The following is a 54479-nucleotide window of genomic DNA, read 5'->3' on the forward strand; positions in this document are numbered from 1 at the left end:
GCCCTGGCCAAATGGCACCGGCGGGCACGGGCGAAAACCACCCCAGCCCCCACCCTGCCCTCCCCCGCAAGCGGGACCTCTGCGAGAGCGGGTGGAAGCGTCGCCCCCTCTCCCCTTGCGGGAGAGGGCCGGGGTGAGGGGTGTGGTGCGACGTTCTGAGCGGACTGGCGGTCCCTCATGGTGGGGACCCCTCACCCCCAACCCCTCTCCCGCAAGGGGAGAGGGGAGGACGGCAGGCCGCCCCTACCGCAGCCGCGCCAGCAGCTTCAGCAGCGTTGCGCGCTCGGCCGGATCGAGGGGCGCCAGCGTCTCCTGCGTGATGGCGAAGGCGTTGGGCGTGGCGCGGGCGATTGCCTCGCGTCCGGCCTGCGTGGGCAGCACGACGAGGAGCCGCGCATCCTCGGGGTCCGGCCGGGTCTCCACGAAGCCGCGCCGCGCGAGGCGGTCCACCACGCCCTTGATGGTGGCCGCATCCATGGCCGTGTGCCGCCCCAGCAGGTTCTGCGAGCAGGGGCCGGTCTCCGCCAGCTTCGCCAGCGCGGCCCATTGGGTCATGGTGAGGTCGTCGCCGATGCGCGCCGCAAACAAGGTGGCATGGCGCTGCGCCACCTGCCGCAGCATGAAGCCCACCTGCTCGTCGAGAAGATAGGGCGCCGGCGCCTTGGCGCGCCGCGCCGGGCGGCGGGCGGGCGCGGCATCCGCCGGTTCGGCCTTCATCGGTTCGGCCTTTTCCAGTGCGGACTTAACCTGTGCGGACTTTCTCGGAGCCATGCCTACACCGCCAGATATGCGTCGCGAATCTCAGGGTTCGCCTCAAGCTCTGCCATGGTACCAGAGAACCTTATGCGCCCCTTCTCGATGATGTAGGCGCGATCCGAGATCAGCTTGGCGAAGTGCAGGTTCTGCTCCGAGATGACGATGGAGAGCCCCTGTTTCTTCATGGTGAGGATGGCGTCGGCCATCTGCTCCACGATCTTGGGCGCGAGGCCCTCGGAGGGCTCGTCCAGCAGCACCAGGGAGGGATTGCCCATGAGGGTGCGGCCGATGGTGAGCATCTGCTGCTCGCCGCCGCTCATCTGGCCGCCGGGGCGCTTGCGCATCTCGCCGAGGTTGGGGAACAGCACGTAGAGCTGTTCCGGGCTCCAGGTGGCGACGCCTTCGCGCGGCGCCTGCCGGCCCACCATGAAATTTTCTTCCACGGTGAGCTGGTTGAAGATGCGCCGGTCCTCCGGCACGTAGCCGAGGCCGCGCCGGACGATCTCATAGGTGGGCAGGGCGGAGACATCGGCCCCGTCGAACACCACCGTGCCGGCGCGCTGGGGGACGAGGCCCACGATGGAGCGGAAGGTGGTGCTCTTGCCGGCGCCGTTGCGGCCGAGCAGCGCCACCACTTCGCCCGCGCCCACCTCCAGCCCCACGTCGTAGAGGATGTGGGCCGGGCCATAATGGCTGTTGAGGTTCGAGACCTGAAGTTTCATCTGGAGTGTCATGCGGCGCTCCCCTCGCGATGCCGGGCGTCGTAGAGCAGGCCCTCGCCGAGATAGATGGCGCGCACCTGTGGGTTGCGGCGCACCTCCAGCGGGGTGCCGCGGGCGATGAGCTGACCACGGTCCAGCACCATGACCGCGTCGGCGTGCTCGAACACCACGTCCATGTCGTGCTCGGTGAAGAGCACACCGATGCCCTTCTCCCGCGCGATTTCGGCGGTGAGGCGCATCAGCTCCACCCGCTCCTTGGGGGCCATGCCGGCGGTGGGCTCGTCCATCAGCAGCAGGCGCGGCTGGTTGGCCAGCGCCACCGCCAGCTCCAGCCGCTTCAAGTCGCCATAGGCCAGCTCCCCGCACGGCCGCTCGGCCTGGGAGGTGAGGCCCACCAGCTCCAGCAGGCCCTCCGCCTCGGCCCGGCAGGCGGTGCCGGCGAAGCCGAACACCCGGGTGATCAGGCCATGGAAGGAGAGCAGCGCCACCTGCACGTTTTCCCGCACCGTCATGGAGGAGAAGGTGGCGGTGATCTGGAAGGTGCGCCCCACCCCGAGCCGCCACACCGCGCGCGGCGGCAGGCCCCTGATGTCGCGCCCGTCGATGCGGATGGTGCCGGCATCGGGCCTGATCTGGCCGTTCAACATGTTGAAGCAGGTGCTCTTGCCCGCCCCGTTGGGGCCGATGAGCGCCAAAAGCGTTCCCGCCTCAAGGCTGAAGGTGACGCCGCGCACCGCATGGACGCCGCCATAGGATTTTTCGAGGTCTTCGACCTGAAGCAGCAAGCTCATCGCGCGGCCTCCACTTTCGCAATGGCCGCCGCCTCGGCCGTGGGTTTCCTGCGTCCAAACCAGCGGTGGCGCATGTCTTCGATGAAGCCCACCACCCCCTTCGGGAAGGCGAGCACCACCACCACGATCACCGCCCCCAGCACCAGCTTGGAGAGGTCGGTCTGGCTCATGAGCCAGATGGCGAGCGCCTTGTAGAGCACCGCCCCCACCACCGCGCCAGATACCGTCTCGATGCCGCCGAGCAGCACCATGACGAGGCCGTCCACCGAGGTCGGGATACCCATGAAGTCCGGGAATACCGAGCCCTTCAGGAAGGCGTAGAGCGCTCCGGCCACGCCGGCGAAGGTGCCGGCCACCACGAAGGCGGCCCATTGCAGCCGCGCCCGATCAAGCCCGATGGCCTCGGCACGCAGGGTGCTGTCACGCACCGCCCTCAACCCGTAGCCGAAGGGCGAGAACACCAGCATGCGCAGCAGGCCGACCCCGATCACCGCCACCGCCAGCGCCAGCCAGAAGAAGCCCTGGGGCCGGGCCGCCCACGCCGACGGCCAAATGCCCAGAAGGCCGTTGTCGCCCCCGGTCACGTCCACCCACTGGAAGGCGATGGACCAGGCGATCTGCGCGAACGCCAGCGTCAGCATGGCGAAATAGACGCCCGACAGCCGCACGCAGAACCAGCCGAACAGCACCGCCCCCACCAGCCCCAGGGCCGGGCCGACGAGGAGCGCCGCCTCCATGGGCGCGCCGAGGAACTTCACCATGAAGGCCGCGCCATAGGCGCCGAGGCCGAAATAGGCGGCATGGCCGAAGGAGGCGAGGCCGCCCACGGTCATGATGAAATGCAGGCTGGCGGCGAACAGCACGAAGATGAGGATTTCCGCGCCCACGGTGAGGGCATAATTGCCGAGGAAGAAGGGCAGCGTCGCCACCGCGGCCACCGCCACGGCCACCGCCACCCGCTCGGCGGTGGAGAACGGCCGCCACGGGCGGATGGTGAGGCCGGCGGGCGGGCGCGGCGCGCTCTCGGCCTTGCCGAACAGGCCCCATGGCCGCACCACCAGCACCACCGCCATCACCAGGAACACCATGATGAGCGAGATCTGGGGCAGGATGAGAATGCCGAAGGCGTTCAGTTCCGCCACGATGACGGCGGCCACGAACGCCCCCAGCACCGAGCCCAGCCCGCCGATGACCACCACCACGAACACCTCGACGATGATGGAGAGGTCCATGGTGTGGGTGACCGTGGTGCGCGGGATCTGCAACGCGCCGCCCAGCGCGGCGAGGAAGACGCCCAGCGCGAACACGCCGGTGAACAGCCATTTCTGGTTCACGCCGAGGGCCGCCACCATCTCGCGGTCCTGCGTCGCCGCGCGCACCAGCACGCCCCATCGGGTCTGGTGGAACAGCAGCCACAGGGCGCCGAGCACCACCGGGCCGAGCACCATCAGGAACAGATCGTAGGTGGGCACCATGCGGCCGAACAGGCTCACCGCGCCGGCAAGGCCGGGGGCCCGCGGGCCGAGCAGGTCTTCCGGCCCGAAGATCACCACCACGAGGTCCTGCACCATCAGCGTCACGCCGAAGGTGGCGAGCAATTGGAACAGTTCCGGCGCATGATAGATGCGGCGCAGCAGCACCATTTCCATCAGCGCGCCCATGGCGGCCACGATGACCGAGGCGGCGAGGATCGCGCCCCAGAAGCCCATGGGGCCGGCAAAGCGCGTGGTGAGCACATAGGCCACGTAAGCGCCCAGCATGTAGAAGGCGCCATGCGCGAAGTTCACGATGCGCGTCACGCCGAAGATGATCGACAGGCCCGACGCCACCAGAAACAGCGACGCGGCGCTGGCGAGCCCGCTCAGGGCCTGGACCAACAGGAATTCCACTTGTCTTGCCTCTCGTTCACCGGCCTGGAAGGGGTATTGTTCTTGGACCTACCGCCGTCGAGGGCGGCGTGTCTTGCGGCAAGGGCGCGGGCGCCCTGGCCTTTGGTTTTCAGTCCCGCCCTGCCCCCGCTCCCGCGTGCGGGGGAGGGTTGGGTGGGGGAATGCGACGCTACCCGCCGGCACACTGCTTGATGGAGAGGGCCTGCCCCCTCCCCGGCCCTCCCCCGCAAGCGGGAGAGGGAGAGGTCCGGCGTTTTCCAGCCCGCCGGCCCCATCGCCTCGCGCCCAGGCGCGCCGCCTTCAGCCCTCGAGCGCGCTATCGGTGCTATCCCGCCCTGCCCCCTCTCCCGCGTGCGGGGGAGGGTTGGGGTGGGGGAATGCGGCGCTACCCGCCGGCACACTGCTTGATGGAGAGGCCCTGCCCCCTCCCCGGCCCTCCCCCGCAAGCGGGAGAGGGGGAGGGCCCCGCCCGCCCTCAGTTCGCCGGGCGCAGCTTGGCGGCTTCGGCTTCGGGGGGCAGGTAGTCGGCGCCGGGCTTGAAGGTGAAGTTCACCATCACGCCCTTGCCGTCCTGCTGGCTGGTGGTGCCAATATAGGCGCCCATGGTCGACTGGTGGTCACCCGCGCGATAGACAATGTCGCCGAAGGGGGTGGAAACCTTCAGGTTCTTCATGGCCTTGACGATGCCGCCGGTGGTGTGGTCGTCGGTGGCCTTGAGCACCGCGGCGATGGACTTCACCGTCGAGTAGCCGACGATGGAGCCGAGGCGCGGATAGTCCTTGTGGAGCTGCTGGTAAGCATCCAGGAACGCCTGATGCTCGGCGGTCTTGATGGCGTACCAGGGATAGCCGGTGACGATCCAGCCTTCCGGCGTCTCGGTCTTCAGCGGGTCGAGATATTCCGGCTCGCCGGTGAGATAGCTCACCACCGCGCGGTCCTTGAAGATGCCGCGGGTATTGCCCTCGCGCACCAGCTTCACCAGGTCGCCGGCGAAGGTGGCGTTGAGGATGGCGTCGGGCTTGGCGGCGTCGATGGCCTGCAGCACCGGGCCGGCGTCGATCTTGCCCAGCGGCGGCCACTGCTCGGCCACGAACTCCACGTCCGGGCGCTTCTTCTTCAAAAGCTCCTTGAACACCGCCACGAACGACTGGCCGAATTCATAATTGGGGGCGATGGTGGCCCATGTCTTGGCGGGAAGCTTTGCCGCTTCCTCCGCCAGCATGGCGGCCTGCATATAGTTGGAGGTGCGCAGGCGGAAGGTGTAGTCGTTGCCCTTCGACCAGACGATGGCGTCGGTCAGCGGCTCGGCGGCGATATAGACCACCTGCTTCTGCTTGGCGAAGTCCGCGAGCGCGAGGCCCACGTTGGAGAGGAAGCCGCCGGAAATCATCACCACGCCGTCGCGCGACACCAGCTCGTTGGCGGCGGTGAGGGCGTCGGCGGGCTTGCCGCCGTCATCCTTGGAGATGATGACCAGCTTCTTGCCCTTGATGCCGCCGGCGTCGTTGATCTCCTTCAGCGCCAGTTCCATGCCCTTGCGATAGGGCTCGGTGAAGGCGGGCAGCGCCGAATAGGAATTGATCTCGCCCACCTTGATCTCCCCTTCCAGCGCACGGGCGGCGCCGGAAGCAAGGAGAACGGCGGCGAAGGTCGCCCCCAAAGTCATACCGATGAGTTTCTTCATGTGCTGTTCCCCTCTTGATCCGAAGTCCTGCACCACAGACGGCGCGGCTCACCTCAGCGCAAGCCGTCCTCACCCTTGATCTCGTCCGCCTTCAGCCCGCCCACGCGCGGCAGCGGCCGGCCGGAATCGGTGACTGCCACCGCCACCACGATCTCGCCCGCGCGTGGCGCATCGGAAATGCTCACCTGCATGCCGTCGAAATGGCTGCGCACGAAGGCAGCGTCCTTGTGTCCCAAAGGAATGTCCAGCTCGGCGCCCAGGCCGCCCCGCCGCTTGGATGAGGGAATGAGCGCCGCGCCGGTGCCCAGCACCGCGCGCACCGGCGCGCCCATCTTGGGGTGGAGCAGCGCGGCGGCGTGCTCCAGCTCGCCGTTCTCGCCCACGAGCGCGGCCTTGCCATAGCTCTGGGCCGCCGGCCCCTCGATGCCCAGCGCCGCCACGGCGCGTGCCGCCAGCAGGCCGCCCAGTTCCTCGCCCATGGCGATGAGGTCGGAAAGGTCTTCCACATAGCGCCCGGCGAACGGGTTCTCGATCACCGCCACCGCCGCCGCCCGCCGGGTGGGCGGGGAAACGGGACGGCCCATCTCGGTCGCCGTCTCCTCCACGATGGTGACGATCTTGCGGATTTTCGCGCTCATCGCAGGCCGTCCCCCTTCGAGATGTCCGCCGCCGCGAGGCCGCCCACGCGGGCATGGACGCGCGGCCCGCAGGTCATCACCAGCACCAGGGCGATCTCGTCGGCCCTGGGGGCGTCGGACACGCCGACTTCCATGGCGTCGAAATGGCTCCTCACATAGGAAGCATTGCTATGTGTCACCGGCACGTCGAGGCGGGTGCCCGGCCCGCCCACCTTCTTGGTGGAGGGCACGATGGCCAGAGCGTCGCCCAGCGCCTCGCGCATGGCGTAGCCGCCGGGCACATGCCACAGGGCGCCGTGCTCGATCTCGCCGGCGGCGCCCACGATGGCGCCCTTGCCATAGCCGTCCACGGCCGCCGGATCACCGCCAAGGGCCACCACCAGCTCCTTCGCCATGGCGACGCCCAGCGGCTTCAGATCCTCCATGAAGGGCGCGATGTCCTCCACGTAGCGGCCGGCATAGGGGTTCTCGATGACCGTGACGATGGCGGCGCGACGGCGCGGCGTGGCGGCGACGGGGCCGCCTTCGTGGAAGATCTCCTCCACGATCCGGACCTGCTTGCGGATCTTCACCTCAGGCATGAGCTGCTTCGCTTTCTTGTTGGCGGGCGAGGGACAAAAAAGGGCGGCCGGCAAACGTTCCGTCGGCCGGATCGGTGGAGACGCTCACGCCCTGCAGATGCAGGGCGGCGGACGAGATGAGGCCCCGCGCCACCAAAGCGCAGGCGCAGGCAAGGCCCTCGGCCAGCGCCTCGTCGATCTCGGCGGGGGAAAGCTGCGGCACGGCGCGCGTCACCTTCAGCGGGCCGAGGTCGCTGTCGCTCTGCACGTCGCGGGCGGCGATGCGGGCGATGCCGGGATGGCCGGGCAGGTTCACCGCATTGGCGATGACGGTCGCCGCCGCATCCGCCGCCGCGGCGGTGGAGGCGAGCACGGTGACGGCATCCGCGATGCCGAGGGAAAAGCTGCGCCCGCGCCAGCCCGAGGTGGCGATGCCGCGCACCGCGCTGTCGGCGCCCACCCGCGCCGTGCCGATGAGGCGGGGCCGGTCCGGGCGATCCACGAGGCCGGCCACATAGTCGGCCCCCGGCGCCAGAAAAAGAGCGATGTCGCCGCCATTGTTCACATGGGCGCGGGTGATGCCGGGCAAAACCAGCGCCTCCAGCACCTCCTCGGCCACCGCGCCGGCCACCGCCGCCATGGGGGTGATGAAGCCGGCCCGCGCGTGGGGCTTCACCGCCTCCCACATGCGCCGGGCCACGCGCCCCTCCAGCGGGCAGGCCCCCGGATGGGCGGGACGACGCAGCAAAGGTAGCTCCGCGCACAGCGCATCCAGCAGTCCGGTGAAGCGCACCACCGCCGCCCGATAGGCCGCCGCCACCTGCCGCGCATCGCCGCTGGCCTCGATGACGAGGTCGATGGGACCATCGTTCAGATGCAGCCGGCGCCCGTCCTGAAGCAATGCCACCTGCGGCGCGCGCGGCGGCGCGGGCGGGGCAACGGTCGGGGCAGAGAGGGCAGCGGTGCGCATGGCGGTCACCCCTGCCCGCGCGCCGCGAAGGGCCAGGGATTATCGCCGATGGGCGCCACTTCCCGCACGCTGTCGCGATCGAGGATGGAGCTGACCGGCCGCACATGGTCCATGTGCCCGCCCAGCGCCGCATAGGCCTCCAGCGTCAGCGTGAACTCGATGGGCGCCACGAGGGCGGGGGTGGGCACATAGCCGAAGGCGTTTTCCGGCACCCGCGTCACATCCACCATGAAGGTGATGCCGCCGCCCGGCCAGACATAGACCGGCGCCCCGCCGCAGGTGACGCGGGTGATGGCCTCCTTCACCGAGCGGGTGAGCCGCACCGGATTTTCCGTGACGCCCGCGCGCAGGGAGCCGCCCGCCCCCGCCATGAACAGCACGGAAGACAGCGCCGGCTCGCAATTCTCGCGGATGCGCTCCACGGAGGGGGCCAGATCCGCCGGGACCTCAGCCTCGCGCGGCATCAGGTTTTCGTCGAGCACGTAATAGCCGAAATGCTCGCCGGTGGTGGACACCAGCAGCAGCCGCAGGCCGGGCCACGCCGTCTTGGCATCGAACGCGCCGAGGATGGAGAGGGGATCGGAAATATTGGTGCCGCCCCAGCCGAGGCCCGGCTCGGCCACCTGGAAATAGCGGCCGGGGGTGGAGCGGCGGCCCTTCATGCGGATGCCGGTCTCGCGCACGCCCAGAAGCTTGCCGGCCTGATGCTCGGAGAGGACGCCGGTGATGTGGTCGTCCACCACCACCACCTCGTCCACCTTGCCGAACCATTGCCGCGCGAACATGCCGATGGTGGCGGAGCCGCAGCCCACCCGCATGCGCTCTTCCTGCCCGCCATTGACGATGGGCGCGTGGCCCGCCTGCACGATGAGGGTGGCGCCGTCATCCACGGTGAGTTCCACCGGCTTGGCATTGCACAGGTCCAGCAGCGCCTCGCAGGTGACGCGGCCTTCCTTCTTGGCCCCGCCGGTGAGGTGGTGCACCCCGCCCAGCGACAGCATCTGCGAGCCGTATTCAGAGGTGGTGACATGGCCCACCGGCTCGCCGGCCACGCGCACGGTGGCCTGCTCCGGGCCGAGGAAGCGGTCGGTGTCGATCTTCACCTTCACGCCGGCATAGGAAAAAATGCCCTCGGTGACCACGGTCACCATGTCCACGCCGTCCACCTGCGCGGAGACGATGAAGGGCGCGGGCTTGTAGTCGGGATAGGTGGTGCCGGAGCCCACCGCGGTCACGAAGGTGCCGCCATCGGCGACGAGGCGGCCGTCCCAGTCGCCGCCGCGATCGAAGGGCACCACCTTGCCGCCCTGCTCCAGCGTGCGGTCGAGGACGACATGGGGATCGACGCGGATCAGCTCGCCGGCGCGGTTGGCGTAGCGATCACACGCGCCGGTGTTGCCGGGCTTGATGTAGCACATGACCGGGCAGGCATCGCAGCGGATCTTGTCGTCGCCAGCCGATGCGGCGACGGGGGTCTGGCCTGAGGCGTCGCCTTGGATGTTCTGCGCCATGAAGGGCGGGCTCCGGCCCCTGCGGACAACCGGAGGGGCGATTTCGTTTTCATATGTACACTAATGAAAAAGGCGCGGCCCGAAGTGTCAAGCACAACGATGAGGCATGCCGCCTGAAGAGGCAGCAGACCTGTCCTATCCTCTTGCGGCCACAGGCATCGCCCCCGGCACGGCGGCGGTTTCGGCGGTGCCCGGCGCCGCGCATTTGTGCGTCATACGCGCTTGACGCAGGATCATTCGTATAGAAACAATCCAGACACGCGTGGCGCCTGCCGCGTCGCCTACACTGGCACGTCCGAGGACGGACCGAAGCGAAGATGTCCGAGCCGGTTCAACTTCAGGTGAATGGAACAGCGCACGACTTCGCGCTGCCCCGCTCCACGCCCCTCATCCATGTGCTGCGCAACGACCTGGGCCTCAACGGCCCCAAGTTCGGCTGCGGGCTGGGGGAGTGCGGGGCCTGCACCGTGCTCATGGACGGCGTCGCCGCCCGCTCCTGCGTCACCACCCTGGGCACGGCGGAGGGGCGCGCCATCACCACGCTGGAAGGCCTCGGCACCCTTGAAGCGCTCCACCCGGTGCAGGCCGCCTTCATCGCCGAGCAGGCGGCCCAGTGCGGCTACTGCCTCAACGGCATGATCATGACCACCGTCGCCTTCCTCGCCCGCACTCCCGCGCCCACGGAAGACGAGGTTCGCGCCGCCCTGCGCTACAATCTGTGCCGCTGCGGGACCCATGTGGAGATCCTGCGCGCGGTGATGCGCGCCGCCCATGGGGAGGCATCCGAATGAGCGAGCCGCACCCGGACAAGGACCAGATCCTCGCCGCCTCCGGCACTCTCTGCGTGCTGCGGCCGGCCCAGTCGGTGGCCGGCCTCCAGCGCAGCGCCATGCCGCGCGACGGCGCCCTCGACCTATTCCTGCTGGTGGACGACACCGGCGCCGTCACCGCCTTCAACGGCCATGTGGATCTTGGCACCGGCATCCGCACCGCGCTCGCCCAGATCGTGGCCGAGGAGCTGGACGTGGCGCTGGAGCGCGTCACCATGGTGCTCGGCCATACCGGCCTTGCGCCCAACCAGGGCGCCACCATCGCCTCCGATTCCATCCAGGTCTCGGCCCAGCCCCTGCGCCGCGCCGCCGCGCAAGCCCGCCATCATCTGGTGGCGCTGGCGGCCCAAGCGCTCGGCCTGCCCGCCGATGCGCTGGAGGTGGAGGACGGCATCATCCGCCCACGCGACGGCGGCAATGCCGGCCTCACCTATGCCGACCTGCTGAAGGGCCGCGCCGAGCGGCTGATCCTCGCCGACGACGTGGCGGTGAAGCCGGCCAGCGCCCACCGCATCGTCGGCCGGCGGGTGCCGCGGGTGGATATCCCGGCCAAGGCCACGGGCACCTTCACCTATGTGCACGACGTGCGCGTGCCCGGCATGCTGCATGGCCGGGTGGTGCGCCCGCCCTATGCCGGCATCGATGCCGGCGACTTCGTCGGCAAGAGCCTCATCAAGGTGGACGAGGCCTCGGTGGCCCACATTCCCGGCGTGGTGGCGGTGGTCACCATGGGCGATTTCGTGGGCGTCGTCGCCGAGCGGGAGGAGCAGGCCGCCGAGGCCGCCCGCCGCCTGAAGGTGGAATGGAAGCCCACCCCCACCCTCCCCGACCTCGACCATGTGGAAAACGCCCTGCGCGCGATCCCGGCGGAGAACCGGCGCACGCTGCTGGAGCGCGGCGACCCCGACGCCGCCCGTGCGGACGCCGCGCAGATCCTCGACCGCACCTATGTGTGGCCCTACCAGATGCACGCCTCCATCGGCCCGTCCTGCGCGGTGGCGGACGTGCGCGAGGACGGCGCCACCATCTGGGCCGGCACGCAGAACCCCTATCCCCTGCGCATGGATATCGCCCTGCTGCTGGGCCTGCCCGAAGAGGCGGTGGAGATCCTGCGCTTCGAGGCCGCCGGCTGCTACGGCCGCAATTGCGCCGACGACGTGGCCGCCGACGCGGCCCTGCTGTCGCGCGCCGTGGGCCGTCCGGTTCGGGTGCAGCTGACCCGGGAGCAGGAGCATGCGTGGGAGCCCAAGGGTGCCGCCCAGCTCATGCAGGTGAAGGGTGGCATCAATGCCGACGGCACCCCCGCGGCCTATGACTTCAACACCCGCTATCCCTCCAACGCAGCGGTGACGCTGGCGCTGCTGCTGACGGGACGGGTGCCGGCGGACAATCCCGTGTTCGAGATGGGCGACCGCACCGCCATCCCGCCCTATGCCTACGACCACATGCGCGTCACGGTGGATGATGTGGCGCCCCTCGTGCGGGCGGCATGGTTGCGGGGCGTCTCCGCCCTGCCCAACAGCTTCGCCCACGAGAGCTATATGGACGAGCTGGCGGCGGCGGCGGGCGTGGACCCGGTGGATTATCGCCTGCGCCACCTCCACGACGCCCGCGCCGCCGAGCTGGTGAAGGCCACCGCCGCCCGCGCCGGCTGGGAGAAGCGCACCGCCCCGCGCATGGAGGTGGTGGAGGGCGACGTGGTGCGCGGCCAGGGCTTCGCCTATGCCCTTTATGTGCACTCCAAATTCCCCGGCTATGGCGCCGCCTGGTCCGCCTGGGTGGCCGAGGTGGAGGTGAACAAGCGCACCGGCGACGTGGCGGTGAAGCGCGTGGTGGTGGGCCAGGATTCCGGGCTCATGATTAACCCGGCGGGCATCGAGCACCAGATCCACGGCAATGTCATCCAGTCCACCTCCCGGGCGCTGAAGGAGCAGGTGACGTTCGACGACAAAGCCGTCACCAGCCGGGAATGGGGCGCCTACCCCATCCTCACCTTCCCGGAAGTGCCTGTCATCAACGTGGTGCTGATGCCGCGGCCGGATGATCCGCCCCTGGGCTCGGGGGAATCCGCCTCGGTGCCGAGCGCGGCGGCCATCGCCAACGCCATTTTCGATGCCACCGGCGTGCGCCTGCGCGAACCGCCCTTCACGCCGGACCGGGTGCGCGCCGCTTTGTCGGGAGAGGCGCCGCCGACGCCGGTGAAGGAAAAGCGCCGCCGCCCGTGGTTCGCCATGGCCGGGGCGGCTCTCGCCGGTGCGCTGGGCATGGCGACGCTGGCTTTGCCCATCCGTGGCGCCATTGCGCCCATCGCCGCGCCGGACCCGGCCTCCTTCTCCGCCGAGATGATCGCGCGCGGAAAAATCCTCGCGGCGCTGGGCGATTGCGCCGTCTGCCACACGGCGGACGGCGGCATCGCCAATGCCGGCGGGCGAGCACTGCACACGCCCTTCGGCACGATCTATTCCACCAATCTCACCCCGGACGTGGAAACCGGCATCGGCGCCTGGTCCTATGCTGCCTTCGAGCGGGCCATGCGCGAGGGCATCGGCCGCGACGGGCGCCACCTCTACCCCGCCTTTCCCTACACCGCCTTCACCCGCGTCAACGATGCCGACATGCAGGCGCTCTACGCCTTCCTCATGTCGCAAGCCCCGGTGAAGGCGCGCCCGCCCGAAAACCGCATGACCTTCCCCTTCAACATCCGCCCGCTGATGGCCGGCTGGAACCTGTTGTTCCTCACCCCCGGCCAACTTCAGGCGGAGGCGGGGCAATCGCCCCAGTGGAACCGGGGGCGCTATCTGGTGGAGGGGCTGGGCCATTGCGGCGCCTGCCACACGCCGCGCAACCTTCTGGGCGCGGAAAAGGGCGGCGCGGCGTACCTCGCCGGCGGGGTCGCGGACGGCTGGGAGGCCCCGGCCCTCACCGCGCTCTCGAAGGCGCCCATTCCGTGGAGCGAGGACGAGCTTTACACCTATCTGCGCACCGGCTTCTCGCGTTTCCATGGCACGGCGGCCGGCCCCATGGCGCCGGTGGTGCAGGAACTCGCCCACCTGCCGGACGCCGACATCCGCGCCATGGCGATTTATCTCGCCAGCTTCGCCGGCCCCGCCAGCGCCGATGCCGCCGTGGCCGCCGCGACGCTGGAGGCGAAGGCGGAAGGCTCCCTGCGGCCCATGGACAGCGTGGGCGGCCGCCTGTTCGAGGGCGCGTGCGCTGCCTGCCATGCGCCGGAGGGGCCGACCCTGTTCGGCGCGCGGCCGGCGCTGGCGCTCAACACCAATGTGCATGCGGCGCTGCCGGACAACCTCATCCGGGTGATCCTGGAGGGCATCCCCGCTCCCGCCGCGCCCGCGCTGGGCGACATGCCCGCCTTCCGCGACAGCCTCAATGACGCGCAGGTGGCTGACCTCGTGCGCTACATGCGCGCGAAATTCGCCCCCGATGCACCGGCGTGGGACGGGCTGGCGCAGACCGTGGCACGCCTGCGGGCGACGCCGACGCGGTGAGGGTGATGCGGCGCCTGCGGCGATGTTGCTGCGCTGGAGCGGTTAATGTGGAGCTTAAGGCCATTGCACCCCGTCGCCGTCCGACTTGACCGGACGGCCCATGCCCCCGCCGGGACAAGGCGGCGCGGGCCGGGACGAGCGGAGAGATGGGCCCTCCGGTCAAGCCGGAGGGCGACGACGGTGAGAAGCGGCCCGCCCCCTCTCCCGCGCACGCGGGAGGGCTGGGGAGGGGGCAGAGCCTTAAAGCGACAGAGCACCGTCGCCGTCCGGCTTGACCGGACGGCCCATGACTCCGCCGGGACAAAGCGGCGGGGGCCGGGACGGGCGGAGAGATGGGCCGTCCGGTCAAGCCAGAGGGCGACGGCGGTGAGAAGCGGCAGGCCCCCTCTCCCGCGTGCGGGGGAGGGCTGGGGAGGGGGCAGGCCGGTCGTGGCGCAGCGAACCCCCGTGGCCCTGCCCAAAATTCCCGCACCCGCGCCCAAAAGCTCCGCAATCCCAAGCCGCTCCAGCCGTTGACAGCCCCCGCCCCATCGCCCTATTTTCATTTGTACACAAACAATCTGGCAGTGTACCCGCGCCGCAGCAGCTGAACCCGAGACCTGCCAAAGACCCCGCCAGAGACTTGAACATGAGCAGCAATTTCTTCGAGGAACAGATACTCAGCGTCCATCACTGGACCGACCGCCTGTTCAGCTTCACCACCACGCGCGATCCCGGCTTCCGGTTCCGCACCGGCGAATTCACCATGATCGGCCTGAAGGTGGAGGGACGCCCGCTCCTGCGCGCCTATTCGGTGGTGAGCCCGAGCTGGGCCGACACGCTGGAATTCTTCTCCATCAAGGTGCCGAACGGGCCTTTGACCTCGCGCCTCCAGCACATCAATGAGGGCGACAAGATCATCGTCGGCCGCAAGGCCACCGGCACGCTGGTGCTCGACAATCTCCTGCCCGGCCGTGCCCTCTATCTGCTGGGCACCGGCACCGGCCTTGCGCCCTTCCTCTCCGTGATCCGCGATCCGGAGACCTATGAGCGATTCGAGAAGGTGGTGCTGGTGCACGGCTGCCGGCATGTGAGCGACCTCGCCTACGAGGACCTCATCACCAACGAGCTGCCCGCCCATGAATTCCTCGGCGAAGAGATCGCCGAAAAGCTCGCCTACTACCCGACCGTCACCCGCGAGCCCTTCCGCCACACCGGCCGCATCACCGCGCTGCTGGAGAGCGGCAAGCTCTGCGCCGACGTGGGCCTGCCGCCGCTGGACGCCACCACCGATCGCGTCATGATCTGCGGCTCGCCGGCCATGATGGGCGACCTGCGCACGCTGCTGGCGTCGCGCGGCTTCGCGGAGGGCAACAGCGGCGAGGCCGGCCATTTCGTCATCGAGAAGGCGTTCGCCGAGCGGTGAGATTTTTGCCCGCCCCCGGTTTTCAGGCGCCGGGCGGCGGCTTACCATTCATATGCCTACAAACAAAAGACCGGGTGCGCCCGCGCGTTTCCGGCCGCCCCTTCCGGAGACTTTCCATGGCCCATGATGCCCCCGCAGCCGCAGGCGGCCCCACCAAGCTGGTGATCTTCAACATCGGCCTCCTCCTCAGCGGCGATCTTGCACGGCCCATCCTCGATGCCGACACGGTGGTGGCGGAAGGCGGGCGCATCACCGCCATCGGCCGCGAGAAGGACGTGGACACCGAAGGCGCCACCACCCTCATCGATGCCAACGGCACCACACTGACCCCCGGCCTCATCGACAGCCACGTCCACCCCGTCGCCGGGGACTGGACCCCGCGCCAGAGCCAGATGAACTGGATCGACAGTTCGCTCCACGGCGGCGTCACCACCATGATCTCGGCGGGCGAGGTGCATTATCCCGGCCGGGCCAAGGACGTGATCGGCCTGAAGGCCCTCGCCATCACCGCCCAGCGCTCGTTCGACGCCTTCCGCCCCTCGGGGGTGAAGGTGCATGCGGGCGCGCCCGTCATCGAGAACGAGATGGTGGAGGACGATTTCAGGGAGCTGGCCGCCGCCGGCGTGAAGCTCTTGGGCGAGGTGGGCCTCGGCGGCGTGAAGGACGGCCCCACGGCGCGCAAGATGGTGGGATGGGCACGCAAGTACGGCATCCAGTCCACCATCCACACCGGCGGGCCGTCCATTCCCGGCTCCGGCCTCATCGACAAGGATGTGGTGCTGGAGGCGGACACCGACGTGGTGGGCCACATCAACGGCGGACATACCGCGCTGCCCGACGGCCAGATCCGCTGCATCTGCGAGGGCTGCAAGCGCGGGCTGGAGCTGGTGCACAACGGCAACGAGCGCTCCGCCCTCTACACCCTGCGCATCGCCCGCGAGATGGGCGACCTCAACCGCGTCATCCTCGGCACCGACGGGCCGGCGGGCTCGGGGGTGCAGCCGCTGGGGATTTTGCGCATGGTGTCCATGCTGTCCTCCCTCGGCGAGCTGCCGGCGGAGGAAGCCTTCTGCCTCGCCACCGGCAACACCGCGCGCATGCGGGCGCTGGATTGCGGGATCATCGAGGTGGGCCGGGCGGCGGATTTCGTGCTGATGGACAAGGCCCAGCATTCGCCCGGCGTGACCCTCTTGGACAGCGTGCGCCTCGGCGACCTGCCCGGCGTGTGCATGACCGTCATCGACGGCGTGGTGCGCTCCCAGCGCTCGCGCAACACCCCGCCGGCCGGCCGCATGCCGGTGATCGTGAAGGGGTAACCTCCCGGTCCCTGACCGGGAGGGGGTCCGCTCAAGCGCCGCGCGGGCCTGAGCCGGCCGCCGGCTTCGGCTGGCGCAGCACCAGGAGGTTGCCCGCCAGCACCAGGGCGATGCCGCCCGCCGCCGTCAGCGTCCAGTGGTAGTCCTCGAACAGGGTGGAGAGGAACAGCGCCACGATGGGGAACATGACCGTGCCGTAGCCGGCGCGGTTCGCCCCGATGCGGCGGATCAGCTGGATGTAGACGGCAAAGCCCGCCAGCGTCTGCACCACGATCAGAAAGCCCAGCGAGCCCAGATAGCGCACGCTCCAGTCCACCATGAACGGCGCCCCCCGCACCAGGCTGATGATGAACAGGATAAGGCAGCCGTAGGCAAAGCCCCAGAAGCTGGTGGACGCCATGGGAATGCCCCGCCGCCCGGCCACCCCCGACAGCAGGCTGCCGAACGAAAAGCTCACCGTCCCGGCGACGCCCAGCGCCAGCCCCACCCCCGCGCCATGGATGCCCCGCCCGTCCGCAAGGCTCGGCCCGAACACCAGCGCGGTGCCGGCGACGCCCGCCAAGGCGCCCAGCAGGATCTGCCGCCGCATGGGCACGCGCAGGAACAGCGCCGAGAACAGGGGAATGAGGATGGCCGAGAGGGAGAAGATCACCGACATCAGCCCGGACGGCAGGTGATAGCCGGCATAGTAGAAGAACAGGAAGTTCAGCGAGAACAAGGTCGCCCCGAGGCCCGCGAACAGCAGATGGTCGCGCGCCTTGAAGGCAAGCGGGGCGCGGGTGACGATTACGAACACCAGCATGGCGAGGGTGGCGACGAGGAAGCGCCAGGTGCCCGACACTTCCGGCGCCACCACGCCCAGCTGGAGCTTCAACGGCAGCCAGCCCGAGCCGAAGATCAGTACGCACACGCCGTAAAGAACGAAGTCGCGCGGGCCGAGGGGCCCATCGGTTCGGGACATATCGGGGGGCATGGGGGGCAGATCCGGGCAGGAGCCCCAAGGTAGAGCACGCACCCGCCCCGCCCGCAACGCAGCCGGCGGCCGAGGTCGGGCCGAGGCCTTGATGCAGGCGCATGGCGCGGCCGGCGACGCCCGTTTCGGGTGGACCTGATCGCAGGTTTGAAAGACGCGCCGTCGGCCCCCTCTCCCGCCTGCGGGGGAGGGGTGGGGAGGGGGCAGGTGGCGGTCCAAAGGCACCGGCGGCGCCAGCAAAAACCACCTATTGCCCCCACCCTGCCCTCCCCCGCACGCGGGAGAGGGTTCCCGGGTGTGCCCGGTCGAAGCAGCGAAATTTCAGATCGAGACATCGCCGTCCGGATGGAAACAGGACTTCGCTGCATGGCATCAGCGCATGGCTGCAATGCGCTCAGATCATGCGGCAACGGCGGGCGGAGTTGCCGTCATGCTCCGGCCGACTGAAGCGTCAGCGCCAGCAGAGCGGGAGCCCGCGCACGCCGCCCCGACTCAGTAGGCCAGCACCTTGAAGGCGGGCTCCACCGAGTGGTCCCATTCGCCGTTGTAGAGCGCCAGCAGCTTGTCGGCGGGGGAGCGGCCGGTGAGCACGATCTCTTCCAGCGGCTCCAGGAAGCGCGTCTCGTCGCGCCCCAGCCGGTCGTGGAGGCCGCGCCGCTTCAGCCCGGCCTCGGACAGCTTGAGCACGTCGCGGGCGACCTCGCGCAGGGGGCGGCCGGCAATCTCGGCCTTCAGGCCAAGGCGGGGCACGTCGTCCCGCAGCTGCTGCCGCTGTTCGGCGCTCCAGTCCCTGGCGAGGTCCCAGGCGGCGTCGAGGCTCTGGCTGTCATAGAGCAGGCCCACCCAGAAGGCGGGCATGGCGCACAGCTTGGCCCAGGGGCCGGCATCGGCGCCGCGCATCTCCAGGAAGCGCTTCAGGCGCACCTCGGGGAAGATGGTGGAAAGGTGGTTGATCCAGTCGGAGAGGGTCGCGGTCTCGCCCGGCAGCAGGGGATGGCGGCCGGCGAGCAGGTCGCGGAACGAGGTTCCCGACACGTCCACATAGGTTTCGCCGCGCTTCACGAAATACATGGGCACGTCGAGGGCGTAGTCCACATAACGCTCGAAGCCGAAGCCGTCCTCGAAGGCGAAGGGCAGCATGCCGGAGCGGGCATTGTCGGTGTCGCGCCAGATCTCGGAGCGGAACGAGAGGAAGCCGTTTGGCTTGCCTTCCGTGAAGGGTGAATTGGCGAACAGCGCGGTGGCCACCGGCTGGAGCGCGAGGCCCACGCGCATCTTCCGCACCATGTCGGCTTCGCTGGAGAAGTCCAGATTCACCTGCACGGTGCAGGTGCGGAACATCATGTCGAGGCCGTATTTGCCCACCTTGGGCATGTAGCCGGCCATGATCTTGTAGCGGCCCTTGGGCATCACCGGGGTCTCGGTGCGGGTCCACTTGGGGCTCATGCCGATGCCGAGGAAGCCGATGCCCAAGGGCTCCGCCACTTCGCGCACCTGCGCCAGATGGGCGTTCAGCTCGGCGCAGGTCTCGTGGATGGTGGCGACCGGCGCGCCGGACAGCTCGAACTGGCCGCCCGGCTCCAGCGAGATGGCCCCGCCCCCGGTCACATCGGCGAGGCCGATGATGGTGGTGCCCTCCATGATGGGCTCCCAGCCGAGCAGGGACCGCATGCCCTCCAGCAGCTTGCGGATGCCCTTGGGCCCCTCGTAGGGCACCGGCTCGTGGCGGCCGAGGGTGAAGGGGATCTTCTCGTGCTCGGTTCCGATACGGAAGGCCCGCTCCGGTTTGGACCCCTGTTCCATCCACTCCACCAGCTCATGCCGGCCGGCAATGGGGGTCGCATCAAGGGTGTCCCGGGCCATACGAAATCTCTTCAACGAAATGGGCGCGAGACCATACACGGCGGCCCGGCCAAGGCAACAGACGCTTCGGTTTCTCAATACCGCCCCAGCGCACCTTGGAGCCAGCGCAGGTTGCCCGGCTCAAGGAAATGCGCCGCACCAGACCGGCGGTCCCGTTCCAGCCCGGGCATTTCGATCCGAGCGGGGCGGGGCCGGACAGCCAAGCCCGAGCTGTCATCAGATGGTGACGGGATTGGCTTTTGCAACGGCGTCGAACGCCTGGAGCAGACCGATCAGCCCTTCAAGCTGGGAGAGCGGCACCATATTCGGCCCGTCGGAGGGGGCCTTGTCCGGGTCGGGGTGGGTCTCGATGAACACCGCCGCCACCCCCACGGCCACCGCCGCGCGGGCCAGCACCGGCACGAACTCGCGCTGTCCGCCGGAGGAGGAGCCCTGCCCGCCGGGCTGCTGCACCGAGTGGGTGGCATCGAACACAACAGGCGCGCCCGTGGTCTTGGCGAGGATGGGCAGCGCCCGCATGTCGGAGACGAGGGTGTTGTAGCCGAAGGACACGCCGCGCTCGGTCACCAGCACCCGGCCATTGCCGGCGCCGGTGAGCTTGTTCACCACATTGGCCATGTCCCAGGGGGCAAGGAACTGGCCCTTCTTCACGTTCACCGCCTTGCCGGTGCGGGCGGCAGCGATGAGCAAATCGGTCTGGCGGCACAGGAAGGCGGGGATCTGCAGCACGTCCACCGCCTGCGCGGCGGCGGCGCACTGGTCGATCTCGTGCACGTCGGTGAGCACCGGCAGGCCGAGGCTCTCGCGGATCTCGGCGAACACCGGCAAGGCCGCTTCCAGCCCCAGGCCCCGCTGGGCCGAGAGCGAGGTGCGGTTGGCCTTGTCGAAGGAGGTCTTGAAGATAAGGCCGATGCCGCGCCGCTGCGCGATCTCCTTCAGGGCGCAGGCGACCTCCAGCGCGTGGGCGCGGCTTTCCATCTGGCAGGGGCCGGCGATGAGCGCCAGCGGCAGGCCGTTGCCGATGCGCACGGGTCCCACATCGTGTCCCACATCTTGTCCCACCTCGACGATGGATTGGGGCTTGGTGGCGGGCGGTGCGGCGTTCATGGGATCATCCTTGGGAAACGGCGCCGCCGGGAAACGCCCGAGGGCGAGGCCCCGGCGGCGCGCCAAACTAGCTCTAACCTTATGGCGTGACCAGCTTCAGCCCCACGATCCCGGCGCCGATGAGGCCGATGGAGGCCAGGCGCAGCAGGTCGGTCGATTCGGCGAAGAAGGCGATGCCGACGAGCGCCGTGCCCACGGTGCCGATCCCCGCCCACACCGCATAGGCGGTGCCGATGGGAATGCCCCTCAGCGCCAGCGACAGCAGGAACAGGCTGACCGCGATGGCCGACAGGGTGAAGAGGCTGGGCCACAGCCGAGTGAAGCCTTCCGACTGCTTCATGCCGATGGCCCAGGCGATTTCCATGACACCGGCGACGAACAGATAGATCCACGCCATGGGCGGGTACCTCAGGGGCGGGGTCGTCCCCGCCGCTCGACCATGCAAAGGCGCGCGGCCGTCCGCGTCCCGTAGGGGACGGATGTCCCCTGCCCTCATTTAGGGCATCCCGCGCACGGGTGAAGCCGGAGGCAGTGCACAAATGCGCGGCATTTGAGGCCAGTCGTCCGGCCGCAGTCCTCTGAGGGCGCGTTGCACGAAGCCGGCGAACCTGGACGCAAGCTTGTCGTACCGCCCGCGCCATAAAGCACGGCGGGTGTTCGGCAATGCCATCGGACGCCAAGGCGCTCAGGGCCCGTTGATGACTGCTCCGTTTCGTGGTGTTTTCCATTCGGCCGCGCTGCCACTGCTGCTGAAGGGAAACCGCATGGTCAATGTCGTCATGGTGCTTCTGGGCATGCTGCTACCCTTGCTGCATCTGGCATTCACCAAAGGACCCTGGACGCGTCGCAACGTCCTGCGCCTGCTCCTCGTATACGCATTCGTTTTTGACGTGGGCGCCGTCGGCTTCATCTTCGGCTTCGTCCCGCACGTCTTCTTCGCCGACACGGCTGCAAAGCTGATCGGCTGGCCGCCGGGCAATCCGTTCCAGTTCGAGGTCGGGTTGCACGACGGCGCCTGGGGCATCCTCGGCTTTCTGTGCGTCTTCATCGGCGGCGGATTCTGGCTGGCGACCGCGCTTGGCTGGTCGTTCTTCCTGCTCGGCGCGGCCTATGGCCATGTGCATCAGCTGCTCGTCGAGGGCGATTTCGCGCCATACAACCTCATGCCGGCCTTTACCGACACCTTCATCCCGTTGTGGCTGCTCGGATTGCTCTACGCCTATTATCGCAGCGGCGGCCTCGAGGGTTCGTTGCGCCCGGAACGCTGATCGGCGCGCCTGACCTCAGCCCTCCGGCATCTCGAACACCAGGGTTGCGCCCATGCCGGCCTTGGGGGGCACCACCACCACGCCGGCGATGGCTTCCTCCACCATCCGCCGGGCCGCCAGCCCGCGCCGCAGTTCCGGGGCGCCCGTGGTGTTGAAGCGCGCCGCCGCGAGGCGCAGGCCCTCCCCGCCGGGGGCCGGCACGCCATAGCGCTCGGTGAACAGGGGCCGGGTCATCACGTCCACGGCCCCGCGCGGGGTCTGGCCCACGAACCAGTCGTCGCGCGCCCGCAGCACCGACCCGCCGGTGACCGTCTCCAGGAACGCCTTGTGCAAGACCGGCGTGTCTGCCACCAGCACCACGCCGGCAACGCCGGTGACCTGGTTGGAATGGCGCTGGAGATCCGCCGACCAGAAATTCTCCGGCAGCTTCTGGGTGCTGGTGAACAGGCCCAGGTCCGGCGAGAGCGGATCGCGGGCGAATACGAGGGTGAAGCCCACCTCCACCTCCTGCCCGTCCGGCCGGCGGGCGGTGCGGCCGAACGCGAAGGTGTCGAACCCGCCGAAATTCGCGGTATCGAAAGCGGACTTGTCGGCCTGCGGGTCGGAGCCCTCCAGCGCCAGCATGGAGAGGCCCTGCCCGCAGGTTTCGACGAAGTGCTGGTTGAAGGCGCCGAACGAAAAGCGCGTGCCCTCGTGCGGCGGGATCTTTTCCGGCTCAACCACTTGCAGCAGCTCGACAAAGAAGCCGGGGGTCTGGACGATGCGGTTCTCGGTGCCCCAGGGATGGCGGTTGCGGGCGCCCACCGTGAAGCCCAGCAGGTCGTAAACCTCTCCCGCCGCATCAAGATCGCGGACGAGATGCACCACATGGTCGAGACCGCGTCGCATGGCCACTCCTCTGCCCGACTCTCCGGGGCGGGAGCTTAGAACGCGATCCGATCAGATTGAAACAACCAATAGGCGAGTACCTTCCGAATCATCACACCAGCCGGCTCTGCTCCATGGCCGCGCCCACGAACGAGGCAAACAGCGGGTGGGGCTGGAACGGCCGCGACTTGAGCTCCGGATGGAACTGCACCCCGATGAACCAGGGGTGGTCGCCATATTCCACGATCTCCGGCAAAAGTCCGTCGGGCGACATGCCGGAGAACCTCAGGCCATGCTGCTCCAGCCGCTGGCGATAGGCGGTGTTCACCTCGTAGCGGTGGCGGTGGCGCTCGAAGATGTCGCATCCACCATAAACCGCCTCCACCCGGCTGCCGGACTCCAGATGGGCAGCATAGGCGCCGAGCCGCATGGTGCCGCCCAAATCACCGGCGGCATTGCGGCGCTCCAGCTCGTTACCCTTCAGCCATTCAGTGAGCAACCCCACCACCGGCTCACGGGTGGGGCCGAACTCGGTGGAATTGGCGTCGTGGATGCCCGCAAGGTTGCGGGCCGCCTCGATCACCGCCATCTGCATGCCGAAGCAGATGCCGAGATAGGGCACCTTGCGCTCGCGGGCGAAGCGGGCCGCCCGGATCTTGCCTTCCGCCCCACGCTGGCCGAAGCCGCCCGGCACCAGAATGCCGTGCACATGCTCGAGGAAGGGCGCGGGGTCCTCGCGCTCGAAGGTCTCGCTCTCGATCCAGTCGAGATTGACCCGCACCTTATGGGCGATGCCGCCATGGGCCAGCGCCTCGATCAGCGACTTATAGGCATCCTTGAGGCCGGTATACTTGCCCACGATGGCGATGGTGACCTCGCCCTCGGGGTTGCGCACGCGCCCCTCGATGTCGGTCCAGCGCTTGAGGTTGGGTGCCGGCGCCGGCTCGATGTTGAAGGCGGCCAGCACTTCCTTGTCGAGCCCTTCCGCGTGGTAGGCGGACGGGACGGCATAGATGTTGTCCACGTCCCGCGCCTCGATCACCGCACTCTCGCGCACGTTGCAGAACAGCGAGAGCTTGCGCCGCTCCTCGCGCGGGATCTCGCGATCCGTGCGGCAGAGCAGGATGTCGGGCTGGATGCCGATGGAGCGCAGCTCCTTCACCGAATGCTGGGTCGGCTTGGTCTTCAGCTCCCCGGCGGAGGGGATGTAGGGCATCAGGGTGAGGTGGATGAAGATGGCGTGGCCGCGCGGCAGCTCGTTCTTCAGTTGGCGGGTGGCCTCGAAGAAGGGCAGGCCCTCGATGTCGCCCACCGTGCCGCCCACCTCGATGAGGACGAAGTCGAAGCCCTCGTTGCCATCCAGGATGAAGTCCTTGATGGCATTGGTGACGTGGGGAATCACCTGGATGGTGGCGCCCAGATAGTCGCCGCGGCGCTCCTTGGTCAGGATGTCCTGATAGATGCGGCCGGTGGTGATGTTGTCCTGCTTCGTCGCCGGATGGCCGGTGAAGCGCTCGTAATGGCCGAGGTCGAGATCGGTCTCGGCCCCGTCGTCGGTCACGAACACCTCGCCGTGCTGGTACGGGCTCATGGTGCCCGGATCGACGTTGAGGTACGGGTCCAGCTTGCGCAGCCGGACGGTATAGCCGCGCGCCTGGAGAAGCGCGCCGAGAGCTGCGGAGGCGAGGCCCTTGCCCAGGGAAGACACGACGCCGCCGGTGATGAAGATGTAGCGCGCCATGGGCCTCGACCTTACCTCGTGCAAACGCGATTCGGCGAGGGCGAAGCCGGGGGCGGCCTCGCCTCGCCTGTGGAGAAAGCGTGTCGCCGCGCGAATCGCGGCGACGGCCTTACTTGAAGCTCACTTGGACTGCGGAACCTGCGGGCCCGAAGGCGCGGCCGGCGTCGCGGGTGCCCCCTGATCGGCACCACCGCCCTGCGGGCGAATCTGGTCGAGAATGGTGCCGCCGCTGTTGGGCACCTGCGGGCCACTCTGGGTCGCCGGCTGCAGGATCGAGCGCGGGGCACGGCCCAAGCCTGCCACGATGGTCAGCGCCAGCGAGGTGATGAAGAAGACGACTGCCAGGATGGCCGTGGCGCGGGTGAGCAGGTTGGCCGAGCCGCGCGCGGAAAAGAAGCCGCCCGAACCGCCGCCGCCACCACCGCCGATGCCGAGACCCCCGCCTTCCGAGCGCTGGATCAGCACCACGCCGATGAGCGCGAGCACCACCATGAGATGAATGACAATGAGAACCGTCTGCATGGAATCCATCATGTTCGCGCCACGACCAAAAGCCCGGCGCGTCAGTTGCCGGTCTGTTACACGATCGAGCGGCGCGAGGGAAGAGCGCGCCCGTCACGCGCCGACTGCCCGGCGCGCATGGCAGGCGGGTATGGCAGGCGGGTATGGCAGATCGGCGGACCCCGACCGGCATGAGCCGAGCGGGTGAGGCCCGCCATCCCCTGCACCGGAGGTATCGGGCCGCAGATTGCACATGGAACCGGCTTCAACGAGGCTGTGCGCCGTCGGCGCGGTCTCGCCTTCTCGACACTTCTCCTGACCTGGGGTTCCAGTCGTGCACCGTCTCGTTGTCGCACTCGCCTCCCTTGCCGCCCTTGCCGCGGCGTCGCCCGCTCTCGCGCAGTCGCTGAAGTCGGACGAGGTGTACAGCTCCATCGCCGCGCAGCCCATCACCGCGCCCAACCCGGTGCTCGGCGCCGACGGCCGGGTGCATCTCGCCTATGAGCTTTACGTCACCAATCCGAGCAAGCTGTTCGTCACCCTCGACAAGGTGGAAGCCGTGGACGGCGCGGGCAATGCCCTCGCCAGCCTGGAAGGCGACGGGCTCGGCGCCATGATGACGGACTATGCCGGCACCGCCCGCACCCTGCCGCCCGGCGGCACCGCGGCGGTGTTCCTGGACGTGCCCTTCGCCCGCGCGGCCAAGCTCCCCGACCGCGTCCTCGCCCGTATCACGGCGAAGCGCCAGGAGGCCGGTCCCGACGGCAAGCCGGTGCCCATGCCGGCGAGCGCGCCCCTGCCGGCCACCTTCACCTTCACCGGCGCGGAAACCGGCATCGGACGCCCGGCGGTGGTGATCGCGCCGCCGCTGCGCGGCAAGGGCTGGGTGGCCATCAACGGCTGCTGCGATGCGCTCACCTCCCATCGCGGGGCGATCATGGCGATCAACGGGCGGCTGCGGGTGCCGGAGCGCTTCGCCATCGACTTCGTCCAGCTCGACGCCGCCGATCGCCTCTTCACCGGCGATGTGCACAAGCTGGAGAGCTATGCGTTTTACGGCGTGCCGGTGCATGCGGTCGCCGACGGCGTGGTGGTGAACCTCTACGACGCCACCGACGCCCAGGTGCCCGGCGGCGACGCCAAGGGAATCACCACGGAGAATATCGGCGGCAACATGCTGGTGATCGACATGGGCGGCGGCAACTTTGCCTTCTACGCCCATATGCAGCGCGGCAGCCTGAAGGTGAAGCTGGGCGACACCGTGCGCACGGGCGATGTCATCGGCCTGCTCGGCAACACCGGCAACACCAATGCCCCGCACCTGCATTTCCACGTGATGGACGGCCCCTCGCCGCTGGATGCCAACGGCCTGCCCTATGTTTTCACGCGCTTCGAAGGAGAGGGCGTGGCCAACCCCGCCGGGGCGGACTTCTTTGAAAAGCCGGTTCCGGCCGACATCGACCGCACCCGCCTCGCCGGCCCCCGGCAGGACGCGCTGCCCCTCAACAACCAGGTGGTGGATTTCGGCGACGGGAAATAGAGGTGCCGGCGGGCCAGCAAGCCCGCCGGCACCTTTCCCTCAGTGGCCCAGCACCGCCAGCAGCAGCAGGGCCACGATGTTGGTGATCTTGATCATGGGGTTCACGGCGGGGCCCGCCGTGTCCTTGTAGGGGTCGCCCACGGTGTCGCCGGTCACCGAGGCCTTGTGGGCCTCGGAGCCCTTCATGTGGCGCACGCCGTCCTTGTCCACGAAGCCGTCCTCGAACGACTTCTTGGCATTGTCCCAGGCGCCGCCGCCCGAGGTCATGGAGATGGCGACGAACAGGCCGGTCACGATCACGCCCAGCAGCATGGCGCCCACCGCCGAGAAGGCGGCCGACTTGCCCGCCGCGCCGCCGCCCGCCACCGCATAGATGACGAAGTAGCAGAAGATGGGCGACAGCACCGGCAGCAGGGAGGGGATGATCATCTCCTTGATGGCGGCCTTGGTGAGCAGGTCCACGGCGCGGGAATAATCCGGCTTCTCGGTGCCGGCCATGATGCCCGGCTTCTCGCGGAACTGCCGGCGCACCTCCTCCACGATGGCGCCCGCCGCCCGGCCCACCGCCGTCATGCCCATGGCGGCGAACAGGAACGGCAAAAGCCCGCCGAACAGCAGGCCCACCACCACATAGGGGTTCTCCAGCGAGAAGTTGGGGGCGACGCCGTAGAAATAGGTGCCCTGCCCCGCCTGGGCGATGAAGTATTTCAGGTCCTGGCTATAGGCTGCGAACAGCACCAGCGCGCCAAGGCCGGCGGAGCCGATGGCGTAGCCCTTGGTCACCGCCTTGGTGGTGTTGCCCACCGCGTCCAGCGCGTCGGTGGACTGGCGCACCTCCTTGGGCAGGCCGGCCATTTCGGCGATGCCGCCGGCATTGTCCGTCACCGGCCCGAAGGCATCCAGCGCCACGATCATGCCGGCCAGCGCCAGCATGGTGGTGGCGGCGATGGCGATGCCGAACAGCCCGGCGAGGCCATAGGCGAACAGGATGCCGGCGATGATGACCAGCGTCGGCAACGCCGTGGATTCCAGCGAGACGGCCAGCCCCTGGATGATGTTGGTGCCATGCCCGGTCACCGAGGCCTGGGCGATGGACACCACCGGGCGATAGCCGGTGCCGGTGTAATATTCGGTGATGACCACGATGGCCCCCGTCACCGCGAGGCCCACGAGGCCGCACAGGAACAGGCTGGTGCCGGAGAAGTCCGCCCCCGCGATGGGTCCGAAGCCGGGCAAAAGCCACGTCACCGCCGCCAGTGCGATGATGGAGAAGCCCGCCGTCGCCATCAGGCCCTTGTAGAGCGCGCCCATGATGGACGAGTTGGCCCCGAGCCGCACGAAGAAGGTGCCGGCGATGGAGGTGATGATGCACGCCCCGCCGATGGCCAAAGGATAGACCATCATGGTGGCGAGGCTTGCCGGCACGGCGGCGAAGAAGATGGCGGCCAGCACCATGGTGGCCACCACGGTCACCGCATAGGTCTCGAACAGGTCCGCGGCCATGCCGGCGCAGTCGCCGACATTGTCGCCCACGTTGTCGGCGATGGTGGCCGGGTTGCGCGGATCATCCTCCGGGATGCCGGCTTCCACCTTGCCCACGAGGTCGCCACCCACGTCGGCGCCCTTGGTGAAGATGCCGCCGCCGAGACGGGCGAAGATGGAGATGAGCGAGGCGCCGAAGCCCAGCGCCACCAGCGCGTCCACCACCGTGCGGCTGTTGACGGCGAAGCCCAGGATCTGGGTGAGCACGAGGAAATAGAAGGTGACACCAAGGAGCGCGAGCCCCGCCACCAGCATGCCGGTGACCGCGCCGGCCTTGAACGCGAGGTCGAGGCCGCCGGCCAGCGACTGGGTCGCCGCCTGAGCGGTGCGCACATTGGCGCGGACCGACACATTCATGCCGATGAAGCCGGCGAGCGCCGAGAGGATGGCGCCGACGGCGAAGCCCACCGCCACCAGCCAGCCCAGGAACAGCCCGACGAGAACGAAGATGACGACGCCCACCACGCCGATGGTGGTGTACTGGCGCTTCAGGTAGGCCTGCGCCCCTTCCGCGATGGCCGCTGCGATTTCCTGCATCCGCGCGGTGCCCGGGTCCGCGGCCATGAGTTCGCGGATGGCCCATACGCCGTACGCCACGGCCAGCAGGCCGCAGGCGATGATCAACACCAGTGCCAGCATCAGTCCCACCCTTTTTCGTTTCCGCCAGTATCTTGTTATGGGGTGAGTGTGAGCGGTGCCGTGACCCACGGCAAGGGGTGTCCGGGCAAACTGTCGCAGTGTCCGGCGCCATATCGCGGCCCCGATCCTTGGCCGCAAACGGCAGGGGTCAGGCAGAGGCCGCGCCGGCTTTGCCAAAGGCCGAGGGGCAGGCCCAAGGGGAAGGCCCAAGGGGAAGGCCCAAGGCGAAGGCCCAAGGGGAAGGCCCAAGGGGAAGGCCGGCGCGCCGCGACCTACCGGGTCGGCGGGGCGTCGCTGGAATCGCGGAATTCGAAGATCTTGCGCAGGAAGCCGGGCGCCACCGCAGAGATGGGATTGATGCGCAGGGTCGGCCCGCCGCTGAGGGGACCGACGATCTCGAAGGTCACGCCCACGAGGCCCTCGTTCGGCCCGCCGCCCAGCAACATGCCGATCACCGGCAGCTTGGAGAAGATATTGTTGAGGGCATAGGCCGGCACGAAGGTGCCGCGGACCGAAATGCGGTCGGCGGCGAAATCCAGCGTGCCGTCGAAGGTGGCGCCGACGGATGAGCCCCAGATGGCGCCTTCCTTGAACACGATCTTGCCCGTGGTGCGGGAGAACTGGGCCTGCGCCTTCTGGAAGGCGGCGGTGCCGTCCTCGATCTTGCCGGACGAATCGCGCGCCGCGCTGGAGAGTTGCTGGAGCCCCGGCTCGCCCTTGATGGCGAAGTCGCGCACATGGATCACGCCGTCCTGCGGGGCGTTGTCGCTGCGCGGCGGGTCCACCACCAGCCAGGCCTCGCCGCCCTGCACCTTGGGGTAGATGTCGAGGAAGCGCAGCATGGCACCGGCGTCGGAGGTGGTCACCAGCAGCGCCTTCTGCCGGCCCTGCCAGTTGCGCATCTCGCCCGCCACCGTGCCGTCGCGACCGGCCTTGGCTGTCAGCGTGAAGTCGCGCGTCTCCACGCCCCGGCGCGAGACCGAGAGGTCGAACTGGCGCAACACCTCGCCATTGTTTCCGGTGAGCGCGCCGATGCGCGATTCCACATCCACGTCCGGCATCTTCTGGGCGCGCCGCTGGCCGGCAGGCGCGGAAACGAGGCTCTTCATGATGCCGCGCGCATCCATCACGTCGCCGGTGATGCGGACCTTCAGCACGTCACCCACCTTCTCCGCCTTGGCCGATGCCTTGTCGCCGTCGGAGAGCTGGAAGGTGGGGAAGCTGGCTCCGACCAGCTCTCCGCTGTCGGACAATTCCATGGAGCCCTTCAGCAGCGTGCCCGAGCCGTCGATGACCATGTCGTCGAGGCGGACGCTGTTGCCCTTGTCGTTCAGGGCGAATTTCGCCTTCAGGGGCTTGCCCGCCGGCTTGCTGAGGCCGGGGATGAGATCGGCGATGCGCGCGTTGACGAGATCGGCCTCGATGGTCGCCCGCGTGTCCTTGTTGTTGGTGGTGCCCACGAGGCGCACGCCCACCGGGCCGGAGACGCCGGGCAGGTCCACGCCCAGCTTGCCGCGGGCGGCATCGTCCAGGGTGGCGCTGACCCGGATATCGGAATCGGCCACGTTCTTGCGCTTCTCGTATTCGAAGGCCAGCGGCGCGCCGGCGATCTTGCCGTCGCCGCGCAGCACCACGCCGGCCGGCGAGGCGAAGGCCTTCACCGTTGCCCCTTCGAGCCGCAGGCCGCGAAACACCTTGTCGACGCCGAAATCCGTCAGGGTGGCTTCGAGCGAATAGTCGAAATCCTCCGGCAGCGGCACCTTGCGGAAGGTGATGTTCACCTGCAGCAAGGCGGAGAACTTGCCCCGCGTGGTGGAGGGATCGAAGGCGGTGCCGGTGGGGCCTTTCAGCGGCTCCATGCCCAGCACCTCGACGGCGCCGTCGGCCGGTCCGTCGAACTTCACCCGGATCTGGGAGGTGGGCTCGCGGGGGAAATAGTCCGGCATCAGCATCACGCCGTCGCTCACCGCGATCTTGCGGTTCTGCGGCGTCACCGCGGTTCCGTCCGGCAGGGTGATGCGCACCGAACGGCCGGTGACGAGGATGGCGAGGCTCGCATTGGTGATGGGCGGCAGGCCCTTCACCGGCCGCAGGGTGACCCCCTTTCCGGTAACGGTGACGCGCACCCCGTCGTCCGGCAGGGGCACCTGCTTCTGGCCGATCAGGTCGAGCGCCAGCTTGACCGCCACGGTGATGCCATCCGCCGTGCCGCCGGAAACGTTGTCGATGGCGAACTGCCGGGCCGGCGGGGCGATGTTCACCGGCCAGAAGCGCTTGATGGTGGCCACGGGCATGGGCGAGGCGGTGCCGTCGAACTTCAGGTAGGGCACGTCCACGCCGAAATCGAACAGCGCCGTGAAGGTGAAGGCGCCCGCCGCCGAGCCGAGGAAGCCCGTATCCACGATGATCTGCCGGCTGGGCGGATCAAACCGGCCCGCCACCTCCACCTTGTCGACGACGAGGGTAGGCTCGGGCATTTCCTTGCCGGTGAGCACCACCTGTTTCTGCGCCATCTGGAATGGCCAGGGCGCACCCAGCGTCGCCGGCACCTTGATCTCGCCCGTAAGCGAGATGACGTTCTCGGTCTTCACCGCCTCGATGGGCGCGACCACGATCACCCGGCGCGCCACGTCGAGGGTCGCGCCAATGCGGGCGCGATCGATAACGAAGCGCTCTTCCGGGTCCTCGCCATTGCCCAGCGCGCCGGCGCCGAAGTCCAGGCTCGCCTCGCCGGCCTTCACCTCGCCGTCCACGGACAGGCGGGCGGTGAAGGACGCGTTCAGCGGCGTGTCCATGTAGAAGCGCCGCTGGTCCTGGATGAAGGCCTGGAGCAGGTCGCGCGTGGAGAGATTGCGGATCGCCAGCTCGATGGCCCGCTCCCCGTCCCGCGCCGGGCCGATGCGCGCGGTGGCGGTGGCGACGCCCTGCGGCGACTGGATGGTGAAGGTGAGCTGGGCGCCGCCCGCCTGCGGCCGGGCGAGGCGCACGCTGATGTGCTGGAAGACGATGCGGCGGCCGGCGCTCTCATTCTCCACGATGAGCGTGCCGTCCTTGAGCCCCACGTCGGCCAGGGCGCCGCCATCGAAGCCGGCCGATTCCAGTTCGTTGATCCAGCGGGCCAGGACCACCGGCTTCAGGGGATCGGTATCGAGGGCGCTGGCGCCAGCCGCCGCGGCGGGCGCGGGCGCCGCCGATTGCGGGGTCGCGGCGGGCGCGCCATCGGCCACGGGCACCTCTGGAGCAGGCGGCGACGGGGTGCGGGCAGCCGCCGAGATCGGGGCTGAGATGGCCTTGCCGCCCTTGCCGGTGGCGACTGCCAGATGGCCGGAGGCGGCGATGCGCACCGTCATCTCGGCGCCGACCAGGTCGATCCGCCGCGCCTTCGGCATGAGGGACAGGAGCGAGCCTTCCAGCTCCACTTCGGCGCTGGGCGCGCTCGCCACCAACTGGCCGTCCGGTCCGGTGACGCGGATGTCATGGACCACCACGGCGGTGGCGCCGTCTCTCATGGTCTCCATGGTGGTGGAGCCGATGGCCACCTTGTGCCCGCCGCCGATGCGCTCTTCCAGCGCCCGCTCGATATAGGGCGTCGCGAGATTGGCGGTGATGATGCCATTGGCGATGAGCACATACAGGGTAACCGCCGCAACGCCGCCGACGGCGATGAGCAGCAGGCATACCGTGGTGAACACGCGCGCCGCGCGGCTGCGCGGCGTCAGCGCCCCCATGATGCCCCGGAAGCGGGAGCGCCGCGGCTGACGCCGCACCGGCTCCGGCTTGCGCACCCGATCCTCCATGCCGTTTCGACCCTTCCCGCTTCTTTTTAGCGCCCGACGCCCACCATAGAGCCAGCGGCACAGGCTCATGTCCGGCGCGGCGATTCGTCCATGATCGCCCGATTGACCCTAACCTGCCCGTGCCTCGTAAAGATGAGGTGGATCAATCCTTGCGCGTGACCAATCCTTGCTCGTTACCATGTGCGCCGGGAAGGCGGCGATCTTGTGAGTCGCCGGAGCCAGATCCGGCTCTGGATTCAGGCAAGAGCACGCGCCGATCAACCCCGTCATGGCGCCGAACACGTCGAAAGGAAGGCGGATGTCCAAGTTTCCGGAAGCCGGTGCCAAGGCGCCCCCGTTCTCGCTCGTCCGGGACGGTGGCGGCACGGTGGCGCTCAAGGACTTCAAGGGCCGCAAGCTGGTGGTCTTTTTCTACCCCAAGGCCAACACCACCGGCTGCACCAAGGAGGCCATCGCCTTCAATGGCCTCAAAGACGCCTTCGCCGCCGCCGACACCGATATTCTGGGTGTCTCGGCCGACGCGGTGAGCGCGCAGGACAAGTTCAAGGCCAAATACGACTTCGCCTTTCCCCTCGGCTCGGACCCGGAGAAAGCGATGCTGGAGGCCTATGGCGTCTGGGTTGAAAAAAGCATGTACGGCCGCAAATACATGGGCATCGAGCGGTCAACCCTGCTGATCGGCCGCGACGGCACAGTGGCGCGCAGCTGGCCCAAGGTGAAGGTGGCCGGCCACGCCGAAGACGTGCTCAAGGCGGCGCAGGAGCTGGCCTGAGGTCGTCCGGGAAACGGCCGAGGACCTGGCGGCCGAGGACATGGCGACCGAAGATATGGCGGCCGATCCCTGCACGGCCGCCACCTACCCCTTCCCTTTACATGTCGGAGTATGAAAAATGTTCATTGCCACCAACAGGTTCAAGGTGAAGCACGGCTCGGAGACCGAGTTCGAGCGCGTCTGGCGCGAGCGCGACACCTACATCGCCGCCGTTCCCGGCTTCGTGGCCTTCGACCTGTGCCGCGGCCCGGAGAAGGAGGAATACACCCTCTACATCTCCCACACCGTGTGGGCGACCAGGGCGGATTTCGAGGCCTGGACCAAGTCCGAGGCCTTCCGCCTCGCCCATCGCGATGCAGGATCTTCGTCCAATCGCGTGAACTATATCGGCGGTCCGGAGTTTGAAGGGTACGAGTCCGTCCTTTCGCTGACCCCCGGCGAGAAGGCGGCTTGAGTATCCTTCGATTTTTCGACCTCTGAGTACCTCCACCTGGCCGGGTCCGCCCGCGCCGGGTTTCTTTTTGCCTCGGCCCTGGCGGGTTCAGGCGCGCTCTGCGGCGCCTGCATCGGGGGCTTTTCTTGGCCGGCGCGGTTCTCTACCGTCGCGCCATCGCTTTCGAACACGGCCATCCGGCCATCGGGATTTTCAGAACCATGAGCGCATATTCCGAGCTTTCCGCCCATTTCACCCGCACCGCCGCCCTCGGCAATGGCATCGGCATCCTGCAATGGGACAGCGACACCATGATGCCCAAGGGCGCCGCTGAAACCCGCGCGGAGAGTCTTGCCCTGCTGCGGGTGCTCCATCACGGCATGGTGACCGACCCCCGCATCGGCGACTGGCTCGCCACCGCCTCCGGCGAGGACCTCGGCCCCTGGGAACAGGCGAACCTGCGCGAGATCGAGCGGCAATACACCGTGCAGACCGCCCTGCCCGCCGATCTCGTGGAGGCCGCGAGCCGCGCCTCGTCCAAGTGCGAGATGGCGTGGCGCAAGGCGCGCGCCGAGGCCGACTTCCCCGCGCTCCTGCCCGATCTGGAAGAGGTGCTGCGCCTGCAGCGCGAGATGGGCCAGGCCAAGGGCGAGAAGCTCGGCCTCTCCCCCTATGACGCGCTCCTGAACGACTACGAGCCGGGCGGCCGCGCCGCGCGCATCGACGCTTTGTTCGACGATCTCGCCCAGTTCCTGCCCGCCTTCACCGAGCAGGTGCTGGAGGTGCAGGCCCGCCGCCCCGCGACGCCGCCGCTGTCCGGCCCGTTCGCGGTGGAGGCGCAGCGCGCCCTGGGCGTCGAGATGATGAGGACGGTGGGCTTCGATTTCGACCGCGGCCGGCTCGATGTCTCTACCCATCCCTTCTGCGGCGGGGCCGACAACGACGTGCGCATCACCACGCGCTACGACGAGGCCAATTTCTCCAAGGCCCTCATGGGGGTGCTGCACGAAACCGGGCATGCCCTCTACGAGCAGGGTCGCCCGCACGACTATATCTTCCAGCCGGTGGGGCAGGCCCGCTCCATGAGCGTGCATGAGAGCCAGTCCCTGCTGATGGAGATGCAGGCCTGCCGCGGCCGCGAATTCCTCACCTTCGCCGCCCCCCGCATGCGCGCCGCCTTCAATGGCGCCGGACCCGCCTGGGAGGCCGAGGCCCTGTGGCGGTCCTATACGCGGGTGGAGCGCGGCTTCATCCGCGTGGATGCGGACGAGGTGACCTATCCCGCCCATGTCATCCTGCGCTATCGCCTCGAAAAGGCGCTGATCGGCGACGAGATGAAGCTTTCCGACCTGCCCGGCGCCTGGGCCGACGGCATGAAGTCGCTGCTCGGCGTGGTGCCGCCGGACGACCGGCTGGGCTGCCTGCAGGACATCCACTGGCCGAGCGGCGGCTGGGGCTATTTCCCCACCTACACCCTCGGCGCCATGACGGCGGCGCAGCTGTTCGACGCCGCCTGCACGGCCGACCCGTCCATCCTGCCGGGCATCGCCCGCGGCGATTTTGCGCCCCTGCTGGCCTGGCTGCGCACCAACGTCCACAGCCAGGGCTCGCTGCTGGAAACCGACGCGCTGCTCACCCGCGCCACCGGCCGGCCGCTTGACGCCTCGGTGTTCAAGGCCCACCTCGTGCGCCGCTATGGCGGCGAGATGGAGCAGCATCAGGCGGCGTGAGCATTTGCCGTTTGGGAAGGGACGCGTCCAGACCCTTCCTCGGCAAAGCTTTTCGATCTTTGCTTCCGCCTGTCGGTCATGGGCATACTCCCGCGTCCTAGTGGATCAACCGAAACGGATGGAACCCATCCGTTTCGAAAAGTTGATCCACCAGATCAAAGGGTTGTGGTTCGACCGCGACAGATGGGTTCCATCAGTCGCGGTCGAACCACAAGGACAAGACGACGGGAGCCTTGCCCATGATGTACGCCATCCTCTGCTACCATGAAGAAGACGTGGTCTGCGCCTGGAGCAAGGCGGAGGACGACGCCGTCATGGCGAAGCTCGCCGTGGTGCAGGAGCGCCTGATCAAGGCGGGCAAGATGGGCGCCTCGCTGCGCCTGCTGCCCACCACCGCCGCCGCCACCCTGCGCAAGAGCGAGGACCCGCCCCTCGTCATCGACGGGCCGTTCGCCGAGACCAAGGAGCAGTTGCTCGGCTTCTATCTGGTGGACGCCGCCGATCTCGACGACGCGCTCGCCATCGCCCGCGAGCTTGCCGCCGCCAACCCCGGCGGCGCCTATGAAATCCGGCCGGTGGGCCAGTTCTTCCCGGACCAGCGGGTGGCCCCGTGACCACGCCGGCACTCGGCGATCCGGCCTGGATCAACGGTGCGCTCACCGCCGCGCGACCCCAGGCCGTGGCCGCCCTGCTGCGCTATTTCCGCGACCTCGACACCGCGGAGGAAGCCTTTCAGGAAGCCTGCCTCCGCGCCCTGAAAACGTGGCCGGTGAACGGCCCGCCGCGCGATCCCGCCGCATGGCTGATCCTGGTGGGCCGCAACGCCGCCCTCGACGGGGTGCGCAAGCGCGCGCGGCACGATCCCCTGCCTCCGGACGAACAATTGTCCGACCTCGACGACGCCGAAGCCGGCCTCGCCGAACGGCTGGACAATTCCCATTATCGCGACGACGTGCTGCGCCTGCTGTTCATCTGCTGCCATCCCGAACTGCCGGTAACCCAGCAGATCGCGCTGGCCCTGCGCATCGTTTCCGGCCTGTCGGTGAAGCAGATCGCCCGCGCCTTCCTCGTCAGCGAGGCGGCCATGGAGCAGCGCATCACGCGGGCCAAGGGCCGCATCGCCAGGGCCGACGTGCCGTTCGAGGCGCCGGGTCCGGTGGAGCGGGCGGAGCGGCTCGGTACCGTGGCGGCCATGGTCTACCTCATCTTCAACGAAGGCTATTCGGCCTGTCCCGACCCGGATCGCGCCACCCTGTGCGACGATGCCATCCGCCTCGCCCGGCTGCTGCTGCGCCTCTTCCCCACCGAGCCGGAAATCATGGGGCTCAACGCGCTGCTGATGCTCCAGCACGCCCGCGCCGCGGCGCGCTTCGACGCCGACGGCCGCGTGATCCTGCTGGACGCGCAGGACCGCTCCCGGTGGGACCGCGCCCGCATCAGCGAAGGCCTCGCCCTCATCGACAAGGCGGTGCGTCACCGCCGGCCCGGCGCCTATCAGGTGCAGGCGGCCATCGCCGCCCTCCACGCCCGCGCGCCCCGGCCGGAGGAGACGGACTGGGCGCAGATCGACGCGCTCTATGCCACGCTGGAATATCTCCAGCCGTCCCCCGTGGTTACGCTCAACCGCGCGGTGGCGGTGAGCAAGGTGAAGGGGGCGCAGGCGGCCCTCGCCATGATCGAGCCTTTGGCGCCGCAGCTTTCCGGCTATTTCCACTATTTCGGCGCGCGCGGCGCTTTCCTGCTGGAGCTGGGGCGGCGGGCGGAGGCACGGGAAGCCTTCGACCGTGCCATCGCCCTCGCCAACACGCCGGCCGAGGCCGACCACATCCGCACTCATCTCGACCGGCTCATGGCCGAGGCCGGGACCTGAAAAAAGGTCGCGGCCGGCTGTCGGGACGGCGGCCTGCGAGACGTTCTTGAAGCACGGGCGCCCCCTTTCAGGGGCTTCAGGAGGAGAAAGATCATGTCCGATACCGCCGAGACGACTACTCCCACGGCCGATTTCAGCGCAATGCCCCCGGTGAAAGGTGGCGTCACGGCCTACCTGACGGTGGACGGCGCCATGAAGGCGGTGGAATTCTACAAGAGCGCCCTTGGCGCGGAACTGGCCTTCGCCATCCCCCCGGATGACAGCGGCCGCACCATGCATGTGCACCTCTACATCAACGGCAGCTCGGTGATGCTGGCCGACCCTTATCCCGAATATTGCGCCGGCCCGGTCGAGGCGCCTGGCGGCTTCAATCTCAGCTTGCAGGTCACGGACACGGACGCGGCATTCGAGCGGGCGGTGGCGGCGGGGGCGAGCGTGATGATGCCGCCGTCCGACATGTTCTGGGGCGCGCGCTACGCGCAGGTGCGCGATCCGTTCGGCGTCGTCTGGGCCTTCAACCAGCCGCACTGATATCGCACCCGGCTCAGCTCACCGCGCTGACCTGCTCCCCGCTGATGCCTTCCTCGTCCGGGTGCCCGGCCTCGGCCACGCCGAGATCGGCCGCCTGCGCCCGGGCGAGGGCCATGGCCGCGTCGTCCGCCTCGCGCTGGCGGTTCCACAGCGCGGCGTAAAGGCCGCCGCGGGCCAAAAGCTCCGCATGGCAGCCGCGCTCGGCCACGCGCCCCTCGGCCAGAACGAGGATCTCGTCCGCCGCCACCACGGTGGAGAGCCGGTGGGCGATAACCAGGGTGGTGCGCCCCTCCGACACCCGCTCCAGGGCATCCTGGATGTCCTTTTCCGTGTGGCTGTCGAGGGCGGAGGTCGCCTCGTCCAGCACCAGGATGGGCGGCGCCTTCAGGATGGTGCGGGCGATGGCGACGCGCTGCTTCTCCCCGCCCGAGAGCTTCAGGCCGCGCTCGCCCACTTCCGTCCGGTAACCCTTGGGGGTGGCGCGGATGAAGCCGTCGATCTGGGCGAGGCGCGCCGCCTCCTCCACCTCGGCGTCGGAGGCGCCGGCGCGGCCGTAGCGGATATTGTAGCCGATGGTGTCGTTGAACAGCACCGTGTCCTGCGGCACCATGCCGATGGCGGTACGCAGGCTCTCCTGCCGGACCGCGCGGATGTCCTGCCCGTCGATGGTGATGCGGCCGGACGAGATGTCGTAGAAGCGGAACAGCAGGCGGGAGAGCGTCGACTTTCCCGCCCCCGACGGCCCGACGATGGCCACCGTGCGCCCCGCCGGCACCTCGAAGGTGACGCCCTTCAGGATTTCGCGGCCCGCGTCATAGGAGAAGCGCACATTCTCGAACCGCACCGTGCCGCCCGACACCACCAGGTCCTGAGCTGAGGGCTGGTCCTTCACCTCGGGCGCCACCGCCAGCACGGCGAACATGGCCTCGATGTCCACGATGGCCTGCTTGATCTCGCGATAGATGAAGCCGAGGAAGTTCAGCGGAATGTAGAACTGCACCATCATGGCGTTGATCATGACGAAGGAGCCCACCGTCTGCCGTCCGGCGCGGATGTCGAGCACGCACATGACCATCACCGCCGCGAGGCCGATGGAAAAGATCACCGCCTGCCCCGCGTTCAACCAGGCCAGCGAGGTGTAGGTGTTCACCGTCGCGGCCTCGTAGCGGGCCATGGAACGGTCGTAGCGCTGAGTCTCCCAGCGCTCGGCGCCGAAATACTTCACCGTCTCGTAGTTCAGCAGGCTGTCCACCGCCTTGGTGTTGGCGTCGGTATCGCTCTCGTTCATCTCCTTGCGGATGGAGAGCCGCCATTCGCTGGCATAATAGGTGAAGAGGCCGTAGAGCAGCACCGTCACCGCCACCACCGCCGCATAGCGCCAGTCGAAGGCGAAGAAGAGCACGCCGATGACCATGGCCAGCTCGACGATGGTGGGCGCCAGCTGCAGCACCAGCATGCGCACGATGGTCTCGATGCCCGAGCGCGCCCGCTCCAGCACGCGGGTGAGGCCGCCGGTCTTGCGCTCCAGATGGAAGCGCAGGGACAAGGCGTGCATGTGCTCGAACGTTTCGAGCGCGAGGCGCCGCACCGCGTTCAGCGCCACCTTGGCGAAGATGCCGTCGCGCAGCTGGGTGACGCCGGCCATCAGGATGCGGCCGAGGCCGTAAGCAAGCGTCAGCGCCACCGGGGTGCCGACCACCAGAGCCCAGAAGGCGGGCGATGGCGCGCTGCTGCCGCCCGAGGACACCTCGGCGGTGAGCGCATCCGTCGCCCATTTGAACAGGAACGGCACCGCCAGCGTCGCGCCCTTGGAGGCGAACAGCAGCACGAAGGTGACGATGACGCGCGCCCGCAGGTCCGCCCGGCCAACGGGCCACAGGTAGGGCCAGAGGCCGCGGACCGTATCGAGGAGCGCGTCGGCGGAAACGGCCGGCCGGCGCGGGCTGGCGGCGGGGGGAGGCGATTGGGACATGATGGCCTATCGGTCTTCGGTGCGGCCCGCAGGCGGCGCACAACACGCCCCGGTCGGCATCAGCGCCGAGAACAGGGCATCGATCTCTCCCTTGAGCGCGGAAATGGCTTCCCGGTCGAGGCAGTAGGCGGAGCGCTGGCCTTCGGTCCGGCTCCGGATCAATCCTGAATCCGTGAGGACCTTCAGATGTTGCGAGACGGTGGACTGCGCAAGGGGCAGCCCGCGGACGATCTCGCCGCACACGCAGCGATCCTGGCCGGCGAGCGTCTCCAGCACCCGCAGGCGCACGGGATGGGCCAGCGCCCGCAGGCGCTCCACAAGGGCCGAACGATCCTCAAGGGCCGAGCGATCCTCAAGGGCCTGCCCGGATGGCAGATCCTCCGTGTCGGCAGGGCTGGGGATGCCGGGGCGGGGAACCGGATTCTTATTCATCGTTTATCGGCGATAGCCGATGAAGATGGCGACTTCAAGCCCGCTTGTCACCGCAGCCGGGTGGCTCTCCCACCGTCACGCCATCGTCGCAGCCGCGGGCTAGAGCACGCGCCGGTCAGATTGCATCGCAACCTGATCTTATAACGCGTTCTCTATCGTTCAGTTCAAAGCACGCGCCGGTCAGTCTGCATGCCAGCTGGTCGGGGGTCGCAATTCCCTTTGCGGCGGCTCGGCCCGGTGGAAGCGACCGGAGCGGCGCCTCCGGTAGCCGAGGCACGGGAAAGGATCACGGGCTTCATTCTCGCGCGCCCTGACCGTTCGCCACGTCCCACACGGCGTCGAGTTTGCTAAAGTGCTCCCATGGCTAGAATCGAAAGTGTGTGCGTCTATTGCGGCTCCGCATCCGGCTCGGATCCGCTGTTTGCCGAGGAAGCGCGCCGGTTCGGGCAGATCCTCGCGGCCGAAAAAGTCCGCCTTGTCTATGGCGGCGGCGGCATCGGGCTGATGGGGGAAGTGGCGAGCGCCACGGCGCTGGCCGGCGGGGCCGTCACCGGCATCATCCCGCGCTTCCTCATGAATCGCGAGCGCGCCTTCGCCCATGAGGCGGAGATGATCGTGGTGGAGGACATGCACGCCCGCAAGCGGCTCATGTTCGAGCGGGCGGACGCCTTCGTGGCCCTGCCCGGCGGCGTTGGCACCTTGGAGGAGCTGGTGGAACAGCTCACCTGGGCGCAGCTGGGCCGTCACCGCAAGCCCATCCTCATCGCCAATATGTCAGGCTTCTGGGACCCGCTCCTGAGCCTCATCGAGCATATGCGATCCACCGCCTTCATCCGCGAGACGACGCCGGTGGAGATCCTCGCCGCCGACCGGGTGGAAGACATCCTGCCGCGGCTGCGGGAAGCGGCCGCCGCCGTGCCCGAGCGCGTGCTTCACGCGGCGGACGGCGAACTCGCCGACCGCATGTGAGACGATGACCCTGAGACCATGACCCTGAGACGACGAGCCTGAGACGACGACGCCATGCGCCAGTCCGGGCGCCGGCCAGAGCTTCAGCTGCCCGGCTGGTCGAGCGCGGCGATGGCGACCATGAGAACCGAGCCGAGCAATACGATCGTGACGACGTTCTGCATGTCCTTCCCCTCTTGCTGCATCGCGGCACGAGGGGATTAGAACAAAGACGCAATTTTGTTGCAATGCACAAAAAGCCGCAACGGGCAGGTCCGCCGGGGTGCGCTGCCGCGCCCTGCGCGGCTGGGGTGCGCTGCCGCGCAGAGCGCGGCAAGGAATGGCGACCCCGGCGTGACTCGAACACGCAACATCCCGCTTAGAAGGCGGGTGCTCTATCCGGTTGAGCTACGGGGCCAGCGTTTCGCTTTTAGTTCGTTTTCGGGCGAAAGGGATACCGGCTACACCACAAAGGTGGAAGCCTGACGCACCGGAGCGTCACGGCACCGGGCGAAAGCGCGCGGGGTCCTACCTCCAGAAAGATCGGGCACAGGGGACGACGATGCCTCCCGCGGGCTCGATCGATCCGATCGCCAGCCGGCCCAAAGGGTCAGCAGGCCAAAGGTCAGCAGGCCTGCGGCTTGCCCCTCAGTGGGTCCACTGGCCCACGCGGGTGAAGGCGAAATTGTCCGAATAGGCCATGCGCCGGCGGCTCGCCTCGTGGGGCTCGAACACCTGGAAGGGGATGCCGCGCTTCTGCGCATAGGCCACCGCCTCTTCCTTGGTTTCGAACGTCAGGCGAATCTGGCTGCGCATGTCCGCCGAGGACGTATAGCCCATGAGCGGCTCCACCATGCGCGCATGCTCCGGCTCATATTCGAGCAGCCAGAACCGGGTCTTCCCCACGCCCGACTGCATGGCGTTGCGCGAGGGCTTGTAGATGCGTGCGACCATGATGCTGAACCCGTCATACGAGGTCGCGCGCCCCTCGCCCGCGACCTCTCCCGTCTATAGTTAAGCCGCGCGGCACTGACAACCGAGCGGACCGGCGAACGACGCGGCCCCCTCAGCGCAGCACGAGGCAGCCCGCCGCCGCCTGGGCCGATTCGGTGGCCGTGGCGTGGGCGACCTTGCCGGACATCACCAGGCTCCGCGTCTGCTCGGTCACCACGGCCCGCCCATCGGCGCCGGGCACCAGCAGCGGCGCGCTCGATGCGTAGATGGCCTTGGCCTCGGGCGCCAGCTTGGTGGCGCAGCGGTCGGCGGCCGCCTTGTCGGCAAGGGCCGCCGTGCCGGACAGGAGGGTGCCCACAAGACCCGCCGCGATGACGCCGCCGAAACCAAATGCCCTTGCCGCCTTCTTGATCGTCATGCACGCCACTCCCTCGCATCCGCCCGCGCCGGGCGGGGCTGGACGCTTTGAGCCGCAGTTGGGCGCGGAATGCAAGCCCGGACCGCGGGAGGCGTCGAACACCGGAGGTGATCGGTCGGAGGACGAGGACGCAGGGAAAGGACGCAGGGCAACGACGAATGGACGATCGAAAAGATGGTCGGAGCAGCAGGATTTGAACCTGCGACCCTCTGCTCCCAAAGCAGATGCGCTACCAGGCTGCGCTATGCTCCGACGGCTCTGTCGCCTGCGCTGTACGTATCGTTTCAGCGCGGGCGACGCAAGGTTGCGCCCGCAGACCCGGATCGCCACGGCGCGTCCCGCTTGATTTCCGCGGCCGGCGCGCCGAAAGCTCAAGACGCTGCCGGCGCTTCCCCGTTTCGGGTGCGCCGGGAGATTTGGATGGATGTATTTGCTCTTCGATGGGGATTTTCAGATGGCGTCCGATACCGAGCTGTCCGAATGGCTGAGCTCGATGACCAAGGCGCTGGGCACCGCCCAGGCCCACACCATGGTGCAGCATTTCATTCTGCGGGACATCGTGATCCAGCTTGCCGGCCAGCACGACAGGCCGGAGGCGTTCGTCGCCTCCATGTTCGAGCGGGTGAGCATGCTGGTGGATCAGTGCGAACTCGCCGGCAAACCGGAGATCGAGGCGGAGATGCGCTGGTATTCTGAATCCTTCTTCACCACCGCCGGCAAGGCGGTGGGGCAGCCGTGACCTGAGCCGCTGTTTTAAAAAAGGGAACCCGGCCGGCGGGGCATCCGGCCAGCCGGGTTGCACTCACTTGTGGAGCATGGCGGTCTGCGTCGGCGGGGGATTCCACAAAGGAATGATCACGCGCCCCCAGACCCGGGTGTCGTTGCCGCCGTAGTTCTGCTGGTAAACATCGGTGGTAAGATAAGCTTGCGTGATCACCGGCCCGAAGTCGTAGCCGATGAGTCCGCCCACCGCGAACTGGCTCTGTTTCTGGTAATAGGCTGTGGGATTATTGAGGTCCGTCGAGTAATAGGCCACCGGACCGATCTCGAACTTGCCGAACTTCTTGGTGGCGGTGAGGTCCACGTTCAGGAAGTTGGGATTGATGGTGTCCGTCACGCCCTGCGCCTGGATGCCCCAGATGGCATTGGCGGTGAGGTTCCAGCCATCGGCGGTATAGCTCACCGCGAAGCGCTGGTTGAAGGAGGTGGAATCAAAGGCCACCCCGGTATTCACCCCCAGATAGAACCCGGCCAGATAGCTGAAGCCGAAGCCGTTTCCGAGATCCCAGGCGATCTGGCCAGCAAAGAAGGGATTGTAAAAGCCGGACGTGGACGGCCCGTTGTCGACGTTCACCTCGATCATCGGCACGGCCGTGAGCAACTGGATACGCCCGCCGAACAGGAAGACCGGCGTCGCCCAGGCTAAAACCGGGATGGTCACACCCACGCAGGTGGATTCCGGCGAGGTGTTGCGGCACCCCCAATCGGCCGTATTCACGAAATAGGCGCCCTCCGGCAGGGGAGCGCCTACGGCGAGACCCACCGTTTCACCGGGCTGGGTGACAGATCCCGCTTGAGCGGGCGTTGCCAGCGCGGCAAGCGACAACAAGCCTGCCGTCGCCATTCTTGCGAATGTCGTCATGATTTTCCTCCGAAAGGCGTGAGCCCTTCCCGGGTCCCACCGGCGGGCTCTTCGCGGACGCTTCCTCAAGCGCTTTTGCGCTGGACTCTTGTGGTCCGAAGGAGGATCGAGCCCCCTTGCGGCTGCTGCAGCGGACGGCCCGCAATCAGGCGGACGTACCCTTCCTTCTGCTCCCCGATCGTGGATCGGAGGGCACGCGCTTGCGTGGGGAATGCTGCGGCAGCGTGTCACGACCTTGGCGGCGCGGGGATTTACCCGCTTATTGCCGCCCGAGACCTTCGAGGTTGTCCGGCCATCCCGGCACCGGATCCTTGAAGCCGAAGCAGGGTCTTATATAGCCCAGAATTTGGGCACCAGCCACATGGTTCACGTTCGCGCGAGCATCGTGCCGACTAAAAACAGCTCACTGTTGCGCATCTGTCACAATGACCATAGGTCACCCTGAAGTGAAGCCAAGAGACAGCGGGTGATAGCGGGTAACAGCGGGTGACAGCCTGACGGAAGAGTGGACTTCTCCCGCAACCGGACGGAAGCTGCTGAAAGCTGGCTCAGATTCCCTCCGCGTGGGAGCCGGAATCGCTCATTTCGCCTGTTTTCACACCCTAACGCGGTACGGGTCCCCCCATGCAGGACATCCACTATCGGGAATATAAAATCCTCCTGCGGCCCGAGCAGTTCTACGCGCCCAAACGGTTCGAGGACTATTGGAACGAGGTGAAGAGCGTCGCAAAGAAGCATGGTGTTGGCGTCACCACCAATGACAATGCCTTTCAACGCATGGTGCGCGAAGTTCTGTTCTACGACACGCCTGATTATGACCTCTACAAGAACTCGTTCATCATGCGTAAACGTACCTATTACGATGATGGATGGCCGCGCCCGGAGCACGAACTGGCGGTGAAATACCGCAGCCCAGACCGGGTGAAGTGCACTGCAGTGGATATGGTGCCGCGAATCGTCGGCCGGGTGGAGGTGAAGTTCAAGGAAGAGATCCTGCCGCTCAAGGACACGCTCGGCGGCTTGCGTTCGCTCTATTCCCACAATTGCATTGTGATGTCGCCGGGCGTGGTCCTCAGTCAGGCATTGAAGAACATCACCACGGTGTTCCCTGCCATGTCCTGCGTGGACGTGGATGGCGATACCGAGGTCGATCTCGTCAACAACATCGCGGTGGAAGAGATTCAGGTGGACCCCGGCCACTTCGATTTCGGCCACGGCTTCGACGCCAAGGCCACCATCGCCATCTGGCGCAACCGCGCCTCGGAAACCTCGCTGGTGGGCGAGTTCGCCTTCCAGGCCAAGTTCCAGCACTACGACGAGGTCCACCAGAAGGCGAAGCAACTGTCCGAGGACTTCTTCCGCGACGTGCAGACGCTGGCGCCGGAATGGGTCCAGCTCGGCACCACCAAAACCGCCATGGTCTACGGCATCGGCGCAAAGCAGGTCGCGCACAGCGAATGAACCCGGGCGGCGCCTGCGCCGCCTGCGCCCGTCCGCCCCGATCTGCCTCACCCCATCTGCCTGCCCCCGCCTGCCCCCCGCCTGCCCCATCGCGCCGGAGCCGCCATGAGCGCACCACAGCCGCCCGTCTCGCCCGAAGCCGCCCCGGCGGCCGCTCCCGTCGTCCCGCCGGTGTCCATCGTCGAGATCTTCGTCACCTTCCTCGTCATCGGCGCCACCAGCTTCGGCGGCGGCGTGGTGGCCTATCTGCGCAATGCCCTGGTGGTCTCCAAAGGCTGGCTCGACGAAGAGCAGTTCATGACCGCGCTTGAAATCTCGCAGGCCCTGCCCGGCCTCAACGCCACCAACATGAGCGTCATCGTCGGCGACCGGTTGCGCGGCCCCGTGGGCGCCATCGCGGGGTTCCTCGGCATGACCCTGCCGGGGGGGCTGCTGGTGTTCGCGCTCGGCGTCTTCTATGCCTCGAATCACGGCAACCCGGCCATGCACAGCGTGCTCGCCGGCATCGGCGCATCCTCCGTGGGCCTGCTCGCCGCCGTCACCCTCCAGATCGGCCACAAGCAGCTGGAACACCTCACCGAAATCGCCCTGGTGGTGATCACGGTGGTGATGGTGAGCTTCCTCCACATTTCCCTTCTCGCAGTGCTGCTCACGGTGCTGCCGCTCGCCCTGTTCATCTACAGGCCGCGCAGCGGCGACGGTCCCAAGATCACCGGTCCCAAGATCACCGGTCCCAAAATCACCGGGGAGAAGGCACCATGAGCCAGTCCAATACGGACCTGAGCCTGCTGGGCGTCTTCTCCCTGTTGTCCTTGCTGGCCATCGGCGGCGGCACAGCGGTGCTGCCGGAGATGAAGCAGCTCACGGTGGGCGCCCACCAGTGGATCACCGACAGCCAGTTCCGCGACATCTACAGCCTCGGCCAGGTGGCGCCGGGACCCAACATGCTGATGGTGATCGTCATCGGCTATCATGTGGCCGGCACGCCAGGGGCGCTCATCGCCTTCACCGGCTTCTTCCTGCCGGCCTCCACCCTCGCCCTGGGGGCGTCACGCCTGTGGAACCACTTCGAGGGATCGCCGTGGCGGCTGGCCCTGCAGAAGGCGCTGGCCCCCATCGTGGTGGGCCTCATGGCGTCGGGCATGATCGCCATTGCCCGCACCGCGATCACCGGCACCGAGACCACGCTGCTGGCCATCGCGGTTTTCGCGCTCATCTATTTCGGGCCGAAGATCAACCCGGCGCTGCTCATTCTCGCCGGCGGGGCGGTGGGCTACCTGACGCTCACGTAGGGTCGGTGCCGACCCGCAGACGGCGCCTGCTGAACCGCCGACCGCGCTGAACCGCCGACTGCGCTACTTGCCGGAAAACACCGGGTGCGCCACCCGGTCGCCGGCGGCGATGCCGAGCTTGCGTGCCTGGCCGCCGGCGATCTCCAGCACCGCCCGCACCGGCTCGCCGGAGGAGATGGTCTGCGTGGACAGCGGGGTGGTCATGGCAGCGATGCGGGCGATGCTCCCGTCGGCCCGGATGAACAGCATGTCGAGGGGAATATAGGTATTCTTCATCCACATGTAGACCGGCTGGTCCACCTTGAAGTCGAACAGCATGCCCGCCCGCTCGCCCAGTGACTTGCGATACATGAGGCCGTTGGTGCGCTGCTCGTCGGTGCGCGCGACCTCCACCTCGAATGTCACCACGCCTTTGGCGGAGGTGATCTCCAGCGCCTCCAGGCTGGTGGCCTGCGCCGCCGGGGCCGGCTCCGCCAGCGCGGGTGCAAGGGGGGACAAGGCAAGCGCAAGGACGAGACTCACGCGGGCGAGACTCGCCCAGCCGGGACAAAAGCGACCCGACGATCCACGACCCTTCGGCGCGGAGACCGCGCCGGTCTTCACGATGGCGAATGGCATGATCAGTTGTTCCCGCTGGGACCGGTATCGGCCTTCACTTCGGCGGCCATGAGGCCCTTGTCGCCGTCGCCATAGCGCACCATCACCGTCTGGCCGGGCCGCAGCTCGGTGAGGCCATGGCGACGCAGCGTCTCCATGTGGACGAAGATGTCCGGCGTCCCCTCCCCCTGGGTGAGGAAGCCGAAGCCGCGCAGCCGGTTGAACCACTTCACGGTGGCGGGCTCGAAGCCGCCCGTGGGCTCCACCATGGTGCGGGTGCGCGGCTGGGGCGGCGCGGTGTGGACCGCGGTGGACAGGTCGAGGGAGATCACCCGGAAAGCCTGCCGGCCCTTGGCCCGCTGCACCGCCTCGCAGACCACGCGGGCACCTTCCATGGCGGTCTGGAATCCGTCGCGCCGCAGGCAGGTGACGTGGACAAGCACGTCGGGGCCGCCGTCGTCCGGGACGATGAAGCCGTAGCCCTTGGAGGCATCGAACCATTTGATGGAGCCGGTGACCTCGACGAGCCCCGCGGGCTCCTCGATGCCATCCTCCGATGAGCCGGCGGGCGCTGGCCCCAGCCCCAGTGCGTCAGACCCCATGACCACCCCGACCTTACACGCGGCCGCGCACGCTTTGCCGCGCCGGGTTCAGGATAGCAACTCGCCGGGCCTTCGCCCACCCTCTTCGCGCCCCCTCTTCGCACGCTGCGTCTTGCGCGAGAGCCTGCGGCGTCATGCATCCTGTGCAAAGGGCGCGAGCAGGTCGCCGATCTCGGTGCGCACCACAAGATCGGCCATATCGTCGAAATCCGTGGGCTCGCGGTTGAGGATCACCAGCCTTGCACCCTTTTTCTTGGCCTTCAGCGGAAAACCGGCCGCCGGGAACACCACCAGGGACGAGCCGATGACGATGAACAGGTCGCACTGGCGGGTCAGGTCGTCCGCCCGCGCCATCTCCATCTCGGGCATGGCCTGGCCGAAGGAAATGGTGGCCGCCTTGACGGGGCCGTCGCAGGCCGGGCAATCGGGGGCGGAGCCGCCGGAGGCGTCGAAGCGCGCCTTCACCCAATCCAGTTCGTAGCGCGTGCCGCAATCGAGGCAGGTGGCGTAGGTGCCGTTGCCATGCAGTTCGACGAGCGCGGCGTCGGGCACGCCGGAGGCCTGGTGCAGGCCGTCGATGTTCTGGGTGATGATGCCTTTGAGCCGCCCGTGCCCGTGGAGCCGGGCGAGCGCCCTGTGGCCGCGGCCGGGGCGGGCGGCGGCGAAGGCTTCCTCCATGGCGAACTTGCGCCGCCACGCCTCGTTCCGCGCCGCCTTGTGGGAGACGAAGACATCGAACGGAATGGGCTTGTTCTGGGTCCACAGCCCGCCGGGGGACCGGAAATCGGGAATGCCGCATTCCGTCGAGAGGCCCGCGCCGGTAAAGGCGACGGCGCAGGATGCCTGATCAAGAAGTTCAGCCAGGCGCGCCTGGGCGCCCTTGAGATCGGTGTCGAAGATCATACCTCAGCAGTGCCGGTCCACCGGCACCCTCCACTTGCCCAAACGGCGCTGGCTTTCCCGGCCGGCGCGGACCTTATACCAACGTCCCCGGTCTTTGACCGGTGCCGAGAGGGTGTTGCTCAAGCGCCGTGCGGGCTTGGACCCGCGGGCAATGAGTCACACTTATCGCCCGCAGGTATTATCCCCATCCGGAGCGCCGCGCTCCCTCTGAACCATGAGAACGCCGATGCGCTTTCTGCACACCATGGTCCGCGTGACCGACATCGAGCAGTCGCTGGATTTCTACTGCAACAAGCTGGGGCTGAAGGAGGTCCGCCGCAAGGAGGTGCCGCAGGGGCGCTTTACCCTCGTCTTCCTCGCCGCCCCCGGCCAGGAGGACGTGGCGGAGATCGAGCTGACCTACAACTGGGACCCCGAGCCCTATGGCGAGGGCCGCAATTTCGGCCATCTGGCCTTCGAGGTGGAGGACATCTACGCCACCTGCGAGCGCCTGCTGGCGGGCGGCGTCACCATCAACCGTCCGCCGCGCGACGGCTACATGGCCTTCGTCCGCTCGCCCGACAACGTCTCGGTGGAACTGCTGCAGAAGGGCGGCCCCAAGGCCCCGGCCGAGCCGTGGGCCTCCATGGCCAACACCGGCAAGTGGTGAGTGTGGCCGCGCGCCGCTGAAGCCGTCTCCTCCAGCGCCGAGGGCGCTTTCACGCGCCGGCTGCAGACCGACCGGAACCCGCTGCGCGACAGGCATCGCAATGCCCTGCCGCGGGTGCGCTGAAGTCGGCTTTGGAAATCTCCCCTGCGACCCTTGCGGACGCAGGGGGCTCCCCCTATAACGACGCGCACTTCGATCCCTCGCTGGACCGAAGCGACGCGCGCCCTTCGTCTATCGGTTAGGACGCCACCCTTTCACGGTGGAGAGAGGGGTTCGACTCCCCTAGGGCGCGCCAACAAAATCAATGACTTAGACGAAAATTCGCCCGATCCGTCTACTATTCGTCAAGAAAACACCCCCAAATATCAGCGAATGCAGGCACGCACCGACGGTTGGATTCCACCTCGTCGGACCGCTCGTGCCGCCTATCTGGAGAGGCGTTCGGTCGCACCTCGGAAGCCCCCTGGTGGCGCGACCCGCGTGCGGGCGCGAGCGGCGAGCCCGCGGTGCGCACGGCGGGCGACGGGCGGATCGTCACGAGCAGCCGGGACGTGGCCGCGTTCTTTGGCAAGCGGCATGACCACGTGTTGCGGGACATCGATGCGCTGATTTTGCAGGCGCCGGCATGCCTCCCCAATTTTGGGGAGGGGTCCTACACGCTCCCCAGCACCAAGATGCAGCAGCACCGCTGCTTCGACATGACCCGCGACGGTTTCATGCTCCTCGCGATGGGATTCACGGCGGGACACAAAGGCAGGGGCGCGGGACAGGACCGAGCTGTTTCCGGACACGCTTGCAGGTTTGCAGGACATGGGGGCCGGAATGCAGGACATCGGCATTGGGCCGTGGTGCATCTTGCTGCGGGCGCAACCGACGGGCGCGAGCCTCCCCCACGCGTACGCGTGACGTGCGCGTGGATAGATTATACCTAAGTTGGGGATAGAGGATTCTGTTGAAGGGGCGCCTCGGGCGTCCCGCTTACTCAACTGATGGTTCTACCAGTTGCTCACAACCTCAACCATCGAGAACAACCTCCGCGCGACCCCGATGTCCCGTCGATGTCCCGTTCCTGTCCGGCCCATATCTGCGGCGACCTCCGACGACGAGGCGGGACGAGCGCTCGCTGGAGGCTCGCTCGCGGCGGAAGGAAAGACTGAGGCGAGGCCGTAGGGGGTCATTGGGCGGGCCCAAGCGCCGCTGGGACGCCGAACGGCCGCCCACGGCCACGCCACGCGACCGGAGGGGCCACCCGGGGGGTGGTTTTCGACTTCAGGGCGTCGGCTCCGGACCGGCGGGGGTCCATCGCGCAATATCGAGCCGAATTGGGGTTTTTGGCCCTCACCAAAAAGTTCGCGACGAATCATCAAAGTTCGTGAGGTGGGATTCCCCGACGTGCGGCGCTGCGATTCCCTCGCGGCATGCTCGATCGCCTCGCCTCATTCCTCGGCTTCACGAAAAAGTCGCTCACCTCGCCGGATGGCGACTTGCTGGCGCTCTTCGGCGTTTCGTCGCCCACCGCGTCGGGGGTGAACGTCGGGCCTGGCACCGCGCTTCAGGTGCCAGCGGTCAAATGCGCGGTGCAGGCGATCAGCGAGGCGGTGGCCACCCTCGACGTGAAGGTGATGCGCCGCGAGGGCGCAACCGAGGTGGAGGTTCCCGACCATCCGGTGGCCGGCCTCCTGCGGGATCGCGTGAACGACTGGACGCCCGGCTTTGAGTTCGTCAGGGACCTCGTGGCGTCGGCCTTGATCTACGACAACGGCGGCCTCGCCTGGGTTAACCGCGTCTCCGGCCGGCCGGTGGAGCTGATCGCCTACGACCCGGCCCACCTGATGGCCCAGCGCCACGAGGACGGCACCGGCGCCTATCGCTACTTCCTCAACGGCCGCGAGCTGCCGGCGGCGGACATCATCCACCTGCGCAGCCCCTTTGGCCGCTCGCCCGTGTCGCTGGCGCGCGAGAGCATCGGGCTATCGGTCACCCTGGAGCGACACGCCGGGAAGCTCTTCAGCAACGGCTCGCGCCCGGCGGGCATGGTGAGCTTCAAGGAGCGCATGACGCCCGAGGCGATCAAGAATGCTGCCCTCGCGTTCAAGGCGATGCTCGCCAGCCAGAACACGGGCAACACCGCCTTCCTCGACGCCGGCGCCGAGTACATGCAGCTCGTACTTTCCTCGGTGGACAGCCAGTTCATTGAGCTGACCGGCTTCCAAATCTTGCAGATCGCCCGCGCCTTCCGCGTGCCGCCGCAGATGCTCTACGACCTGGAGCGAGCCACCTGGTCCAATAGTGAACAGATGGGCCGCGAATTCCTCACCTACACGCTGGAGCCCTGGCTTCGCGCCCTCGAAGGCGCGCTCCGCATCGCCCTGTTCAGCGCCGAGGAATACCCCACCCACCGGGTGCATTTCGAACGTGACGACCTGACGCGTGCCGACCTTGGAGCCCGCGCCACGGCCTATTCGAGCCTCATCGCCTCCCGCGTCGTGAACCCGAACGAGGTCCGCGAATGGGAAGGCCTGTCCAGCTACGAGGGCGGCGACGCCTTCGCCAATCCAAACACCGGCATGAGCCAGCCCGGCGCTGCGGCGCCGCAGGTTGACGGCGGCCGACCGACCGACGGGGCTGCGTGATGGAACGGCTCTTCCTCGAAACCAAGATCCTCGTGGACGAGGCCGGCGCCATCGAAGGCGTGGCATGGCCCTTCGGCACCCCGGATCGCGTGGGCGACGTGATCGAAAAAGGCGCCTTCTCGGGCGCCCGCCTGCCGCTGCCCATGCTGTTCGGCCACGACCCGAACGACCCCGTGGGTGTGTGGACCGCCGCAACCGAAGGCTCGGACGGCCTCCGGCTGAAGGGCAATCTCCTGGTGGATGAGGTGGCCCGCGCCCGCGAGGTCCGCGCCCTGGTGCGCTCCGGCGCCGTGGGTGGCCTCTCCATCGGATTTGTCACCCGGAAGGCCGCGCCGCGCAAGGGCGGCGGTCGGACGATCACGGCGCTCGAACTGGTCGAGTGCTCGCTGGTCTCCATCCCCATGCACCCCGGCGCCCGGGTCACCAACGCCAAAACTGCCACGGCGGCGCTCGCCATCGCCGGGGCTCTCCATCGCGCCGCATCGGCGATCAGCAAGAGGTGAACATGCTTAACCACACCGCGGCGCCGGCCGGCGCCATCGAATGCAAGGGTGAGGGCGACGATCCGGTGACCGTCGTCACCGCCGCCATCGACGCCTTCAAGGGCGAGGTTATCGGCCGCCTGGAGAAGGTGGAGGCGGCGCAGGCCGGCGCCAAGCCGGAGCCCGAGACCAAGGGCGCCGACAAGCTGGTGGAGCGCCTGGACAAGATCGAGGCGAAGCTCAACCGCCCGGCCTCCGGCGAGAAGAAGACTGATGAGCCCAGCGTCGAGCGCAAGGCCTTCGGCACTTACCTGCGCCTCGGAAACGCCGCGCCGGCGGACGAGCTGAAGACGCTCACCGTCTCCAGCGACCCGCAGGGCGGCTATCTGGCCCCCACCGAGCTGAGCGCCGAGTTCATGCGCGACCTGGTGGAGTTCTCGCCGATCCGCACCATCGCGGGCGTCCGCACCACGGGGGCGGCGAGCGTCACCTATCCCACCCGCACCAACGTGACGAACGCGAAGTGGAAAGGCGAGACGCAGACCTCCGAAGCCTCCGAGCCCAACTTCGGACAGGTCGAAGTGCAGGTGCGCGAGCTGAACACATACGTGGACATCTCGAACCAGCTTCTCGCCGACAGCGGCGGCCGTGCCGAAGCCGAGGTGCGGCTCGCACTCGCCGAGGACTTCGGCAAGAAGGAGGGCTCCGCCTTCTTGACCGGTGACGGTGTGCTGGAGCCGCACGGCTTCTTGCGCGACACCCGGATTGGTTCGGTTCCCTCCGGCCACGCCGTCAACGTGACCGGCGATGGCCTGATCACCCTCATGCACTCGCTGCCGCAGTTCTATCGGCAGCGCGGCGTGTGGGTGATGAACAGCGGCACCCTGAACAAGGTCCGGCTGCTGAAGGACTCGAACGGCAATTACCTCTGGCAGAATGCCTTCTCCGCCGGTTTGCCCGAGACCATTCTCGGCCGCCCCGTGGTCGAAGCCGTGGACATGCCCGACACCGGCGCGGGCGCATTCCCCGTGATCTTCGGTGACTTCGACAGCGGTTACCGGATCGTGGACCGCGTGGACTTCTCGGTTCTCGTGAACCCCTACATCCGCGCGACCGAGGGCATCATGCGCATCCACGCCACCCGCCGTGTCGGCGGCGCCGTCGTGCGCCCCGACTCGCTCAAGAAGCTGCTGATCAGCGCGAGCTGAGGAGGTTGAACCATGCGTGACCTGAAGAACAACCTCGGCGTGGTGCTGGCGATCAGCCCCGCCGTTCTCGCCGCGACCACCACCGGCGCGGCCCTCGACCTCTTCGGCTTCAACAGCGCCATGCTGGTGGTGAGCACCGGAGCCATCGTCGGCGCCGGCGACTTCACCGCGAAGCTCCAGGAGAGCGACACCACCACGTCGGGCGACTTCCTGGACGTGGCGGCGGCGGACCTGCATGGCGCCTTCCCGGCGAGCCTTGCGGCCGACAGCGTGGTGAAGGTCGGCTATCGCGGCTTCAAGCGCTACCTGCGCGCCGTCATCACCAAGAACGGCGGCACCTCCATTGCGGCGGGCGCCATCCTGCTGAAGGGCGATGCCGTGGCCCGCCCCGTCACCTGAAGCCTCACACCCTGCGGAGCACGACATGACCGAGATGAAGGAAGTGCACGTGCTCTGCAGCGTGCCGCTGTCGGACGACGGGATCCAGCTGCGAAAGCTGGTGAAGGGCACGAGCGACGAGGTGCCGGCCCACCT

At 68.1% G+C, this 54479-nt stretch carries 50 protein-coding genes and 3 tRNA genes (1 of these 53 running past the window's edge); 25 read left to right on the forward strand and 28 right to left on the reverse strand.

Annotated elements, in window-relative coordinates; genetic code table 11:
- Window positions 1-243 precede the first annotated feature (243 nt).
- The 9 genes from V5F48_RS08060 to V5F48_RS08100 form a co-directional block, all read right to left on the reverse strand.
- The gene (locus V5F48_RS08060) at window positions 244-717 is read right to left on the reverse strand and encodes a MarR family winged helix-turn-helix transcriptional regulator (RefSeq protein WP_394258282.1); all 474 of its coding nucleotides are present in this window, start codon (window positions 715-717) and stop codon (window positions 244-246) included.
- 56 nt (window positions 718-773) lie between these two features.
- The gene (locus V5F48_RS08065; protein WP_394108393.1) at window positions 774-1478 is read right to left on the reverse strand and encodes an ABC transporter ATP-binding protein; all 705 of its coding nucleotides are present in this window, start codon (window positions 1476-1478) and stop codon (window positions 774-776) included.
- Window positions 1479-1486: 8 nt separating this feature from the next.
- The gene (locus tag V5F48_RS08070) at window positions 1487-2269 is read right to left on the reverse strand and encodes an ABC transporter ATP-binding protein (RefSeq protein ID WP_394258283.1); all 783 of its coding nucleotides are present in this window, start codon (window positions 2267-2269) and stop codon (window positions 1487-1489) included.
- Window positions 2266-4158, reverse strand: coding sequence for an ABC transporter permease (locus V5F48_RS08075; protein WP_394258284.1), 1893 nt, complete (start codon window positions 4156-4158; stop codon window positions 2266-2268). Before V5F48_RS08075 ends, V5F48_RS08070 begins: the two co-directional genes overlap by 4 nt.
- 475 nt (window positions 4159-4633) lie before the next feature.
- Entirely contained in the window at window positions 4634-5842 is a 1209-nt protein-coding gene (locus V5F48_RS08080; protein ID WP_394258285.1) for an ABC transporter substrate-binding protein, read from the reverse strand.
- Between the two features lie 53 nt (window positions 5843-5895).
- Window positions 5896-6480: an amino acid synthesis family protein gene (locus tag V5F48_RS08085; RefSeq protein WP_394258286.1), complete on the reverse strand. Its 585-nt coding sequence runs from the start codon at window positions 6478-6480 to the stop codon at window positions 5896-5898.
- Window positions 6477-7061, reverse strand: a complete 585-nt coding sequence (locus V5F48_RS08090) for an amino acid synthesis family protein (protein WP_394108210.1) — start codon at window positions 7059-7061, stop codon at window positions 6477-6479. Before V5F48_RS08090 ends, V5F48_RS08085 begins: the two co-directional genes overlap by 4 nt.
- Window positions 7054-8010 carry a UPF0280 family protein gene (locus V5F48_RS08095; protein ID WP_394258287.1) on the reverse strand — a complete coding sequence of 319 codons (957 nt, stop codon included), beginning with the start codon at window positions 8008-8010 and terminating at the stop codon, window positions 7054-7056. The genes V5F48_RS08090 and V5F48_RS08095 overlap by 8 nt, the downstream gene beginning before the upstream one ends.
- 5 nt (window positions 8011-8015) lie before the next feature.
- Complete coding sequence (locus V5F48_RS08100; RefSeq protein ID WP_394258288.1) at window positions 8016-9521, reverse strand: 6-hydroxynicotinate reductase; 1506 nt, start codon at window positions 9519-9521, stop codon at window positions 8016-8018.
- Between the two features lie 317 nt (window positions 9522-9838).
- Here V5F48_RS08100 and V5F48_RS08105 point away from each other — a divergent pair, with 317 nt between their 5' ends.
- The 4 genes from V5F48_RS08105 (at window position 9839) to V5F48_RS08120 (ending at window position 16578) form a co-directional block, all read left to right on the forward strand.
- Window positions 9839-10312: a (2Fe-2S)-binding protein gene (locus V5F48_RS08105; RefSeq protein WP_394108207.1), complete on the forward strand. Its 474-nt coding sequence runs from the start codon at window positions 9839-9841 to the stop codon at window positions 10310-10312.
- Window positions 10309-13857 carry a molybdopterin cofactor-binding domain-containing protein gene (locus tag V5F48_RS08110; RefSeq protein ID WP_394258289.1) on the forward strand — a complete coding sequence of 1183 codons (3549 nt, stop codon included), beginning with the start codon at window positions 10309-10311 and terminating at the stop codon, window positions 13855-13857. Before V5F48_RS08105 ends, V5F48_RS08110 begins: the two co-directional genes overlap by 4 nt.
- Before the next feature lie 628 nt (window positions 13858-14485).
- A complete protein-coding gene (locus V5F48_RS08115; RefSeq protein WP_394258290.1) occupies window positions 14486-15262 on the forward strand; it encodes a ferredoxin--NADP reductase in 777 nt (258 codons plus the stop codon).
- Window positions 15263-15378: 116 nt separating this feature from the next.
- Window positions 15379-16578 carry an amidohydrolase family protein gene (locus tag V5F48_RS08120; RefSeq protein ID WP_394258291.1) on the forward strand — a complete coding sequence of 400 codons (1200 nt, stop codon included), beginning with the start codon at window positions 15379-15381 and terminating at the stop codon, window positions 16576-16578.
- 31 nt (window positions 16579-16609) lie between these two features.
- Here the strand turns inward: V5F48_RS08120 and V5F48_RS08125 are convergent, their stop codons facing one another.
- The 4 genes from V5F48_RS08125 to sugE all read right to left on the reverse strand — a co-directional run bounded on the left by V5F48_RS08125 (window position 16610) and on the right by sugE (window position 20918).
- The gene (locus tag V5F48_RS08125) at window positions 16610-17551 is read right to left on the reverse strand and encodes a DMT family transporter (protein WP_394258292.1); all 942 of its coding nucleotides are present in this window, start codon (window positions 17549-17551) and stop codon (window positions 16610-16612) included.
- 492 nt (window positions 17552-18043) lie between these two features.
- Window positions 18044-19414, reverse strand: coding sequence for a glutamate--cysteine ligase (locus tag V5F48_RS08130; protein WP_394258293.1), 1371 nt, complete (start codon window positions 19412-19414; stop codon window positions 18044-18046).
- 216 nt (window positions 19415-19630) lie between these two features.
- Window positions 19631-20521 (reverse strand): 3-deoxy-8-phosphooctulonate synthase, encoded by an 891-nt coding sequence (kdsA, locus tag V5F48_RS08135; protein ID WP_394258294.1) that lies wholly within the window; start codon window positions 20519-20521, stop codon window positions 19631-19633.
- 79 nt (window positions 20522-20600) lie between these two features.
- On the reverse strand, window positions 20601-20918 hold the full coding sequence (sugE, locus tag V5F48_RS08140; RefSeq protein ID WP_394108200.1) for a quaternary ammonium compound efflux SMR transporter SugE: 318 nt from the start codon (window positions 20916-20918) through the stop codon (window positions 20601-20603).
- Window positions 20919-21141: 223 nt separating this feature from the next.
- Between sugE and V5F48_RS08145 the strand changes: the two genes are divergently transcribed.
- A complete protein-coding gene (locus V5F48_RS08145) occupies window positions 21142-21789 on the forward strand; it encodes a DUF6790 family protein (protein ID WP_394258295.1) in 648 nt (215 codons plus the stop codon).
- Window positions 21790-21804: 15 nt separating this feature from the next.
- On the opposite strand, the gene V5F48_RS08150 is transcribed toward V5F48_RS08145, so the two are convergent.
- From V5F48_RS08150 to secG, 3 genes are all read right to left on the reverse strand, one after another.
- Window positions 21805-22677, reverse strand: a complete 873-nt coding sequence (locus V5F48_RS08150; RefSeq protein WP_394258296.1) for a VOC family protein — start codon at window positions 22675-22677, stop codon at window positions 21805-21807.
- A 91-nt stretch (window positions 22678-22768) separates the two neighbouring features.
- A complete protein-coding gene (locus V5F48_RS08155; protein ID WP_394108197.1) occupies window positions 22769-24397 on the reverse strand; it encodes a CTP synthase in 1629 nt (542 codons plus the stop codon).
- Between the two features lie 120 nt (window positions 24398-24517).
- Entirely contained in the window at window positions 24518-24919 is a 402-nt protein-coding gene (gene secG, locus V5F48_RS08160; RefSeq protein WP_394108196.1) for a preprotein translocase subunit SecG, read from the reverse strand.
- A 313-nt stretch (window positions 24920-25232) separates the two neighbouring features.
- Here secG and V5F48_RS08165 point away from each other — a divergent pair, with 313 nt between their 5' ends.
- Entirely contained in the window at window positions 25233-26438 is a 1206-nt protein-coding gene (locus V5F48_RS08165) for a M23 family metallopeptidase (protein ID WP_394258297.1), read from the forward strand.
- Window positions 26439-26477: 39 nt separating this feature from the next.
- Here V5F48_RS08165 and V5F48_RS08170 read toward each other — a convergent pair whose 3' ends face one another.
- Both V5F48_RS08170 and V5F48_RS08175 read right to left on the reverse strand, forming a co-directional pair.
- Window positions 26478-28619 carry a sodium-translocating pyrophosphatase gene (locus tag V5F48_RS08170; RefSeq protein ID WP_394258298.1) on the reverse strand — a complete coding sequence of 714 codons (2142 nt, stop codon included), beginning with the start codon at window positions 28617-28619 and terminating at the stop codon, window positions 26478-26480.
- Between the two features lie 272 nt (window positions 28620-28891).
- Window positions 28892-32416 (reverse strand): YhdP family protein, encoded by a 3525-nt coding sequence (locus V5F48_RS08175; RefSeq protein WP_394258299.1) that lies wholly within the window; start codon window positions 32414-32416, stop codon window positions 28892-28894.
- A 298-nt stretch (window positions 32417-32714) separates the two neighbouring features.
- Here V5F48_RS08175 and V5F48_RS08180 point away from each other — a divergent pair, with 298 nt between their 5' ends.
- From V5F48_RS08180 to V5F48_RS08205, 6 genes are all read left to right on the forward strand, one after another.
- Entirely contained in the window at window positions 32715-33188 is a 474-nt protein-coding gene (locus V5F48_RS08180) for a peroxiredoxin (protein ID WP_394258300.1), read from the forward strand.
- A 118-nt stretch (window positions 33189-33306) separates the two neighbouring features.
- A complete protein-coding gene (locus tag V5F48_RS08185; protein ID WP_394108191.1) occupies window positions 33307-33642 on the forward strand; it encodes an antibiotic biosynthesis monooxygenase family protein in 336 nt (111 codons plus the stop codon).
- A 200-nt stretch (window positions 33643-33842) separates the two neighbouring features.
- Window positions 33843-35351, forward strand: coding sequence for a carboxypeptidase M32 (locus V5F48_RS08190; RefSeq protein WP_394108190.1), 1509 nt, complete (start codon window positions 33843-33845; stop codon window positions 35349-35351).
- A 239-nt stretch (window positions 35352-35590) separates the two neighbouring features.
- Window positions 35591-35965: a YciI family protein gene (locus V5F48_RS08195; RefSeq protein ID WP_394258301.1), complete on the forward strand. Its 375-nt coding sequence runs from the start codon at window positions 35591-35593 to the stop codon at window positions 35963-35965.
- Window positions 35962-37221, forward strand: a complete 1260-nt coding sequence (locus V5F48_RS08200; RefSeq protein ID WP_394258302.1) for an RNA polymerase sigma factor — start codon at window positions 35962-35964, stop codon at window positions 37219-37221. The genes V5F48_RS08195 and V5F48_RS08200 overlap by 4 nt, the downstream gene beginning before the upstream one ends.
- Window positions 37222-37314: 93 nt before the next feature.
- A complete protein-coding gene (locus V5F48_RS08205; protein ID WP_394258303.1) occupies window positions 37315-37752 on the forward strand; it encodes a VOC family protein in 438 nt (145 codons plus the stop codon).
- 13 nt (window positions 37753-37765) lie between these two features.
- On the opposite strand, the gene V5F48_RS08210 is transcribed toward V5F48_RS08205, so the two are convergent.
- The gene (locus V5F48_RS08210) at window positions 37766-39724 is read right to left on the reverse strand and encodes an ABCB family ABC transporter ATP-binding protein/permease (protein WP_394258304.1); all 1959 of its coding nucleotides are present in this window, start codon (window positions 39722-39724) and stop codon (window positions 37766-37768) included.
- Between the two features lie 6 nt (window positions 39725-39730).
- Window positions 39731-40156, reverse strand: a complete 426-nt coding sequence (locus V5F48_RS08215; RefSeq protein ID WP_394258305.1) for an ArsR/SmtB family transcription factor — start codon at window positions 40154-40156, stop codon at window positions 39731-39733.
- 360 nt (window positions 40157-40516) lie between these two features.
- On the opposite strand from V5F48_RS08215, the gene V5F48_RS08220 reads away from it, so the two are divergent.
- Window positions 40517-41125 (forward strand): LOG family protein, encoded by a 609-nt coding sequence (locus tag V5F48_RS08220; protein ID WP_394108184.1) that lies wholly within the window; start codon window positions 40517-40519, stop codon window positions 41123-41125.
- Between the two features lie 320 nt (window positions 41126-41445).
- Here V5F48_RS08220 and V5F48_RS08225 read toward each other — a convergent pair.
- From V5F48_RS08225 to V5F48_RS08240, 4 genes are all read right to left on the reverse strand, one after another.
- Window positions 41446-41522, reverse strand: a tRNA-Arg gene (locus V5F48_RS08225).
- A 230-nt stretch (window positions 41523-41752) separates the two neighbouring features.
- The gene (locus V5F48_RS08230) at window positions 41753-42058 is read right to left on the reverse strand and encodes an ETC complex I subunit (protein WP_394258306.1); all 306 of its coding nucleotides are present in this window, start codon (window positions 42056-42058) and stop codon (window positions 41753-41755) included.
- 112 nt (window positions 42059-42170) lie between these two features.
- A complete protein-coding gene (locus V5F48_RS08235) occupies window positions 42171-42476 on the reverse strand; it encodes a hypothetical protein (RefSeq protein ID WP_394258307.1) in 306 nt (101 codons plus the stop codon).
- Window positions 42477-42651: 175 nt separating this feature from the next.
- Window positions 42652-42728 (reverse strand) — tRNA-Pro (locus V5F48_RS08240).
- Between the two features lie 202 nt (window positions 42729-42930).
- On the opposite strand from V5F48_RS08240, the gene V5F48_RS08245 reads away from it, so the two are divergent.
- Complete coding sequence (locus V5F48_RS08245; protein ID WP_394258308.1) at window positions 42931-43215, forward strand: hypothetical protein; 285 nt, start codon at window positions 42931-42933, stop codon at window positions 43213-43215.
- A gap of 63 nt (window positions 43216-43278) precedes the next feature.
- Here the strand turns inward: V5F48_RS08245 and V5F48_RS08250 are convergent, their stop codons facing one another.
- Window positions 43279-44118 (reverse strand): transporter, encoded by an 840-nt coding sequence (locus V5F48_RS08250; RefSeq protein WP_394258309.1) that lies wholly within the window; start codon window positions 44116-44118, stop codon window positions 43279-43281.
- Between the two features lie 624 nt (window positions 44119-44742).
- Here V5F48_RS08250 and V5F48_RS08255 point away from each other — a divergent pair.
- The 3 genes from V5F48_RS08255 (at window position 44743) to V5F48_RS08265 (ending at window position 46871) form a co-directional block, all read left to right on the forward strand.
- Window positions 44743-45579 carry a hypothetical protein gene (locus V5F48_RS08255; RefSeq protein ID WP_394258310.1) on the forward strand — a complete coding sequence of 279 codons (837 nt, stop codon included), beginning with the start codon at window positions 44743-44745 and terminating at the stop codon, window positions 45577-45579.
- Between the two features lie 105 nt (window positions 45580-45684).
- Complete coding sequence (locus V5F48_RS08260; RefSeq protein ID WP_394258311.1) at window positions 45685-46341, forward strand: chromate transporter; 657 nt, start codon at window positions 45685-45687, stop codon at window positions 46339-46341.
- Window positions 46338-46871 (forward strand): chromate transporter, encoded by a 534-nt coding sequence (locus tag V5F48_RS08265; protein WP_394108177.1) that lies wholly within the window; start codon window positions 46338-46340, stop codon window positions 46869-46871. The genes V5F48_RS08260 and V5F48_RS08265 overlap by 4 nt, the downstream gene beginning before the upstream one ends.
- 63 nt (window positions 46872-46934) lie before the next feature.
- On the opposite strand, the gene V5F48_RS08270 is transcribed toward V5F48_RS08265, so the two are convergent.
- From V5F48_RS08270 to V5F48_RS08280, 3 genes are all read right to left on the reverse strand, one after another.
- Complete coding sequence (locus V5F48_RS08270; RefSeq protein WP_394258312.1) at window positions 46935-47489, reverse strand: DUF192 domain-containing protein; 555 nt, start codon at window positions 47487-47489, stop codon at window positions 46935-46937.
- Window positions 47490-47491: 2 nt separating this feature from the next.
- The gene (locus V5F48_RS08275) at window positions 47492-48070 is read right to left on the reverse strand and encodes a cold-shock protein (protein ID WP_394108175.1); all 579 of its coding nucleotides are present in this window, start codon (window positions 48068-48070) and stop codon (window positions 47492-47494) included.
- 132 nt (window positions 48071-48202) lie between these two features.
- Window positions 48203-48973: an SIR2 family NAD-dependent protein deacylase gene (locus tag V5F48_RS08280; RefSeq protein ID WP_394108174.1), complete on the reverse strand. Its 771-nt coding sequence runs from the start codon at window positions 48971-48973 to the stop codon at window positions 48203-48205.
- Window positions 48974-49199: 226 nt separating this feature from the next.
- Between V5F48_RS08280 and V5F48_RS08285 the strand changes: the two genes are divergently transcribed.
- From V5F48_RS08285 to V5F48_RS08320, 8 genes are all read left to right on the forward strand, one after another.
- Window positions 49200-49622: a VOC family protein gene (locus tag V5F48_RS08285; protein ID WP_394258313.1), complete on the forward strand. Its 423-nt coding sequence runs from the start codon at window positions 49200-49202 to the stop codon at window positions 49620-49622.
- Window positions 49623-49842: 220 nt separating this feature from the next.
- Window positions 49843-49917: transfer RNA gene (locus tag V5F48_RS08290), tRNA-Glu, on the forward strand.
- Between the two features lie 211 nt (window positions 49918-50128).
- A complete protein-coding gene (locus tag V5F48_RS08295; protein WP_394258314.1) occupies window positions 50129-50554 on the forward strand; it encodes a Rha family transcriptional regulator in 426 nt (141 codons plus the stop codon).
- Window positions 50555-51040: 486 nt separating this feature from the next.
- Window positions 51041-52255: a phage portal protein gene (locus V5F48_RS08300; RefSeq protein WP_394258315.1), complete on the forward strand. Its 1215-nt coding sequence runs from the start codon at window positions 51041-51043 to the stop codon at window positions 52253-52255.
- Window positions 52255-52758, forward strand: a complete 504-nt coding sequence (locus tag V5F48_RS08305; RefSeq protein ID WP_394258316.1) for an HK97 family phage prohead protease — start codon at window positions 52255-52257, stop codon at window positions 52756-52758. Before V5F48_RS08300 ends, V5F48_RS08305 begins: the two co-directional genes overlap by 1 nt.
- Before the next feature lie 2 nt (window positions 52759-52760).
- Window positions 52761-53945, forward strand: a complete 1185-nt coding sequence (locus tag V5F48_RS08310; protein ID WP_394258317.1) for a phage major capsid protein — start codon at window positions 52761-52763, stop codon at window positions 53943-53945.
- Window positions 53946-53957: 12 nt separating this feature from the next.
- A complete protein-coding gene (locus V5F48_RS08315; RefSeq protein ID WP_394258318.1) occupies window positions 53958-54344 on the forward strand; it encodes a hypothetical protein in 387 nt (128 codons plus the stop codon).
- A gap of 25 nt (window positions 54345-54369) precedes the next feature.
- Window positions 54370-54479, forward strand: the beginning of a protein-coding gene (locus tag V5F48_RS08320; protein WP_394258319.1) for a hypothetical protein. It continues 115 nt past the right edge of the window; 110 of the gene's 225 nt are visible here — the first part of the coding sequence; the start codon lies at window positions 54370-54372; its stop codon lies beyond the right edge, outside the window.

This window comes from Xanthobacter autotrophicus ATCC 700552, assembly GCF_043194565.1.
Classification (GTDB): domain Bacteria; phylum Pseudomonadota; class Alphaproteobacteria; order Rhizobiales; family Xanthobacteraceae; genus Xanthobacter; species Xanthobacter autotrophicus_F.

Excerpts from the sequence above, each read along its gene's own strand:
- V5F48_RS08060 (WP_394258282.1), bottom strand. The coding sequence starts at position 717 with ATGAAGGCCGAACCGGCGGATGCCGCGCCCGCCCGCCGCCCGGCGCGG.
- V5F48_RS08065 (WP_394108393.1), bottom strand. The coding sequence starts at position 1,478 with ATGAAACTTCAGGTCTCGAACCTCAACAGCCATTATGGCCCGGCCCAC.
- V5F48_RS08070 (WP_394258283.1), bottom strand. The coding sequence starts at position 2,269 with ATGAGCTTGCTGCTTCAGGTCGAAGACCTCGAAAAATCCTATGGCGGC.
- V5F48_RS08080 (WP_394258285.1), bottom strand. The coding sequence starts at position 5,842 with ATGAAGAAACTCATCGGTATGACTTTGGGGGCGACCTTCGCCGCCGTT.
- V5F48_RS08085 (WP_394258286.1), bottom strand. The coding sequence starts at position 6,480 with ATGAGCGCGAAAATCCGCAAGATCGTCACCATCGTGGAGGAGACGGCG.
- V5F48_RS08090 (WP_394108210.1), bottom strand. The coding sequence starts at position 7,061 with ATGCCTGAGGTGAAGATCCGCAAGCAGGTCCGGATCGTGGAGGAGATC.
- V5F48_RS08095 (WP_394258287.1), bottom strand. The coding sequence starts at position 8,010 with ATGCGCACCGCTGCCCTCTCTGCCCCGACCGTTGCCCCGCCCGCGCCG.
- V5F48_RS08100 (WP_394258288.1), bottom strand. The coding sequence starts at position 9,521 with ATGGCGCAGAACATCCAAGGCGACGCCTCAGGCCAGACCCCCGTCGCC.
- V5F48_RS08105 (WP_394108207.1), top strand. The coding sequence starts at position 9,839 with ATGTCCGAGCCGGTTCAACTTCAGGTGAATGGAACAGCGCACGACTTC.
- V5F48_RS08110 (WP_394258289.1), top strand. The coding sequence starts at position 10,309 with ATGAGCGAGCCGCACCCGGACAAGGACCAGATCCTCGCCGCCTCCGGC.
- V5F48_RS08115 (WP_394258290.1), top strand. The coding sequence starts at position 14,486 with ATGAGCAGCAATTTCTTCGAGGAACAGATACTCAGCGTCCATCACTGG.
- V5F48_RS08120 (WP_394258291.1), top strand. The coding sequence starts at position 15,379 with ATGGCCCATGATGCCCCCGCAGCCGCAGGCGGCCCCACCAAGCTGGTG.
- V5F48_RS08125 (WP_394258292.1), bottom strand. The coding sequence starts at position 17,551 with ATGCCCCCCGATATGTCCCGAACCGATGGGCCCCTCGGCCCGCGCGAC.
- V5F48_RS08130 (WP_394258293.1), bottom strand. The coding sequence starts at position 19,414 with ATGGCCCGGGACACCCTTGATGCGACCCCCATTGCCGGCCGGCATGAG.
- kdsA (WP_394258294.1), bottom strand. The coding sequence starts at position 20,521 with ATGAACGCCGCACCGCCCGCCACCAAGCCCCAATCCATCGTCGAGGTG.
- sugE (WP_394108200.1), bottom strand. The coding sequence starts at position 20,918 with ATGGCGTGGATCTATCTGTTCGTCGCCGGTGTCATGGAAATCGCCTGG.
- V5F48_RS08150 (WP_394258296.1), bottom strand. The coding sequence starts at position 22,677 with ATGCGACGCGGTCTCGACCATGTGGTGCATCTCGTCCGCGATCTTGAT.
- V5F48_RS08155 (WP_394108197.1), bottom strand. The coding sequence starts at position 24,397 with ATGGCGCGCTACATCTTCATCACCGGCGGCGTCGTGTCTTCCCTGGGC.
- secG (WP_394108196.1), bottom strand. The coding sequence starts at position 24,919 with ATGCAGACGGTTCTCATTGTCATTCATCTCATGGTGGTGCTCGCGCTC.
- V5F48_RS08170 (WP_394258298.1), bottom strand. The coding sequence starts at position 28,619 with ATGCTGGCACTGGTGTTGATCATCGCCTGCGGCCTGCTGGCCGTGGCG.
- V5F48_RS08175 (WP_394258299.1), bottom strand. The coding sequence starts at position 32,416 with ATGGAGGATCGGGTGCGCAAGCCGGAGCCGGTGCGGCGTCAGCCGCGG.
- V5F48_RS08180 (WP_394258300.1), top strand. The coding sequence starts at position 32,715 with ATGTCCAAGTTTCCGGAAGCCGGTGCCAAGGCGCCCCCGTTCTCGCTC.
- V5F48_RS08185 (WP_394108191.1), top strand. The coding sequence starts at position 33,307 with ATGTTCATTGCCACCAACAGGTTCAAGGTGAAGCACGGCTCGGAGACC.
- V5F48_RS08190 (WP_394108190.1), top strand. The coding sequence starts at position 33,843 with ATGAGCGCATATTCCGAGCTTTCCGCCCATTTCACCCGCACCGCCGCC.
- V5F48_RS08195 (WP_394258301.1), top strand. The coding sequence starts at position 35,591 with ATGATGTACGCCATCCTCTGCTACCATGAAGAAGACGTGGTCTGCGCC.
- V5F48_RS08205 (WP_394258303.1), top strand. The coding sequence starts at position 37,315 with ATGTCCGATACCGCCGAGACGACTACTCCCACGGCCGATTTCAGCGCA.
- V5F48_RS08210 (WP_394258304.1), bottom strand. The coding sequence starts at position 39,724 with ATGTCCCAATCGCCTCCCCCCGCCGCCAGCCCGCGCCGGCCGGCCGTT.
- V5F48_RS08215 (WP_394258305.1), bottom strand. The coding sequence starts at position 40,156 with ATGAATAAGAATCCGGTTCCCCGCCCCGGCATCCCCAGCCCTGCCGAC.
- V5F48_RS08220 (WP_394108184.1), top strand. The coding sequence starts at position 40,517 with ATGGCTAGAATCGAAAGTGTGTGCGTCTATTGCGGCTCCGCATCCGGC.
- V5F48_RS08230 (WP_394258306.1), bottom strand. The coding sequence starts at position 42,058 with ATGGTCGCACGCATCTACAAGCCCTCGCGCAACGCCATGCAGTCGGGC.
- V5F48_RS08235 (WP_394258307.1), bottom strand. The coding sequence starts at position 42,476 with ATGACGATCAAGAAGGCGGCAAGGGCATTTGGTTTCGGCGGCGTCATC.
- V5F48_RS08245 (WP_394258308.1), top strand. The coding sequence starts at position 42,931 with ATGGCGTCCGATACCGAGCTGTCCGAATGGCTGAGCTCGATGACCAAG.
- V5F48_RS08250 (WP_394258309.1), bottom strand. The coding sequence starts at position 44,118 with ATGACGACATTCGCAAGAATGGCGACGGCAGGCTTGTTGTCGCTTGCC.
- V5F48_RS08255 (WP_394258310.1), top strand. The coding sequence starts at position 44,743 with ATGCAGGACATCCACTATCGGGAATATAAAATCCTCCTGCGGCCCGAG.
- V5F48_RS08260 (WP_394258311.1), top strand. The coding sequence starts at position 45,685 with ATGAGCGCACCACAGCCGCCCGTCTCGCCCGAAGCCGCCCCGGCGGCC.
- V5F48_RS08265 (WP_394108177.1), top strand. The coding sequence starts at position 46,338 with ATGAGCCAGTCCAATACGGACCTGAGCCTGCTGGGCGTCTTCTCCCTG.
- V5F48_RS08270 (WP_394258312.1), bottom strand. The coding sequence starts at position 47,489 with ATGCCATTCGCCATCGTGAAGACCGGCGCGGTCTCCGCGCCGAAGGGT.
- V5F48_RS08275 (WP_394108175.1), bottom strand. The coding sequence starts at position 48,070 with ATGGGGTCTGACGCACTGGGGCTGGGGCCAGCGCCCGCCGGCTCATCG.
- V5F48_RS08280 (WP_394108174.1), bottom strand. The coding sequence starts at position 48,973 with ATGATCTTCGACACCGATCTCAAGGGCGCCCAGGCGCGCCTGGCTGAA.
- V5F48_RS08285 (WP_394258313.1), top strand. The coding sequence starts at position 49,200 with ATGCGCTTTCTGCACACCATGGTCCGCGTGACCGACATCGAGCAGTCG.
- V5F48_RS08300 (WP_394258315.1), top strand. The coding sequence starts at position 51,041 with ATGCTCGATCGCCTCGCCTCATTCCTCGGCTTCACGAAAAAGTCGCTC.
- V5F48_RS08305 (WP_394258316.1), top strand. The coding sequence starts at position 52,255 with ATGGAACGGCTCTTCCTCGAAACCAAGATCCTCGTGGACGAGGCCGGC.
- V5F48_RS08310 (WP_394258317.1), top strand. The coding sequence starts at position 52,761 with ATGCTTAACCACACCGCGGCGCCGGCCGGCGCCATCGAATGCAAGGGT.
- V5F48_RS08315 (WP_394258318.1), top strand. The coding sequence starts at position 53,958 with ATGCGTGACCTGAAGAACAACCTCGGCGTGGTGCTGGCGATCAGCCCC.